Annotated in this window: 48 protein-coding genes and 1 other RNA gene; 40 read left to right on the plus strand and 9 right to left on the minus strand. The window is 40.6% G+C overall.

The window, feature by feature from the left end:
- From HP456_RS01085 to HP456_RS01125, 9 genes are all read left to right on the plus strand, one after another.
- A partial coding sequence (locus tag HP456_RS01085) for a helicase C-terminal domain-containing protein (protein ID WP_281357932.1) occupies positions 1 to 1,222 on the plus strand: 1,222 nt, incomplete at its 5' end.
- Between the two features lie 165 nt (positions 1,223 to 1,387).
- Positions 1,388 to 2,269, plus strand: a complete 882-nt coding sequence (locus HP456_RS01090) for a hypothetical protein (RefSeq protein ID WP_172248167.1) — start codon at positions 1,388 to 1,390, stop codon at positions 2,267 to 2,269.
- 144 nt (positions 2,270 to 2,413) lie between these two features.
- Positions 2,414 to 2,584 carry a YpmA family protein gene (locus tag HP456_RS01095; protein WP_172248168.1) on the plus strand — a complete coding sequence of 57 codons (171 nt, stop codon included), beginning with the start codon at positions 2,414 to 2,416 and terminating at the stop codon, positions 2,582 to 2,584.
- Between the two features lie 12 nt (positions 2,585 to 2,596).
- Positions 2,597 to 3,073, plus strand: a complete 477-nt coding sequence (locus HP456_RS01100; RefSeq protein WP_172248169.1) for a cell wall elongation regulator TseB-like domain-containing protein — start codon at positions 2,597 to 2,599, stop codon at positions 3,071 to 3,073.
- A 20-nt stretch (positions 3,074 to 3,093) separates the two neighbouring features.
- On the plus strand, positions 3,094 to 4,284 hold the full coding sequence (locus HP456_RS01105) for a pyridoxal phosphate-dependent aminotransferase (protein WP_172248170.1): 1,191 nt from the start codon (positions 3,094 to 3,096) through the stop codon (positions 4,282 to 4,284).
- Positions 4,285 to 4,434: 150 nt separating this feature from the next.
- Complete coding sequence (gene asnS / locus HP456_RS01110) at positions 4,435 to 5,727, plus strand: asparagine--tRNA ligase (protein WP_172248171.1); 1,293 nt, start codon at positions 4,435 to 4,437, stop codon at positions 5,725 to 5,727.
- Positions 5,728 to 5,937: 210 nt separating this feature from the next.
- Positions 5,938 to 6,645 (plus strand): DnaD domain-containing protein, encoded by a 708-nt coding sequence (locus tag HP456_RS01115; protein ID WP_172248172.1) that lies wholly within the window; start codon positions 5,938 to 5,940, stop codon positions 6,643 to 6,645.
- A gap of 93 nt (positions 6,646 to 6,738) precedes the next feature.
- Positions 6,739 to 7,395: an endonuclease III gene (gene nth / locus HP456_RS01120; protein WP_172248173.1), complete on the plus strand. Its 657-nt coding sequence runs from the start codon at positions 6,739 to 6,741 to the stop codon at positions 7,393 to 7,395.
- Positions 7,392 to 7,913 carry a YpoC family protein gene (locus tag HP456_RS01125; protein WP_172248174.1) on the plus strand — a complete coding sequence of 174 codons (522 nt, stop codon included), beginning with the start codon at positions 7,392 to 7,394 and terminating at the stop codon, positions 7,911 to 7,913. Before nth ends, HP456_RS01125 begins: the two co-directional genes overlap by 4 nt.
- A 70-nt stretch (positions 7,914 to 7,983) precedes the next feature.
- Here HP456_RS01125 and HP456_RS01130 read toward each other — a convergent pair whose 3' ends face one another.
- Positions 7,984 to 10,716, minus strand: coding sequence for a transglycosylase domain-containing protein (locus HP456_RS01130; RefSeq protein WP_172248175.1), 2,733 nt, complete (start codon positions 10,714 to 10,716; stop codon positions 7,984 to 7,986).
- A 103-nt stretch (positions 10,717 to 10,819) separates the two neighbouring features.
- On the minus strand, positions 10,820 to 11,422 hold the full coding sequence (gene recU / locus HP456_RS01135) for a Holliday junction resolvase RecU (RefSeq protein ID WP_172248176.1): 603 nt from the start codon (positions 11,420 to 11,422) through the stop codon (positions 10,820 to 10,822).
- A gap of 108 nt (positions 11,423 to 11,530) precedes the next feature.
- On the opposite strand from recU, the gene HP456_RS01140 reads away from it, so the two are divergent.
- The 3 genes from HP456_RS01140 (at position 11,531) to HP456_RS01150 (ending at position 13,557) form a co-directional block, all read left to right on the plus strand.
- Positions 11,531 to 12,538: a DUF2515 family protein gene (locus HP456_RS01140; protein ID WP_246288641.1), complete on the plus strand. Its 1,008-nt coding sequence runs from the start codon at positions 11,531 to 11,533 to the stop codon at positions 12,536 to 12,538.
- 350 nt (positions 12,539 to 12,888) lie between these two features.
- A complete protein-coding gene (locus tag HP456_RS01145) occupies positions 12,889 to 13,134 on the plus strand; it encodes a hypothetical protein (protein WP_172248178.1) in 246 nt (81 codons plus the stop codon).
- A 69-nt stretch (positions 13,135 to 13,203) separates the two neighbouring features.
- Complete coding sequence (locus tag HP456_RS01150; RefSeq protein ID WP_172248179.1) at positions 13,204 to 13,557, plus strand: YppE family protein; 354 nt, start codon at positions 13,204 to 13,206, stop codon at positions 13,555 to 13,557.
- Between the two features lie 40 nt (positions 13,558 to 13,597).
- On the opposite strand, the gene yppF is transcribed toward HP456_RS01150, so the two are convergent.
- Entirely contained in the window at positions 13,598 to 13,780 is a 183-nt protein-coding gene (gene yppF / locus HP456_RS01155; RefSeq protein WP_172248180.1) for a YppF family protein, read from the minus strand.
- Between the two features lie 213 nt (positions 13,781 to 13,993).
- Here yppF and HP456_RS01160 point away from each other — a divergent pair, with 213 nt between their 5' ends.
- Positions 13,994 to 14,455 carry a YppG family protein gene (locus tag HP456_RS01160; protein WP_246288643.1) on the plus strand — a complete coding sequence of 154 codons (462 nt, stop codon included), beginning with the start codon at positions 13,994 to 13,996 and terminating at the stop codon, positions 14,453 to 14,455.
- 70 nt (positions 14,456 to 14,525) lie between these two features.
- On the opposite strand, the gene HP456_RS01165 is transcribed toward HP456_RS01160, so the two are convergent.
- Positions 14,526 to 14,990 (minus strand): Hsp20/alpha crystallin family protein, encoded by a 465-nt coding sequence (locus tag HP456_RS01165; RefSeq protein WP_172248181.1) that lies wholly within the window; start codon positions 14,988 to 14,990, stop codon positions 14,526 to 14,528.
- Between the two features lie 132 nt (positions 14,991 to 15,122).
- On the opposite strand from HP456_RS01165, the gene HP456_RS01170 reads away from it, so the two are divergent.
- The 12 genes from HP456_RS01170 to HP456_RS01225 all read left to right on the plus strand — a co-directional run bounded on the left by HP456_RS01170 (position 15,123) and on the right by HP456_RS01225 (position 29,203).
- Positions 15,123 to 15,914, plus strand: coding sequence for an alpha/beta fold hydrolase (locus HP456_RS01170; protein ID WP_246288644.1), 792 nt, complete (start codon positions 15,123 to 15,125; stop codon positions 15,912 to 15,914).
- Positions 15,915 to 16,002: 88 nt separating this feature from the next.
- Entirely contained in the window at positions 16,003 to 18,267 is a 2,265-nt protein-coding gene (locus HP456_RS01175) for a DEAD/DEAH box helicase (RefSeq protein WP_172248182.1), read from the plus strand.
- A 20-nt stretch (positions 18,268 to 18,287) separates the two neighbouring features.
- A complete protein-coding gene (locus HP456_RS01180; protein ID WP_172248183.1) occupies positions 18,288 to 19,556 on the plus strand; it encodes a ribonuclease H-like domain-containing protein in 1,269 nt (422 codons plus the stop codon).
- Between the two features lie 427 nt (positions 19,557 to 19,983).
- Complete coding sequence (locus HP456_RS01185) at positions 19,984 to 20,223, plus strand: CotD family spore coat protein (protein WP_246288647.1); 240 nt, start codon at positions 19,984 to 19,986, stop codon at positions 20,221 to 20,223.
- A gap of 202 nt (positions 20,224 to 20,425) precedes the next feature.
- Entirely contained in the window at positions 20,426 to 20,983 is a 558-nt protein-coding gene (locus tag HP456_RS01190; protein ID WP_172248185.1) for an SLOG family protein, read from the plus strand.
- Positions 20,984 to 21,084: 101 nt separating this feature from the next.
- Positions 21,085 to 21,390, plus strand: a complete 306-nt coding sequence (gene gpsB, locus HP456_RS01195) for a cell division regulator GpsB (protein WP_172248186.1) — start codon at positions 21,085 to 21,087, stop codon at positions 21,388 to 21,390.
- Between the two features lie 80 nt (positions 21,391 to 21,470).
- An RNA gene (rnpB, locus tag HP456_RS01200) (RNase P RNA component class B) lies at positions 21,471 to 21,856 on the plus strand.
- 176 nt (positions 21,857 to 22,032) lie between these two features.
- Positions 22,033 to 23,184 (plus strand): THUMP domain-containing class I SAM-dependent RNA methyltransferase, encoded by a 1,152-nt coding sequence (locus tag HP456_RS01205; RefSeq protein ID WP_172248187.1) that lies wholly within the window; start codon positions 22,033 to 22,035, stop codon positions 23,182 to 23,184.
- A gap of 87 nt (positions 23,185 to 23,271) precedes the next feature.
- On the plus strand, positions 23,272 to 23,451 hold the full coding sequence (locus HP456_RS01210; protein ID WP_172248188.1) for a hypothetical protein: 180 nt from the start codon (positions 23,272 to 23,274) through the stop codon (positions 23,449 to 23,451).
- Between the two features lie 170 nt (positions 23,452 to 23,621).
- On the plus strand, positions 23,622 to 25,547 hold the full coding sequence (locus HP456_RS01215; RefSeq protein ID WP_172248189.1) for an ATP-dependent DNA helicase: 1,926 nt from the start codon (positions 23,622 to 23,624) through the stop codon (positions 25,545 to 25,547).
- A 119-nt stretch (positions 25,548 to 25,666) separates the two neighbouring features.
- Positions 25,667 to 27,181, plus strand: a complete 1,515-nt coding sequence (locus HP456_RS01220) for a carboxypeptidase M32 (protein WP_172248190.1) — start codon at positions 25,667 to 25,669, stop codon at positions 27,179 to 27,181.
- Between the two features lie 1,251 nt (positions 27,182 to 28,432).
- Complete coding sequence (locus HP456_RS01225; RefSeq protein WP_172248191.1) at positions 28,433 to 29,203, plus strand: SDR family NAD(P)-dependent oxidoreductase; 771 nt, start codon at positions 28,433 to 28,435, stop codon at positions 29,201 to 29,203.
- 54 nt (positions 29,204 to 29,257) lie between these two features.
- Here the strand turns inward: HP456_RS01225 and HP456_RS01230 are convergent, their stop codons facing one another.
- Positions 29,258 to 29,710, minus strand: a complete 453-nt coding sequence (locus HP456_RS01230; protein ID WP_172248192.1) for a chemotaxis protein CheX — start codon at positions 29,708 to 29,710, stop codon at positions 29,258 to 29,260.
- Positions 29,711 to 29,906: 196 nt separating this feature from the next.
- Between HP456_RS01230 and HP456_RS01235 the strand changes: the two genes are divergently transcribed.
- The 6 genes from HP456_RS01235 (at position 29,907) to HP456_RS01260 (ending at position 38,000) form a co-directional block, all read left to right on the plus strand.
- Positions 29,907 to 30,977 (plus strand): type III polyketide synthase, encoded by a 1,071-nt coding sequence (locus HP456_RS01235; protein WP_172248193.1) that lies wholly within the window; start codon positions 29,907 to 29,909, stop codon positions 30,975 to 30,977.
- Positions 30,977 to 31,543, plus strand: a complete 567-nt coding sequence (locus HP456_RS01240; RefSeq protein WP_172248194.1) for an isoprenylcysteine carboxyl methyltransferase family protein — start codon at positions 30,977 to 30,979, stop codon at positions 31,541 to 31,543. Before HP456_RS01235 ends, HP456_RS01240 begins: the two co-directional genes overlap by 1 nt.
- A 99-nt stretch (positions 31,544 to 31,642) precedes the next feature.
- On the plus strand, positions 31,643 to 31,813 hold the full coding sequence (locus HP456_RS01245; RefSeq protein WP_172248195.1) for a hypothetical protein: 171 nt from the start codon (positions 31,643 to 31,645) through the stop codon (positions 31,811 to 31,813).
- 183 nt (positions 31,814 to 31,996) lie between these two features.
- Positions 31,997 to 35,632 carry a dynamin family protein gene (locus HP456_RS01250; protein ID WP_172248196.1) on the plus strand — a complete coding sequence of 1,212 codons (3,636 nt, stop codon included), beginning with the start codon at positions 31,997 to 31,999 and terminating at the stop codon, positions 35,630 to 35,632.
- Between the two features lie 215 nt (positions 35,633 to 35,847).
- Positions 35,848 to 36,678 (plus strand): sulfurtransferase, encoded by an 831-nt coding sequence (locus HP456_RS01255; protein WP_172248197.1) that lies wholly within the window; start codon positions 35,848 to 35,850, stop codon positions 36,676 to 36,678.
- 425 nt (positions 36,679 to 37,103) lie between these two features.
- Positions 37,104 to 38,000 carry a 5'-3' exonuclease gene (locus tag HP456_RS01260; RefSeq protein ID WP_172248198.1) on the plus strand — a complete coding sequence of 299 codons (897 nt, stop codon included), beginning with the start codon at positions 37,104 to 37,106 and terminating at the stop codon, positions 37,998 to 38,000.
- A 65-nt stretch (positions 38,001 to 38,065) separates the two neighbouring features.
- On the opposite strand, the gene HP456_RS01265 is transcribed toward HP456_RS01260, so the two are convergent.
- Positions 38,066 to 38,203 (minus strand): small, acid-soluble spore protein L, encoded by a 138-nt coding sequence (locus tag HP456_RS01265; RefSeq protein ID WP_172248199.1) that lies wholly within the window; start codon positions 38,201 to 38,203, stop codon positions 38,066 to 38,068.
- 112 nt (positions 38,204 to 38,315) lie between these two features.
- Between HP456_RS01265 and HP456_RS01270 the strand changes: the two genes are divergently transcribed.
- Positions 38,316 to 38,804, plus strand: a complete 489-nt coding sequence (locus HP456_RS01270; RefSeq protein WP_172248200.1) for a divergent PAP2 family protein — start codon at positions 38,316 to 38,318, stop codon at positions 38,802 to 38,804.
- Positions 38,805 to 38,838: 34 nt separating this feature from the next.
- Entirely contained in the window at positions 38,839 to 39,105 is a 267-nt protein-coding gene (locus tag HP456_RS01275) for a DUF6123 family protein (RefSeq protein WP_172248201.1), read from the plus strand.
- 78 nt (positions 39,106 to 39,183) lie between these two features.
- Here the strand turns inward: HP456_RS01275 and HP456_RS01280 are convergent, their stop codons facing one another.
- Positions 39,184 to 39,573, minus strand: a complete 390-nt coding sequence (locus HP456_RS01280; RefSeq protein ID WP_172248202.1) for a reverse transcriptase-like protein — start codon at positions 39,571 to 39,573, stop codon at positions 39,184 to 39,186.
- Positions 39,574 to 39,600: 27 nt separating this feature from the next.
- Positions 39,601 to 40,281 (minus strand): queuosine precursor transporter, encoded by a 681-nt coding sequence (locus HP456_RS01285; protein ID WP_172248203.1) that lies wholly within the window; start codon positions 40,279 to 40,281, stop codon positions 39,601 to 39,603.
- 96 nt (positions 40,282 to 40,377) lie between these two features.
- Between HP456_RS01285 and HP456_RS01290 the strand changes: the two genes are divergently transcribed.
- A complete protein-coding gene (locus HP456_RS01290; protein WP_172248204.1) occupies positions 40,378 to 41,034 on the plus strand; it encodes a reverse transcriptase-like protein in 657 nt (218 codons plus the stop codon).
- A 69-nt stretch (positions 41,035 to 41,103) separates the two neighbouring features.
- On the plus strand, positions 41,104 to 41,280 hold the full coding sequence (locus HP456_RS01295; RefSeq protein WP_172248205.1) for a zinc-finger domain-containing protein: 177 nt from the start codon (positions 41,104 to 41,106) through the stop codon (positions 41,278 to 41,280).
- Between the two features lie 74 nt (positions 41,281 to 41,354).
- Here the strand turns inward: HP456_RS01295 and cspD are convergent, their stop codons facing one another.
- The gene (gene cspD / locus HP456_RS01300) at positions 41,355 to 41,555 is read right to left on the minus strand and encodes a cold-shock protein CspD (protein WP_172248206.1); all 201 of its coding nucleotides are present in this window, start codon (positions 41,553 to 41,555) and stop codon (positions 41,355 to 41,357) included.
- Between the two features lie 414 nt (positions 41,556 to 41,969).
- Here cspD and HP456_RS01305 point away from each other — a divergent pair, with 414 nt between their 5' ends.
- The 5 genes from HP456_RS01305 (at position 41,970) to mntR (ending at position 46,348) form a co-directional block, all read left to right on the plus strand.
- On the plus strand, positions 41,970 to 42,905 hold the full coding sequence (locus tag HP456_RS01305) for a metal ABC transporter solute-binding protein, Zn/Mn family (protein ID WP_172248207.1): 936 nt from the start codon (positions 41,970 to 41,972) through the stop codon (positions 42,903 to 42,905).
- A gap of 19 nt (positions 42,906 to 42,924) precedes the next feature.
- Positions 42,925 to 43,671 (plus strand): metal ABC transporter ATP-binding protein, encoded by a 747-nt coding sequence (locus HP456_RS01310; protein WP_172248208.1) that lies wholly within the window; start codon positions 42,925 to 42,927, stop codon positions 43,669 to 43,671.
- 16 nt (positions 43,672 to 43,687) lie between these two features.
- Positions 43,688 to 44,986 carry a metal ABC transporter permease gene (locus HP456_RS01315; RefSeq protein ID WP_172248209.1) on the plus strand — a complete coding sequence of 433 codons (1,299 nt, stop codon included), beginning with the start codon at positions 43,688 to 43,690 and terminating at the stop codon, positions 44,984 to 44,986.
- A complete protein-coding gene (locus HP456_RS01320; RefSeq protein WP_172248210.1) occupies positions 44,976 to 45,854 on the plus strand; it encodes a metal ABC transporter permease in 879 nt (292 codons plus the stop codon). Before HP456_RS01315 ends, HP456_RS01320 begins: the two co-directional genes overlap by 11 nt.
- Before the next feature lie 77 nt (positions 45,855 to 45,931).
- Positions 45,932 to 46,348, plus strand: coding sequence for a transcriptional regulator MntR (gene mntR, locus HP456_RS01325; protein WP_172248211.1), 417 nt, complete (start codon positions 45,932 to 45,934; stop codon positions 46,346 to 46,348).
- Positions 46,349 to 46,373: the final 25 nt, after the last annotated feature.

The following is a 46,373-nucleotide window of genomic DNA, read 5'->3' on the forward strand; positions in this document are numbered from 1 at the left end:
ATTTTATATCGATTTGGAAGAAGCGATGACGGTACTTGGCAATGTGTTTTTCAAGAATGCCAAGAAGAGGACAGGTGCCCAGAAGATACAACTCAGGATATCGGAAGCGATGAAAAAGAGCAGGAGCTGGCAGCCTGTTCAGATGGCAATGGAAAGAGTTATTTCAGGGATGAAATTAATTGACAAACAGTTCCATGAGATCCTCGATACGATAAAATCCAGAAAGTTAAAACTAAAAGACAATGAAAAAGCTCTTGTAGAAGAATTTCACAGTTTCTTAGTTGAATGGGGAGAGCTATATCAGCAGTTCCGAACTGTGTTTCTCAAGGAGATGACGGATTATGTTCTGTGGCTTGACGGGGATACACGTTCCCTGCCAAATAGTCTCATTATTCAGGCTCAGCCAGTAGCAGTGGCTCAAAACCTGAAAGAAGAGCTTTTCACAAAGAAGAAGAGTGTTGTACTTACTTCAGCCACGCTGACAGTCAGTGATTCATTCAGTTATTTTCTGAACGAAATCGGTTTAGAGAAACATGAGATCAATCAGCTTCAGCTTTCTTCCCCTTTTGATTACGATCAGTCTGCTACTTTATTCATCCCGAATGATGTACCGGAGATTCAGCACGTGTCGAATGAGGAGTATATTGAAGGAATAAGCTCTCATTTGATCGGTGTCGCTCAAGCGACAAAAGGGAGAATGCTCATTTTATTCACTTCTTATGATATGTTGAGAAAAACATATGAATTGATGAAAGAGAGCGGACTGCTTGAAGATTATGTCCTGATGGCACAAGGTATCACGTCCGGCAGCAGAACGAGGTTGACAAAGAATTTCCAGAGATTTGATAAAGCCATCTTATTCGGTACCAGCAGTTTCTGGGAGGGCGTGGACATACCGGGGGAAGACCTTTCGTGTCTGGCATTGGTCAGATTGCCATTCTCCCCTCCTGACGAACCCGTCACACAGGCAAAATCTGAAATACTTAAAGCACAGGGGAGAAATCCATTCTCCAGCCATTCCTTGCCGGAAGCTATAATAAGGTTTAAACAAGGGGTAGGAAGGTTAATCAGAAGAAGCAGTGACCGTGGCATTGTCATAGTGTATGACCGCCGGATCAAAACGACTCGTTATGGAAATGCATTCATTCAATCGATCCCGGCAATGAGAGTAAAAGAGGGAGACCTCTATGATTTGATTACGTGGATAGAAGATTGGCTGTGAAATACCTCCGAAGGCGAACCTGGTGTCATGCGATTAATTGCAGGGCATCAGCCTCGTCTTTTTTTGATCGATTCGAAGCCTGCCTGACCAGTCAACTTCTATACTGTTTAAATTTAATACTTTAACACAAGCTAAGGAGTAGATGAATTCTGGGGGCATGGAAATATGAGAGTCGTAATCTGCACGTTTCTATTGTTTAGTATGATTGGACAGGTCAGTGTTGGAGTCAAGATCCCTGAGGTTGACCTTAATTTATCACAAAGCGAATATGCCATCAGCTTTTTGCCTTTGAAGAAAGGTGAGGTTGCAGTGCTGCATTTGCCTACCGGCGAGGAATATCTGATTAACACTGGACCGCTTTCACAACTTGAAGAACTGATTTATTATGTGAATCAATTGAAAATCAAAGAAATCGAAGGGATAATCCTGACGGAGGAATCAGAAATACATAAAGATACCATTCTTAAGCTCAAGAAGAAATATTCAATTAAACAAATTATAGCGGGAGCTTCTTTTTCAGGTGAACTTGGAGGGGCATTGAGCGGGACAGAGAGTCTGACAGAAGGAGAAACTTATCCTCTGTCCAAGGAACTTTCACTGGAAGTGGTCCATGAAGGGAATGAAAAGCAGGAGGGGCTGGACTTCTCTCTTACTTTTTTTCAACATCGTTTCTTATGGCTGAGTTCTCAATCCAGGCACGCTGAAGATGTTTTCATGTCAAAGCCATTGAAAAATGTAAATATTGTAAAAATCCCGCTTCATTCAAAGACGGAGTGCATATCAGACCCGTTAATCAAACATATTGATCCGCAGACTGCGCTGCTATACCGTTCGAAAGAGAAGTTATTAAATGGCGACTTGCTGGAAGCGATAAATGAAGCGTGGATTGACCTTTACTTAACAGGGCAGCACGGGTTAATTTCGATAAAATTCAACAGAAGTAATTATGAAGTGATCACCTTTGATCAATACGATGCTGCCTTTCATGCACAAGAAGGTCAGGATGATCCTGCCGTAAGCTTTAAGATTGTAAAAGGAAAAGAATGAAAAAGATTTTTAGTTTCTGTCTACCAAATCCGAGGCTAATGTTGTTATAATGTGTGTAGTGTTTATTGAAATGGGTGAAAGCAGACCGGTTTGATGCTCACCCATTCAACATAGAGATGGTCAGAAGGTGAAGGGGGAAGTGCATTGGAGAGCAAAATCGAAATTCTTTCCACAGTTCGAGTTTCTTATACAGATGATTTATATAAAATAGTGGATGCTTTGAATAGAACATTAAAAAAAGATGATTACATGTTTGGTTTAGCCTTGGATCCTGAGGATCAAAGTCAGGCTATACTGACCATTTATCGTACATAAAGAGGAATATTTATGAAAAAGTGGATAAGTATTATTATGGCGGCTGCCGTCATCGTGATCTGTACGGCTTCAGTCCTTCTGTATCAAACCGCAAGAGCTCCTGTAGAGGAAGAATTTGAACAGGCTTCCAAACGTGTATTGGAAGAGACGCCCATAAAAGAAATAGAGAAAGCAAGCAATTACCATGGAGCCAAAGCTTATACAGTGGTTATCGGCAAGGACAGAAACAAAGAAAAAATGGTTGCTTTCGTCCCTGAAAAAAAAGGGGAAATAATCGTCAAAAAATGGGCGGATGGCATTTCAAAAGAACAGGCAATTAATAAACTAAATGATGAAAAGAACCCGGAAGAAATATTATCAGTGAGAATTGGCCATGAATCAGTTGGCCCGGTATGGGAAATTACGTACTTGGACAGTCAGAAAAATCTCAATTATTTTTATATGCTATTCTCCAATGGGGAATGGTGGAAGAAAATTGAAAACCTATAACTATTAGGAGGAACCCATCGATGAATCTATCTTTAGCCAACAGAGTGAGTGCATTAACACCTTCTACAACCTTGGCGATCACTGCGAAAGCAAAGGAAATGAAAGCACAGGGGATTGACGTAATCGGGCTGGGAGCTGGTGAACCAGATTTCAACACACCGCAGCACATCATCCAGGCAGCATACGAGTCACTAATAGAAGGGCACACTAAATATACTCCTTCTGGAGGTACTGCTCAACTGAAAGAAGCTGTGATCAATAAATTCAAGCAAGACCAAAATCTGACCTACAAACCTTCAGAAATTATCGTAACGAGCGGAGCGAAACATGCCTTATACACCTTATTTCAAGTGTTGCTGAATGAAGGGGATGAAGTGATCATCCCAACACCATATTGGGTAAGTTACCCGGAACAAGTTAAGCTCGCAGGCGGAAATCCTGTTATCGTAGAAGGCAGACAAGAGAATTCGTACAAAATTACACCTGAACAATTAACTGACTCCATTACGGAAAAAACAAAAGCTGTCATCATCAACTCTCCCAGCAATCCAACGGGTATGGTCTATTCCTCTGAGGAATTGAAAGCAATCGGTCAAGTGTGTTTGGAGAAGAATATTCTGATCGTTTCAGATGAAATCTATGAAAAGCTCATATATGATGGGAATAGTCACACTTCCATTGCAGAAATTTCGGAAGATTTAAAGGAACAGACGATCATTATCAATGGTGTTTCGAAGTCGCACTCCATGACGGGATGGAGAATTGGTTATGCTGCAGGGAATGAAACGATCATTAAAGCTATGACAAACCTTGCCAGCCATTCAACCTCCAACCCTACAACTACATCTCAATACGGTGCGGTGGCAGCGTACATGGGCGATCAGCAGCCTGTGGAAGTAATGAGAAAGTCATTTGAAGAACGTCTGAATATTGTATTTGAAAAACTGAACAATATCCCTGGATTTGACTGCTTAAAGCCTCAAGGCGCATTTTATTTGTTCCCCAATGTAAAAGAGGCTGCCCGTTTGACCGGATATGACAATGTAGACATTTTCGTTCAAGCCCTTTTAGAAGATGCGAATGTAGCAGTTATTCCAGGATCGGGATTCGGTTCGGAAGATAACATCCGCTTATCTTACGCTACGAGCCTTGAGCAAATTGAAAAGGCAATCGAAAGAATACATGAGTTTGTCTTAAGCAAAAGTAAATAAGTGAAGGACGGGCAGATCGGCAGACCACGGTCTGCTCTTTTCCTTGAGCATATAGCTGTTTTATGCTATCTATTGCGACAAGGTGGCTCGAAATGTATAATATAATACGATACATACAGCGTCTTAGTTTTTTTTGGAGGGAATAAAAACGTGAAAACAACAATTTCTCAAGTAAATAAGTTTGTTGGTGAAGAGGTTACGATCGGTGCCTGGCTTGCCAATAAGCGTTCAAGTGGTAAAATTGCGTTTCTACAGCTTCGGGATGGAACAGGATTCATTCAGGGAGTAGTAGTCAAGAGTGAGGTAGAAGAAGAAATCTTTCAAAAAGCAAAATCGCTTGCACAGGAAACTTCCTTATATGTGACAGGTATTGTTTCTGAAGATTCACGCTCACCGTTTGGCTATGAATTACAAGTGAAGTCAATGGAAGTCATCCACGAAGCGGTTGATTATCCAATTACCCCCAAGGAACATGGTACAGAATTTCTTATGGATCACCGTCACTTATGGCTGCGTTCCCGTAAACAGCATGCTGTGATGAAGGTCCGAAATGAAATCATCCGTGCCACGTATGCATTCTTTAATCAGGAAGGGTTCGTCAAAGTTGACCCGCCTATTCTAACAGGCAGTGCTCCTGAAGGAACGACGGAATTATTTGCAACAAAATATTTTGAAGAGGATGCTTATCTTTCTCAAAGTGGACAATTATATATGGAAGCTGCAGCGATGGCACTTGGTAAAGTCTTTTCTTTTGGACCGACGTTCAGAGCAGAAAAATCCAAAACACGCCGTCATCTGATTGAGTTTTGGATGATTGAACCTGAAATGGCTTTCTATGACTTCAAGGACAGCCTGGAAGTCCAGGAACAATATGTATCGTTTATCGTTCAATCAGTCCTGGAAAACTGTAAGCTTGAATTAGAACGGTTAGGAAGGGATACTTCCAAATTGGAACAGATTAAAGCTCCATTCCCAAGAATTACGTATGATGATGCTGTCAAGCTTCTTCATGAAAAAGGATTCAACGATATAAATTGGGGAGATGATTTCGGGGCACCTCACGAAACAGCAATCGCTGAAACATATGACAAGCCTGTCTTCATCACCCATTATCCGACCTCTTTAAAGCCTTTCTACATGCAGCCAGATCCGGATCGTGAAGATGTAGTGCTGTGTGCCGACCTTATAGCTCCAGAAGGATACGGAGAAATCATCGGCGGCTCTGAACGTATTCATGATGCAGAACTTATGAAAAAGCGTATCGAAGAGCATGAATTGGCATCGGATGCGTATAAGTGGTATTTGGAACTAAGAGAATATGGTTCAGTCCCACATTCAGGATTCGGACTTGGACTTGAAAGAACAGTAGCATGGATCAGTGGAGTTGAACATGTACGGGAAACAATTCCATTCCCTCGTCTATTAAACCGTCTATATCCATAAGTTTTTTTCAGGCCGGCTTTACTGCAGAAATGCAGCATAAAGTCGGCATTTTTTTATGGAACATTTTATTGGTTCTGAATTGTTGCATGGAAAAATCAACACCTTATTCAATGTTCTATAAGTAATAAAAAGTGTTAAAAAATTCTTCTGGACACATCCATATCGACATAGATGATAAGCATGATATACTTAAAGAGAGGTGTGCCGAATATGGATTATAAACAATTGATGGTGTCCTGGATTGAAGAAGGGACCCTTAACATTCCGCAATTATTATTAACGAATTATCATACGCTGGGACTTAATGAATCTGAATTTGTCCTGCTGCTGCATATTTACGGACAGATAGAAAAAGGGAATTATTTTCCCACACCTGAAGAACTTTCGGAACATATGAGTATTTCTTCGGAATATTGTTCTTCCACCTTAAGGAAGTTGATGCAGCATCAATTCTTGGCGATTGAAGAAGGTTCGTCGCCAGAAGGGATATTATTTGAGAGATATTCACTTGCCCCATTATGGGAAAAGCTTGCCGATTTTGTTATTCAAGCGTCCAAGATGAAGAAAATGCAGAAATCAATGGAAGAAGAAGCCGACATCTATTCGATATTCGAACAGGAATTCGGCCGTCCCTTATCACCTCTCGAGTGTGAGACGCTGGCTATGTGGCTTGATCAGGATGAGCATAATTCCACCATCATCAAAGCTGCTTTGCGTGAAGCGGTTATTTCAGGAAAATTGAATTTCAGGTACATTGACCGCATTCTATTTGAATGGAAGAAAAATGGCGTAAAAACGATTGAGGATGCACGCAATCAAAGTCAAAAGTTCAGACCGCATCAAAAACCAACTGCCCGCCATGATGATGATATGCCAAAGAGAAAATCGGTTCCTTTCTATAATTGGCTGGAGCAATAACAAAAAGGCAAAGGGACTGACCCGAACAGGGGCAGTCCCTTTGATAGTGTATGCAGCAAACGAATTTGAATCAGAGTGAGGAGAAGATAAAGAGTGTTGAATAATAAATCTGTCCAAATCTGCCTGGAAGAAATGAGAAAAATGTTTCCTGATGCGCACTGTGAATTGCGCCATGATAATCCATTTGAGCTGGTGATCGCAGTTTTGCTTTCTGCTCAGTGCACAGATGCCTTAGTGAATAAAGTAACGAAGAACTTATTCGAAAAATATAAATCCCCACAGGATTATTTAAATGTCTCTTTGGAAGAACTCCAGCAGGATATCCGTTCCATCGGCCTATTTCGAAACAAAGCAAAGAACATCCAGAAGTTGTGCAAGATTCTTTTAGATGAACATCAGGGAGAAGTACCTGTAGAACATTCAGAGCTAGTTAAACTTCCGGGGGTAGGAAGGAAGACGGCAAATGTAGTGGTGTCGGTAGCATTCGGTGAACCAGCACTTGCAGTGGATACCCATGTTGAGAGAGTAAGTAAACGCCTGGGAATCTGCAGGTGGAAAGATAGCGTCCTTGAAGTTGAAAACACATTAATGAGAAAGATTCCCAGGGAAGAATGGTCTGAAACTCACCATCGCTTGATTTTCTTTGGTAGATACCACTGTAAAGCCCAGTCCCCGCAATGTGATATTTGTCCGCTGCTGGATTTATGCCGTGAAGGCCAGAAAAGAATGAAGAAGAAGGAAAAGATATGACGGCCGTACTTCTGAAAGTTCCGGAGCAACTGTTTGATCCTTACTTCTTTGGGGACAATGAAGTTTATGTCTGTCCTGAACGATATATGGAGGAAGAGCATTTCTTTGCGTATGAAGTTCTGTATTACAATGGGATAAAGAAGAAGTACTTACCCTGGCTATATCGAGACAAAGTGGTTAAAGATGTTATAGACAGCTGGAATAAAGAACAAGGAACCATCAAGGAAAAATATAAATCCCGAGATAAATCGGTACAGAACCATATGAAAAAAGGAATTGCTTTATTCTATATGCTGTTGTTCTGGAGTAATTCAGTACCGGTCTCACTAAGAGAGTGGCATCTTGATTGCAAGGATCTATCGCTGAAACCGGTGAATGTTGAAGAGAGAGTAACTTTTATCAGGCAAAACACAAAACTTTATCATTCTTATGTACAGCTGACAGAATTATTCCAGGAGCAGTATAAGCAGGTGGCGAAGGATCGGGCAATCATTAACTTAAAAAAGAACATAGAATAAGGCAGCCGGGATTATCCCGAGCTGCCTTATTCTATGTTCTTATTGATTAAATAATCCATACGGAGAGGAATCAGGGAGAAACGCCGCTTTCACCATTGGTACCATCCCCGGTGCCGCCACCGGTGCCGTCTCCCGTATCATCCCCGGTCCCATCTCCATTACCAGTGCCGTCACCGGCACCACCTTCTCCTGGATCGGTTCCGTCACCATCTGAAGGGGGATTATCTCCTTCTTCATCGCCGGTATTGCCTTCACTGTCATCTTGGCCATTGCCGTCATCTTGGCCATTGTCGTCTCCTTGGCCATTACCGTCTCCTTGGCCATTACCATTTCCCTGGCCATTACCGTTTCCTTGGCCGTTTCCATTACCCTGTCCATCACCATTTTCCTGCTCATTTCCATTTTCTTCATCGTCTTCATTATCGCCGCCATCCACATTCACATTTACAGTGGCAGGATCACTTCGCTGGTCACCCTTGATAGCAACAACTTCAAAGGTTAATGTGCCGGTGGATGTAATATTTTCTACGTTAAGGCCGTTTTTATCGGTTGTTGTGAGCGTTTGTTTATCAGCACCATTAATCAATACTGAAACTTCAAATGTAACGCCGTCTTTTTTCTTTTTATCATAGTCCCAGGCAAGGGTAATCGTTTTGTCATTTTTATTGAATTTACCTTTCAGGCTTTTTGGTGCATCGAGTTTATCGAACTCTTGGGAAACCTTTGTAGGTTCTGTTCCTTTTACGAATAGTTCAGTGATGATTTTATCATCAGGAGTGTAATCGCTCGGCAGTTTGGCCGGGATGCTTCCTTCTTCAACCTGAACTTCGACCACGCTGCCTGGTTTCTTGAAGTCTGGTGTATCAACACCATCATGTACATAGCTCATTAAGTCTTTGACGATATATTGGGCGATATGCCGGTCAGAGGGGCTTAATGAGAATTTGTTTGGTTGATCATATCCCGTCCATACAGCTGCTGTGTAATTGGTCGTATAACCGACAAACCATGAATCGGGAGCATGTGATTTAGGAATATTATTTGCTTCACGTGTTTTTTGATCATAGTTGGTCGTTCCTGATTTACCTGCCATCGGTAATCCTGGTACCTTAGCGTATAAGCCGGTGCCTCTTGGATGATCTATGACACTCTTCAGCATATCTGAAATCATGTAGGCAGTATATTCTTTCATTGCAGGTTCAGGTTTATTATCGTTTTTAATTTCTGTTTCTCCATCACGAAGGACCACTTTTTTTACAGCATGAGGCTTATTATAGATTCCTTCATTACCAAACGGGGCATACGCACCTGCCATCTGGACAGAGTTCATACCCGGTGAAACGGCACCGATTGAAGCAGATTCGTAATAATGGTCGAAATCAAGTCCAAGACGGTTTACGAATTCTTCTGCTTTTTCAGGTCCAACTTCCTGGAATGCTTTTAAGGCAGTAACATTACGGGAATCCCATAAAGCCTCCCGTATTGAGATGGCGCCTTTATGCTGCATATCATAGTTGTTGATCTCAGGACCATCCGTGTATTTATATGGTTCATCCTTCAAGATATGATATGTCGACCATTTCAAGTATTCAACAGCAGGACCATAATCAAGCAGCGGCTTGATTGTTGAACCGGGCTGGCGTTTTGTATCAATCGCATAGTTAAAACCGCGTTGTACTTGTTCCTCGGTATCTCTTCCGCCTCCAATTGCGCGGATCTCCCCGGTTTGGGTATCCATCAAGGTAATGCCGGCCTGCATGATGCCGCCTTCTTGATCTGGATAATTGAAACTAGTGGCTTCACCTGCCAGAATTTGTTCAACACGTTTCTGGGCATTCGGATCTAACGTTGTATAAACCTTAAGTCCATCCGAAAATAAATTATATTCTCCCATTTTTTCGACTTCATCAATAACGGCGTCTACATATGCCGGATATTTATTTCCATTTTCTGCTTCCAATTTTTCTTTAGACACCAGACCTTCTTTAATAGGTATCTTTTGGGCTTGTTCTTTTTCTTTTTCAGTAATTTTCCCGTGCTGTGCCATCAGTGACAGGACGATATTTCGTCTTTTTTCTGCACTTTCAGGATGATTAAACGGATTATAATTGTTTGGGCTTTGCGGCAGACCTGCTATCAGGGCTGCTTCATGAAGTTTTATGTCCTTAATTTCCTTGCCATAGTAATAGTCTGCTGCAGTCGCCATACCATGGATGCCTGCTGACATATAGACCTTGTTGAAATACATTTCAAAGATCTCTTCTTTTGTATATTCCTGTTCCAGCTTAATTGCCAGCCATGCTTCCTGTGCTTTTCTCTTCAGTGTTTTATCAGGGCTGAGGAAAGATCCCTTAATGACCTGTTGAGTGATGGTAGATGCACCCTCAGAACCGAAACCGCTTGTAATATTAGCGATCACTGCCCCGCCCAGACGGATGAGGTCAATCCCGTTATGCTTATAGAAACGGTTATCTTCAGTTGCAAGGACAGCATCCTGCATGACTTTGGGAATCTCATCGAAATTGGCATATTCCCTGTTTTCCTTACCGACAGTTGTAATCAATTCGCCATTCATATCATAAATCTCTGATGCTATCGGATCTTTCAATAATTTTTCATCCAGCTTCGGTGCACTCGATGCATAATAGGCAAATAATCCCGCACCTGCGAGCATCCCTATGATTCCTATAATGAATAAAGAAATGATGACACGTTTTACCATGGATCTCTTTTTATTCTTAGGCTTTTTTGTTTTTTGCTGGGCTAGACGCTTTTCTTCCCGTGACTTATATTGACCAGCCATATTGTTTCCTCGCTTTCAATCTTCTGTCTTTTTAGTATTGTCTAAGTTTTAAATTCTACTACTGCTAATGAGATAAACTATAGACTATCTCATTTTTTTATATCTAAAAATACAACCGATGGACTATTTTTAAATAATCCACCCGGGGATGAAGCCCCAAAGGGATTTTATAGCCTGATTCTACAATTTCATTTTTCCGAATTGATTTTCTTCCTCCGTTCATCATCCGGTCCCAATAGGTTTTCAAGGCTTCAAAAGGAAGTAAATATACTTCTTCTGATAAGGAGAACCGAAGTAATACGAAGGTGATGCCATCCTGGATAAAGACACTCTCCATATGGCTGATTTGATGTTCATGGAAATTTTGAAGGGGAAAGGAGGTTTTGTTCTTTGTTTCCTTTGCTTCAAAATCTATATATCTGCTTTTATAAACCCCATTGTAATCTGTTGTGGAAGGCTGCTTGAAGTATGCTTCCTTAATCACTGCTGCACTTCGGGTTGGATAATGGACATCAACAATTTGGACTGGAGTCGGCTTTTTATGGATAACGGCAGTTTTATGGGCAAGATAATACTCATTGGTTTCATTTATATCCTCCTCCAAAGTCATCCCGCGATTACTGTAAGAGACTTGTTTAAAACTCTTATTTTCAGAAGGAGATTTCGTTCCCATATACTTTTTCCCATTAGGGTAATGGAATTTCATGGCAATGCACCTCGCAGACTAAACTATATCATAACAGAAACCACTCCAATTTGTGTGAATAATTCATTACAAATTCCTTAAGATATGACTAAAGGAGAAGAGGAATACATGGATGAATTCAATGATGCTTATCGCTTATTACCCTATATTTCTGATTTCAAACGCAAGAGTGATCTGGTTGATGTGCTCAAATGCCTCATTCTTCGGCACAATCAAGATAATATAACAAGGACAATCGCTTATCAAAAATTTTATCTTCTCCATCCTGAAATCAAATGGGCGTTTCTCGCATCGATGGTATCACGCAACGCGGGCTGGAACATGACGGATTTGGAGAGTGAAACCTTTAAAGTCCTGCTGCCGTCTGAATCTAGGAAGAATCTTTTTATGACGTATGAAAGGGCAAATTGGTCCATTTTCCAGGATGCCTTTCCGCAACTCCTCATCTATCATTATTCGACGTTATTCAAAGAGAAGATGTTTCACCTGCTGAAGGAATTTCATGTTTCTTCTTTTATGGAGGATGAATGGAAGCGATTCTGGGAAACCGGAAATGAAGAGAGGCTGGTGCAATCTCAGATTATAAATGAGCAAAACCTAATACAGCGTCCGGTCATTGAACACCCTGTTTATAGAAAAAAGGTTTTCCGATCGGGTTTGTTCTTTATTGAAGATCATCTTCATTTTTGTTCAGTAGTTTTTCCCACAGTCAATGGTGAGCTAATCGGAGCAAGCGTTCACGACTTCAGGAATGTGAATGAGCGTATCAGATTGGGGAATATATTATTTCGATTGTTATTTCATAAAGATCATCATTCATCTCTTAAAGAGTTTGCCATGAAGGTGACACCTACAGGTTCCAGAAATGATTATGAATATTATTGCGACCCTGCTATGGTCAGGACGAATACCCCGACACTAACGAGTGTCTACCATAAAGTGAATCATCATTGGGAGATGAAAAGTGATTGGTCCTCCAATACAACTGTAAAAAATGACTGGTATGAGAAACCAATCATGCCGAAAAATTCATGCATGGCTAAATGGTTTTCCCATAAACAGAAGCAGTTGAAGAAAGCAGCGTGGCTGAAGGCAATAGTTACAGGAAAAAGATAAGAACTGCCCGTATAAAACGAGGCAGTTCTTTAGGTTATAAAAAATTAATTTACGTGGACGGTCTGTTTTCGCCTTCAAGCTTTGGGTTGCCTTTTGATGCTTTTGTCTGATGCTGGTTTGATTCAGCAGGTTGTTTAGAGTTCTTATTCTTATGTGTTTTCATGTGAACACCTCCGTTACTATTATTTGAGCTTTGACATGATTTATTCAGCAGCTGTCGAATAATAACATCGCGGTTGTCCTAATGGCACTTTCTTTGACGAAACCCTTCTAGTTTTGTCAGGGAGGAAGGTAAAGGATCTTTGGGGGAGAATAACTTATTAAATCCAAAAAATCCGGGGGGAAGAAGCATGCTTCCAAAACAAGATATTATGTTAAAACTGGCCGAAATTGAAGAAAGCTTAAATCAGCTTGAACAAAGTGTATATGATAGAATTTCAATGGAGGAAAAGGTAGAAGGATCGAAACTGGCCGGGAGAATTGAAGAGATTGAAGGAAAACTTTCTGCAATTGAAAGCAGGACAGACGCCATCTTAAATAAAAGAGACCATTCATTTGTACGGCAGAAGCTTGAATTATCTTACAAGACATCATAAACTTACTTATATAAGTAGCATATCATGCTACTTTTTATTTTTGACTTACGGCCCCCTGGAGGTTTTTTCTTGGAACAACTAAAACATGTAACCGCAGACCTGCTTGTCTCAGTGGAACAAATGATGAATGAATATAAAGAAAGACGCAGGACGAAAGAAAAAGGAGATTTCTATAAGGAAGTCAAACCTTTCGCGGATCAAGTGAAAAACTTAAATGATCAATGGAAGGAGCTCTCTCTTGAATGGATCAGGGCAGATCGTCCAAAGCATCTTCACTTTCCACAGATCATGAATACGTACGATAATATTGAAATGCTTTCTGTACATTGTTTCTTCCCGGAATCGAGTTATAACCGTTTTATCAGCCATCATCAATCCGTTCATTATGTATTACAGACTGTCCTTGACGAACTGAATGAATAGAAGAAGGGCTTCCCCGCGGGAAGCCCTTTCGTAGACCCATTTAGAGTGTAGGAACTGCACCGCTGCCGATGCCGCTTATTTGCTTTATAAGTTCTTTATAGTTTTGCAGAGAAATTTCATTTGAAATATAGAGTTTTTTTGTCAACGTAAGAAGCTCGTGCACATCGGTTGTCTCATGCTGTTTCTGATGCTCATACTTTTTTAACAATTCACTAAAGTTCATTCTCATTCCTCCCAATACTTTGATTTCATAACATGCTAAAAGAGGGACCCTCTATTAATTATCCTACCATAGATAGCCTTTTCTTGAAGTTGTTAGAATAGTGTAACTTCCGACATTTTTTGTGAATTTGTCGAAAATATTTTATAGGTTTCTTCACCATATGTCTCATTGTTTCATACTGTGTAGTAACTGTTATTAGTAAGGGGGCTTAGTATGAATTCACATCGTTTTCCTCACCGCTATCCGAATTATTATCCTTATCCGTTTCCCCATCCTGCCAGTCACAATTTGGGGCAAATGGGTAACTACCAAACGCAGGGGGAAGGGCAGCATTTTCCTCCTTTCCATTATTCTCCGGATCCTGTCCGTCCAACCAGCCAACTCAACCAAGCAGGCTACACGAATCCATATTTTGAAAATCCTCTTCAGCACGAAGAATATAACCCGTATCAAATGAAGGCGATGCAGCAGCAGTCATACGCAAATCCTTATCCAAAAGCATCATTCATGGCAAAGAAATCTAATTCCGGGATGGGTACGATCATGAATTCGTTCAAATCGCAGGATGGTTCATTTGACTTCAACAAAGTAATGAATACAGCAGGACAGATGATGGGAACGGTGAATCAAGTGTCTTCACTCGTAAAAGGTCTGGGAGGAATGTTTAAGTTATAAGAGAAAGAGCAGCTGAACCCAGCTGCTCTTATTACTTTAAGTCCGTATATCGTTTCGAGCGCATAATGCATCATTCAATACTGATTTTTCTTCCGGTTTGTTTCTCCACTTTTATTTGTAACAAACCATCCTTGTAGGATGCTTTCACATCTTTATCATTTACCAAAGAAGGGAATGGGATGGTCCTGCTGCTCCTGTTCATGGATTGTTTTTTCCTGATTACTTGATTGTTTTTATTTTCTTCGGAATAGTGCTCCATATTCGTGATTGTAATCGTGACAAAGTTTGGGAATACTTCCAGGTTGATTTGCTCTTTCTTCACTCCGGGAAGCTCAGCAGTTACCAAGTAAAAATCTTCCAGTTCTTTAAATTCAACAGGGAAAGAATTAAATGGATTGGAGGCGGATGTGAAAAATTCATCAATACTCTGCAGCATCCCTTTCATCGGTTTTTCATGAAAGAATTCATTCATTGAGTGCATAAGATCCCCAAATCCTTTTTTCCTTGAAGAATCATCTGAAAAATGTTTTGCCATGGATGGTATCTCCTTTCGGGACAGATCTTTTCATAATTAATGTATGAACTCATTAAGTAAGTGTGCCTATCTCATTGTTTAAAAAAATGTCAGAGAGGAAATATATAAGCATTATCCATAAAGGGGGAAAAGATGATGGAAAAGCAACACGTAGGTGAATTTGATTTAGCTTTTCAAGATCGCGGCGAAGGTGAAGATACAGTCATACTTCTTCATGGTTTTTGCGGAAGTTCCGCTTATTGGCAAGATATCATTCCTTTGCTGGATTCGTCCCGCGTCATCACAATTGACCTGAGAGGTCATGGTAAATCAGGTATAAGCGATTCCCCATTCAGTATTGAAGATATGGCTAAAGATATTCATTATTTCATGGACCAGAAACAGTTGGAAAATGTATATATATTCGGCCATTCCTTAGGCGGGTACGTGACCCTGGCAATTGCGGAACTGTATCGGGAAAAGTTAAAAGGGTTCGGTCTTATCCATTCCACAGTGCTGCCTGACAATGTTGAAGCAAAGGAAAATCGATTAAAATCGATTGCAGTGATCAAAGAAAATGGACTTAACACATTTGTGGATGACCTCGCACCAAAACTATTCAACCCGAATAAATTAAATGTCCTGAAAGATGAAATCCGGTTAACGAAAGAGATCGGGTACGAGACAAGCCCGGTTGGAGCCGTTGAAACCCTGAAGGCAATGAGAAACAGAAAAGACCGTTCCGCTGCAATTAACAATAATAATACACCAGTTCTTCTAATAGCAGGTGAACATGACCAAATCATCCCGAAAGAAAACGTCTTCCAAGAGGAAGCACCTCATATTCATACCGAAGTGCTGTCTGAATCCGGCCACATGAGTCTGTTTGAACAACCTGAAAAGCTTGCTTATATAATAAAAGAATTTATTAATCAGAAACAATGAATAAAAAAATCCGGCGCAGCCATTGCCGGATTTTTTTATTTTTACTTTCGAACATAGATTCGATAAAATGGTTTTAGAGGTGAAGAAGATGTTTAGAAAAAACAACCTTCAAGAAATAATAGAGCATTTCAAAAAAGACGACCAATTCAATAAACAAATCATACATTGGCATACAATAGATGAAAAGCCTGCAAAACTTGTGGATATCCCGGAAGTGGTTGATGATCGAATAAAGAAAGCTTTGTACGGCAGAGGGATCGAAAAACTGTATACGCACCAGCACGATGCATTTAAGCTGGCACTGAAGGGAATGAGTTTTACGGCAGTGACACCGACGGCTTCCGGAAAAACCTTGTGCTATAATCTTCCTGTTTTGCAAAAGATCATGGAAGATCAAAATGCAAGGGCTTTATATATCTTTCCTACAAAAGCCCTTGCCCAGGATCAGAAGAGCGAACTGAATGAAATCATTTCAGAAGCGGGTGCCTCCATAAACAGCTATACATACGACGGCGACACATCGGCCAATATCAGGCAGAAGGTCAGAAAAGCGGGACATATCGTCATAACCAACCCGGATATGCTCCATTCAGCCATACTCCCTCACCACACAAAGTGGGTTTCATTATTTGAAAACCTTAAATATGTGATCATTGATGAACTTCATATTTACAGAGGTGTATTTGGTTCGCATGTAAGCAATGTGATCAGAAGATTGAAACGAATATGCCAGTTTTACGGTGCATCGCCTGTATTCATTTGTACATCGGCAACGATTGCCAATCCTAAAGAACTGGCTGAACATCTTACAGGTTCCGAAATGGAGCTTATCGACAACAACGGTGCGCCAAGTGCAAAGAAACATTTTGTTTTCTATAATCCCCCGATCGTCAATAAACCTTTGAATATACGGAGAAGTGCAACCCTGGAAGTGAGAAGGATTGCCGGGGAGCTTCTGAAGAATAAAATACAAACGATCGTATTCGCACGCAGCCGGGTCAGGGTTGAAATCATCCTCACTTATTTACAGGAACTAGTCAAGAGTCAATTAGGTATAAAATCGATTCGTGGATATAGAGGGGGTTACCTTCCTACTCAAAGGAGAGAAATTGAGAAAGGACTGCGTTCAGGAGAGATATATGGAGTCGTCAGCACAAATGCGCTTGAATTGGGTGTGGACATCGGGCAGCTCCAGGTATGTATCATGACCGGATACCCAGGGACCATTGCCAGTGCCTGGCAGCAGGCAGGGAGAGCGGGAAGGAGACATGGAGAATCACTTGTGATTATGGTGGCAAGCTCCAGTCCTCTCGATCAGTTCATTATTGACCACCCTGACTACTTCTTTAAGCAAACACCGGAAACTGCAAGAATTAATCCTGATAATTTAATTATCCTGATTGACCACCTAAAATGTGCCGCATATGAACTTCCTTTCAAAGATGGGGAACAATTCGGTTCTCATGAGGTGGATGATATTCTTGAATTTCTGGCAGAAGAAAAGCTCCTTCATAAAAACGGAGATAAGTGGTATTGGATGAATGACGTATTTCCTGCCCACAACATAAGCCTTCGTTCAGCTTCCCAGGAAAATGTGATCATCATTGATCAGACTGATATTGCAGCTGTAAAAGTAATCGGGGAAATGGATCGATTCTCTGCGATGACACTTCTCCATGAGGAAGCCATTTATTTGCATCAGGGGATTCAATATCAAGTGGAAAAGCTGGATTGGGAAGAAAAGAAGGCCTTTGTCAGGGAGGTGGATGTCGATTACTTTACCGATGCCAACCTGGCAGTACAGCTTCGGGTATTGGAAACGGATAAACAAAGAGATACCGGCACCTGTGAAATCGCATATGGTGATGTCACCGTACAGGCTATGGCAACGATTTTCAAAAAAATAAAGTTCGATACTCACGAAAATATAGGATCGGGACCAATCCATCTTCCGGAGGAGGAACTTCATACCAATTCAAGCTGGATTTCTCTAAGCGACAGTTCACCTTTCACACAGGAACGTTTAGAGGAGGGTTTGATCGGGGCTGCACAAAGCTTAAAATCCATTATTCCGCTCTATGTGATGTGCGACCCGAGTGATATCTTCGTCGTTCCTCAGGTGAAAGCCGCACATAATGATAAACCGACGGTATTTATATATGACAGATATCCGGGCGGAATTGGCTTAAGTGAAAAAGTATATGAGCAAATTGAACAGATACTCTCTGAAGCAAGAAGCTTGATTGAAAGCTGTCTATGTCAATCTGGCTGTCCATCATGCATCGGTACAGAACATTCCATGAAAACGGCAAAAAATGATACGCTGAAACTGCTTGATTTATTCATTCAATAAAGGAAGAGAGGAGGGAGACAGTGTCCCTGAAAAACAAACTGAACAGAATGAAAAAACACATTGTAAGAACTAATGAAGAGAATGAAAAGAACTCAGGGAGATCGGCTGATCTTTCGAATGCTGATCTTCCTCATAAAGATAAATGGAAAGAACACGGGACCGTAACCTATTTTGTGGATGAAGATTATTGCCTTGTAAGGGAAAAAAGGTACCCTCTTAAGCACAGGCACGGCAAATATAGATTTGAAGATCTAGTGAAGGCAGTTGCCGCCTGGCAAAATTTTCACGGTACTCATCCTCTATCCTCCAATGGATTGGCACCTGAAGATTTGTTTTTCTTCGATACAGAAACCACAGGACTCGGAGGAGGGGTCGGCAATACGATTTTTTTACTTGGTCATGGAAAAATTGCCGGAAATGAGGTAGTTATAACTCAGCACTTTCTTCCCCAGCCAGGCAGTGAGATCCCTCTCTATCACAGTTTCTTGAAAACTGTGGATTATAACACCCTTGTAACATATAACGGGAAAGCCTTTGATTGGCCACAGGTCAAAACAAGGCACACATTAATCAAGGAACACGTTCCGAAGCTTCCTGCATTTGGACATTTTGATTTATATCATGGATCGCGCAGGTTGTTTAAACATAAAATGGAATCGGTGAAGCTGACAAATGTAGAGAGGCTGGTTCTGGATTTTGAAAGAGTGGATGATGTGCCCGGGTATCTTGCTCCTATGATTTATTTTGATTTCATAGAGAGAAGGGATCCAGAAGGCATTTTGAAGGTGATGGAACACAACGAGTTGGATATCTTATCATTAATTACATTATATACACATTTAACGTTTCAGCTGCTTGACGTTTCGGACTCCTCTACAGACCAGGAAACTTTTGAGGCTGGCAGGTGGCTGGAGTATACTGGGAATGCTGAGATGGCTAAAGACCGCTTTGTGTATATTGTAAATGAAAAAAAGCAGCATCATGAAGCAGTTCACCATCTTGCTCTGAGATGTAAGAAAGAAAAACAATTCGACAAAGCGGCCGGACTATGGGAGGGGATCAGCAATGACTGTCCAGCCAACATTAAAGTCGCCGTCCTTGAAGAATTGGCAAAGATCTATGAACATAAAATGAAAGACTTTGAGAAGGCATTGACAAAATGCCTGGAATTGGAAGAGATTTTGAACCAAATCGATTTTAAAAATGGGAAAAAGGAAAGCCGCCTTGAGCAACTATATACCCGTATAAATCGAGTGAGTTCGAAAATGGACAGGAAAAAATTAACTTGATTTGAATCTCTTTCTTGAATCTAGTAAAAAAACGTAAATTCATGGTACATTCTTCTTATTTATATATTGAGAATTTTCACAAGTCGTTGTAAAATGAATAATTGTGTGGAAATTATTTATGTTTAGATAGGATGATGAATATGAACCGTGCGATTTTAATTTTATTCTTTGTCGTCATTGGTTTAACGGCGTTTTTCTTTTCGAATTACTCTGAAACTTTATATAGCTTCATGTAATGTTTGATTGATATTGACGGACATTCTGGACTAAGTTGATTCAACTACTAACGGAGTGTACAAAAATAGGTATTTTCATTAGTACATGTTCTCTGCCCTTTTCATAGGCTATTAATGTATCAATTATATGATGAAAGGAGAACATGATAATGTTTTGTAGACCAAGACCCAATAAGGTGCTTCCGGCAGTTATGCACCCTGAAAAAAATTGCGTGAACCACACTTTCACTACCTATGAGGTACCGCATATCCATCCACAGCATACAACTACAGTCAACAATATCCAATACCAGCATAAACACTACTTCCCTCAAACTCAATCGGCAGTAGACAATGTGACAAACCAGCAATTTAACTGTGGAGGAGGCCAAGCTGGCCCAGGGGGACCCGGATTTGGTCCGCGCCCTCGACCGCCATTTGGATTATACTAATTAAAATACAATAGGCTAAAAAAGAAACTTAAGGTGGCTTCAAAGACTATTTCTCCATAGAAGGAGGGTCTTTGAGGTCACCATCCTTATTTCAGCCACGATAAGAAGGAACACTTTCGGAAAATATGATACAATAGAGTGTAAACAATCGGGCAGATTTTAACGTATCCTATACACTGCCTGCTAAAAGGAGTTTTGCTTCTTGAGCAAGGTTGCATGCTTAACAGGTTATAAATCTTTTGAGCTGGGAATTTTCAAGCAAGACGATAAAGCTATTCACTACATAAAACAAGCATTAAGAAAAGAATTACTTTCCTTGCTTGATGAGGGACTTGAATGGGTCACGGTCAGCGGGCAGCTTGGTGTGGAGTTATGGGGTGCTGAAGTTGTACTCGAACTGCAGGAAGAATATCCTGATTTAAAACTAGCAGTACTGACACCATTCCTGAATCAGGATGAAAACTGGAATGAAAATAATAAGGAATACTATGAAATGATACTTGCTCAGGCTGATTTTGTAGATTCTGTATCGAAAGACCCTTATAAAAGTCCTCAGCAATTTAGAAACCGTAATCTTTTGTTCCTGCATAAAAGTCAATTCCTTGTTATTTTATTCGATGAGGAGAAAGAAGGCTCGCCAAAGTATTTTTATCAAGAAGCCATAAAGTACAAGGAGAGTAATCCTCACTTTGAAATCAGGACAATTTCATTTCATGATCTTCAGTGGGTTGTGGAAGAAGAACAATGGAAAAATGAATGAATTTAATAAGAACACACTAGCACGAACAGGCCATTCTAAATAATTTGACAAAATGAAGGTTATTTGAAAAAATAAAAAAGATAAATACAGAGGTGAATGCGATGATCTCAGATAAAGTGAAATTAACGGCAAAAGATATACTGGAAAAAGAATTTAAAAGCGGAATGAGAGGCTATAAGCCCGAAGATGTAGATAAATTCCTTGATTTGATTATTAAAGATTATGAAACCTTTCATCAGGAAATTGAAGAACTTCAACAGGAGAATATGCGTTTGAAGAAGCAGGCAGAAGGGGCAAGCAAACGTCCAGTTGCCCAGCCTCAAGCATCCGGCACAACAAACTTTGATATTCTCAAACGTTTATCAAATCTTGAAAAGCATGTGTTTGGAAATAAACTTTACGATTGAACTTCCGTTATATTTACAAATATTACTAGTTGAAATGAGTAAACCTTTACTATATAATTAGTTATTGCTGATCCTTAATAGCGTTTGGGTAATCGCTGCAGTATTAGCTGTAGAGGAAAGTCCATGCTCGCACGGTGCTGAGATGCCCGTAGTGTTCGTGCCTAGCCAATTCATAAGCTAGGGCAGCTCAATTGAGTTGACGGCAGGGAAAGTACCTAAGTCCTCCGGGATATGGTATGACTACCTTGAAAGTGCCACAGTGACGAAGTCCTGTTAGAAATGGCAGGAGTGGAACGAGGTAAACCCCACGAGCGAGAAACCCAAATTTGGTAGGGGAACCCTTTCGGAGGAAGCGAACGAAGGAAGGGACAAAGGTGTTTATCACCTTTGTAGATAGATGATTACCACCTGAGTACGAGATGACAAGTCGCTTGCAGTACAAAGGAACAAAACATGGCTTACAGAGCGCTATTTCAGGAGAAGACAAATTTCTTTGACTACAAACTCTAGTGACTGATACATTCAGGTAAAACATTACCTTTGGTATCAGTCCTTTTTATTTTTGGAGCTTTTCTGAAGGCCTATTTTACCTTTAAATTGACTATAATAAGACAGAGAATTGAAACGGACGAGGTGTAATGCATGGGTACATATACTATAATCGCCACAGCAGCGATGGGTCTTGAAGCAATTGTGGCTAGGGAAGTGAAGGATCTGGGTTATGATTGCCAGGTGGAGAATGGGAAGGTCATCTTCAAAGGAGATGAAACCGCTATTGCGAGAGCAAATATGTGGCTTCGCACTGCTGACAGGGTCAAGATCCTGGTAGGGGAGTTCAAAGCTTATTCCTTTGATGAGCTGTTTGAAAACACAAAAAGACTTCCTTGGGAAAACTATCTCACGGAGGATGCTGAATTCCCTGTCCAGGGGAAATCTGTTAAATCCAAACTGTACAGCGTTCCTGATTGTCAGGCAATCGTAAAGAAAGCAATAGTTGAAAGAGTCAGAAAAGCGTATAAGCGGACTTCATGGCTGGATGAAACGGGACCGCTGTATAAAATTGAAGTTGCACTTCTTAAGGATACAGCCAGTATCACGTTGGATACAAGCGGGCAGGGCCTTCATAAAAGAGGCTACAGGATCGGGCAAGGTGAGGCTCCCCTCAAAGAAACCCTGGCTGCTGCCCTTATTAAATTGACTACGTGGAATCCTGATCGGCCATTCCTCGATCCATTCTGTGGATCTGGTACGATTCCGATCGAGGCAGCTATGATCGGACAAAACATCGCCCCAGGGTTCAATCGGGAATTTTTATCAGAAAACTGGTCTTTCATTGCAGGTGACATTTGGGATAAAGTACGTATGGAGGCAGAGGACATGGCGAACTACGACCAGCCTCTGGAGATAATTGGAACAGATATCGACCACCGTATGATATCTGTTGCTAAAGAAAATTCTTTAGAGGCTGGACTTGGTGATCTAGTGAAATTTAAACAAATGCAGGTGAAGGATTTCGTCACTGATTTGGAATACGGAGTGGTAATCGGCAATCCTCCATATGGGGAAAGGCTGGGGGAAAGGCCTGAAGTTGAAATGATGTATAAAGAGATGGGACAGGCATTTGAAAAACTAGATACCTGGTCTGTGTATATGCTGACTTCACACGAGTATTTTGAACAGTTTTATGGTAAACCTGCTACGAAGAAACGCAAGCTTTTCAACGGGTTCATCAGGACTGATTATTACCAATATTGGGGACCTAGACCTCCGAGGAAAGATAATCAGAAATCATAAATGCTGTGAAATTAACTCATTAATAGAATATCCCCTTCATTCTCTGCGTATAATAGTGCTATCATTTTTCTGGGGAGTGAAGAGGGAATGGAACATTCTCTATCGGATTACCACAAGATTTATCAGGCGCTGGAAGGCTCTATGTCTTCGATTTCAATTGAGCATGAGGGGACAGAACCCATACACGAAAGCTTGATGAATGCGAAGAACAACTTAAATAAAGCATTTCAGTTTGAACTGCTGAGACAAAATAGAATATACGATTGATATCAGGGACGCTCCAAACAAATGGCATTATCCCCTTTGTATAGAGTGTTTCTTTTTTTTGGAATAGGGGCTGTGTAAAAGCAAAGCCCTGCGCGGAAAAGCGGGCAGCGGTGGTTAACAGCCAACAAAACATACTAGATTATCAGTATAAAGGGATACAGGAGGTCAGCATGAAAAGTAAATTACCTTTCAATTTATCGAAAGATCAATCCTTTTATGAAGCACTTTCAGATTGGGTGGGAGATGTCTTTTATGATATCTTACCCGAAAAGGGATTCGACCTTCGGGATGAGCAAGTGTTCATGGCATTTCAATTAAACCAGGCGTACAAACAGAAACAAGTCATGTTTGCTGAAGCCGGCGTCGGGACGGGAAAGACATTGGTTTATCTGTTATATGCATTGTCCTATGCGCGGTATACAGGCAAGCCTGCCGTTATTGCTTGCGCGGATGAAACGCTTATTGAACAGCTTGTAAAAAAAGACGGAGACATTCAAAAACTCGAACAAGCACTTGAGTTGAATATAGATGTCCGATTAGCAAAATCAAGAGAACAATACCTGTGTAACAAAAAACTTGAAGAAAAACTGAATATGGATGAACGTTTCCATGACATATGGGAAGGGCTGCCCGCATTCGTCCATGAAACCAATTCAATGAACAGGTTCACCCACTATGGTGACCGTAAGGACTATGCTCATTTACCAGATGAGGAATGGAATGAAATTGGCTGGGATTCCTTACAGGATTGTATGTCTTGTGTATACCGCCATCGGTGCGGGCAAACGCTTCACAGGGAGCACTATAGAAACTCTTCAGACCTGATCGTGTGTTCTCATGACTTTTATATGGAACATGTTTGGACTAAAGATTCAAGAAAACGGGAAGGACAAATGCCTCTATTACCGGAAGCAAGTTCGGTCGTTTTTGACGAAGGCCATTTATTGGAATATGCCTCTCAGAAGGCAATGACTTACCGCATGAGAATGGAAACGCTGGAGAGCCTGCTTGAACGGTTATCCGCATCTGACATGAGGGAAACGACACTTTATCAAATTGAAGATATCATGATTTCGAATGAAAAATGGTTTACATTATTAGAGCAGGGAGCGAAGAATGGAACCGGTACGGACAGGCAGTATATAACCCGTTCATCCGCGCTTCTTGATCAGGGAAAGCTCTTGACGGAAGGCATTGAAAACCTATTGAATGAACTTGTTTTCGAAGCGGAAATGTATGTAATGGATGACTACTTATTGAAAGTTGTCGAGGAATATCTCGAACAAATCCAGTATTCATTAAAGCTGTTCCTCGAAGATGAGAAAGGCATTTACTGGCTTGAGGTAACCGAAGATGAACATACATTTGTTGTGATGCCGAGACTGGTGGAAGAAATACTCAGAACGAAGGTATTTTCCCAAAAAATTCCATTCGTTTTTTCGTCCGCTACTTTATCGTATAACCGCGATTTCTCATATGTAGCCCAGTCTCTGGGAATCGGGGAATTCGAAAAATTCTCAGTGGATTCACCGTACGAATACGATGAGATGATGAACGTATTTATTCCTGAGAACCTGAATGCCCCTGATTCGAAGTTCCGATATGCTATGGAACAGCTGAAACAAAATAATGGAAAGTCCCTTGTGCTTTTCACTTCTAAAGAAGAGATGAATGCATTCAGGGAATTTTATAGACACGATTCTGATCAGGAGTGGAAAATCATTTTTGAAGGTGATAAGGAAATCAGTCATACAGTGGAAGAATTCCAACATGACCAATCTGCAGTTTTATGTTCCTATCATTTATGGGAAGGTCTTGATATACCAGGCGAATCTCTCACTCAAGTAGTGATTGTTTCTCTGCCGTTCCCTCCTAAAGACCCTGTATTTGATGCGAAGCGTAAGCATACAATGAATGCAGCGGAGGAAGTGGATATCCCATACATGCTGCTCCGATTGCGACAAGGAATTGGTCGGTTGATACGGACAAGCGAAGATCACGGAAAGGTGCACATTTTATTAAATGAAGAAGAAGCATTCTACATGGATGTGGTTGAATCGATTCTTCCTGTTAAAGTCGATAAAATGAATGTTTAACTAAAAGAGCCGTCTAATGGAGGCGGCTCTTTGCCTATATATAGACCTAAGTCATTTTAGAAGGATTTGTCAGAAAAATATGATAAAATAGGGATGATGTTTAATAAGGGGGCTATAAGATGAGAGAAGAATTAGTAGAAATGAGAGACAATTTTCTAGAGTATGTAAAAAAAATGACTGCTTATAATGAAGCGCTCGGATTACTGTTTTGGGATTTACGGACCGGAGCTCCCAAAAACGGTGTAGAGCAGCGTTCAGAGGTCATCGGAATGCTTTCTTCCGAATTATTCGCGATGTCCACTTCAAATGAAATGGCAGCATATCTGGCTAAACTGTCTCCAGAGAGAGAGCAGTTGGATGAACGGACACAAAAACTGCTTGAAGAATGTCAGAAAGAATATGACCGGAATAAAAAAATTCCTGCTTCGGAATACAGGGAATACGTGGTATTGCAATCCAAAGCTGAAAGTGTATGGGAAGAAGCCAAGTCCAAAGCTGATTTCGAGATGTTTCAGCCTTATTTAGAAAAATTGGTATCTTTCACTAAGCGTTTCATTGATTATTGGGGTTACGAAAATAATAAATATGATACACTTCTTGATATGTATGAACCTGGTGTGACCGTTGATGTTCTGGATAAAGTATTCGGTGAACTGAGAGAAAAAATCGTACCGTTAGTTCATAAAATTTCAGAATCAGAAAATAAACCTCACACTGACTTTCTGTTTGAACACTTCTCAAAAGAAAAACAAAAGGAATTCAGTTTAAACATTCTGGATCAAATGGGATATGATTTCAATTCCGGAAGACTGGATGAAACCGTTCATCCTTTCGCTATAGGATTAAATCCCGGAGATGTAAGGGTGACAACCAAGTATGATGAAAGTGATTGGAGAACTGCAGTATTCGGTACAATCCATGAAGGCGGCCATGCGCTTTATGAACAAAACATATCAAAAGATTTAGTGGGCACCCCATTATGCACGGGAACATCAATGGGAATTCACGAATCACAGTCTTTGTTTTACGAGAACTTTGTAGGGAGAAATTATTCTTTCTGGAAACAAAATTACGATTTGCTAAAAGGATATACTGATGGTCAATTTGATTCCGTGGATATTGACCATTTTTACAAAGCAATCAATGAAGCAAAGCCGTCACTAATCAGAATTGAAGCAGATGAATTAACCTATGCATTACATATCATCATCCGCTATGAAATTGAAAAAGGCTTATTCAATGATGAAATCGAGGTAAGCGACCTTCCTGAAATCTGGAATCAGAAATACGAAGAATACCTTGGAATCAAACCTTCCCATAATGGAGAAGGCGTCCTGCAGGATGTTCACTGGGCAGGCGGCAGCTTCGGGTACTTTCCTTCATACGCACTAGGATATATGTATGCTGCACAATTCAAAAAAGCAATGGAAAAAGACATTCCCGACTTCGATGACCTTCTGGAAAATGGAGATCTTAGCCTTATAAGAGAGTGGTTAACAGACCATGTCCATAAATGGGGCAAAATGAAAAAACCGCTGGAAATCCTCAACGATGTAACAGGGGAAGGGTTGAATGCTTCCCATTTGGCAGATTATCTGATTGAAAAGTATACCAGGGTATACTCACTTAATTAACCAGGAAGAGGCTGGAATAAAAGTGTTATAGTCTAAATAAAACCCGAACTAATTTGATTTCCTGGATTCAAGTTAGTTCGGGTTTTTTATTCGTTTTGTTCTAATGGCTACTTTTAGCTCGTTCCATCAGTCGATTGGAGTACAAGACGAAAACCCCCGCGGAGAGTCAGCTTATTAGAAAAGAGAAAGGGCTTTGTTAGCGGGAGGTGTTATAAAACGAATCGTCCTGGAAAGCGCTCATTGCCTTCTTCTTCTTGGTCAAGTTTGGTTACATGCGTCTCTAAGCCCTGCAGCTAGACAAGTGAGAACGCGCGGAAAGCGAAGCCTTGCATGGGAATCATTAGCGATATTTAGAGTCATCATGTTCGACTTTTGGTAGTTGTTTTTTGTTTTGTCCCAACTTCTTTTGGTGATTAACGTAATCTACCAAACCCTGAAATCTTTTGAAGGCGGAGGTCCATTCTGGAACATTTCCATGAGCGGTACAGTATAGGCTAGGCATCAAGAATGAGAGATGAGGGTATAGTAAGCCAAACCTTCCAGTTTTCGAGTACCATCGGTGTTTTATCAGCTTCCCCAAAATAATCAAAAAGATAATAAGACTGCCGGTTCAAGGGGTCAACCAACATTTTTCATAACGATGCATAGGCATGTTCACTCACTCTTTCTTCCATTAAAAACGTTTGATGAATAGTAAAAAAACTCCAACCCATGACAGGATCAGAAACCCTCCCAGCAGCAACACGGAAGTAAAGGTTCCTTTCAGGGAACCCTGATCTTCAACCTTGGTGCGAGTTTTCCGATTCAAGTCATAATTTTCCATAATGCTCCCTTCTTTCACCTTTTTAATAAAGTACAGGATTACCTTCATCATACTTTTTGGAGCAATTGTCCATCTGTGATAAATGTCACACATTGAGAGGTAATTGTGAAACATATGTGAAATTCATCACATAAAACAACTAGGCAGTAAATGGAGAAAATATCCTGTTCCATTGAATAAAGTGTTACATACAATGTATTAATGATGTTTTTTAAGGGCGGGAGGATGAACAAGTGGAAAAGTATTATTGTAAAAGGTGCTGTCAATTATTCGATGAGAGCAGAAGGTGTTCTTTTTGCGGAGAAATGGTTGTATTAAAGATCCATATAATCGTCCATACACAACCAGCTAAGAAAGAATAGGTTACTTTGGTCAGTCTTCCAGTTATGTTAAAATATAAAAGATTCAAAAAAGAAAGGAGCGTCACAATGTATTTACCATCTTTTTCACTGAAAAATAAAACAGCGGTCATTACTGGCGCCGGGCGTGGAATAGGACGGGCACTGAGCATCGGACTGGCAGAAGCGGGGGCGGATGTAGTACTGCTGTCACGCACCAAGGAAAATCTGGAAGAAACGGCAGCTCAAATCCATGAATTTGGACAAAAGGCGTATATCCTTCCCACGGATGTAACATCCAGAGAGGATATCAGGGCGGTTGTTCAATACATAGAAAATCATGATTTGACCAGCGATATATTAATTAATAATGCCGGGATGAATATAAGATCAAATGCATTTGAAGTGACAGATGATGAATGGAAAACGATTATGGATACCAACTTGAAATCTGCCTTTATGATGAGTCAGGAAATAGGAACGCTTATGAAAGCGAATGGAAGCGGAAAGATCATAAATATTGCTTCTGTTGCAGGACATGTGGCACTTCGTACAGGAGTGGTGTATGCCGCGACGAAAGCGGCTATGATTCAAATGACAAAAGTATTGGCATTTGAATGGGGACAGCATAATATAAACGTCAACAGTATCGGCCCTTGGTATTTTAAAACTCCTTTAACAAAGGAACTCTTGAACAAAAAAGAATATGTAGAAGACATATTATCTGTTACGCCTTTAAATAGGATAGGGGAATTGGAGGAATTGGTCGGTCCTGCGGTATTCCTTTCTTCCGAGGCGGGGAACTATGTAACAGGGCAGACATTATTTGTAGATGGAGGGATGACGATTCACGGCTTTTAACCTTCTCGGGTTACAAGAAAAGCGGACATCGATCTGTCCGCTTTTGTGTGCCAGTCATTCTTCAATCATTAAAAGGATAAGAAAATCACCAACGTTTTCAATGGTTAAAGGAAGCTGGACAGCTTGATGAAAACCATATATTTTTGAATCCCCTGCTATGACAGCCGGAATGGTGATATCTACATTACGCCCGCTTAGAGCGATAGAAGTGGCAAGGTTTCCTACCACCATATTTCCCAGCTCTCCTGCAAATGACTCAAGCATTTCCCCGGCTAAGGGCATCCCGAACATTGAAGCTGCCAGAGACTTGAAACTTCCATCTTCCCCGTCAATGATGAACCTTCCCCGGGTATCTCCTGTCATCCCGATTAAAACACCGATATGATGTTGATTAAATGGCTCATCCATGGAAGTTGGTTCATGAAAGGTTACTTCCAGAGGGATCACAGCTTTTAAGGCTGTAATGAAATTGTTCAATAAATCAGAGACACCGCTAATTAAGGTCATGTCGAATCCTCCGAATATTTGTCAGAATTATTATATCATATGTACCGGGATAAAAGGCTCATAATTGCTGATTGAAGTTATAAATTCCTTTAAGAGCTATATAAGTGATTTATTTATCAGCAAAATCTTCGTACATGTTATTTCACATAATGGTAAACCTATCCTTATATGGAATGAGATAAGGAGGATGGTTGTTATGCCTAAAATCGCAGCTGTCGAGACAGAAATACCCCCATACAAAATCACTCAGACAGAAGCAGCAAAATTTGCCCGCAATCTGTTCTCAGAGAGCTTTAAGGATATTGACCGTCTGCTTCCTATATTTGCAAATGGCGAAATTGAAAGCCGGTATTTCGTTAATGACCTTGAATGGTTTGCAAGTCCGCATTCATTTCAGGAGAAAAACGATCTTTTCATCCGTTATGCTGTTGAATTGGGAAGCAGGGCCATAAAGAAGTGCTTGGATAATAATCACGTCAAATATGATGATATTGAAGCAATCTTCACTATATGCACATCTGGACTGGCTACTCCAAGCATCGAAGCCCGCATCATGAATGTCCTGCCATTCTCTCCACATGTAAAACGAATACCTATCTGGGGCCTTGGATGTGCAGGCGGGGCTGCAGGAATATCAAGAGCGTATGAGTACTGCAAAGCATTTCCAGAATCGAATGTACTAATCCTTTCCATTGAGCTATGTTCATTGACATTTCAGCATGGTGATCGTTCCAAGAGTAATCTGGTAGGGACGTCGTTATTTGCGGATGGGGTCGCCTGCACTCTCGTATGTGGAGACAAAAGCAAGGTGTTAGAAGGCATCACAAGTCCGCTTCCTTCCATTCTCAGCACTCAATCCACAACTTTAAAGGACTCTGTCGATGTCATGGGATGGAATATCAAAAATGACGGTCTTTATGTAGTGTTTTCTAAAGATATTCCCACCCTTGTTAAGAATTGGCTGAGGCCGAACGTTGAGGAATTTATCCATTCGAAAGGGGTTGGAATGGAACAAATCAAACATTTTGTTGCTCATCCCGGTGGAAAGAAAGTGATTGAAGCTTACCAAGAAGCATTGGGATTCGGTGAAAGTATGACCGAACATGCGATGAAAATCCTGAAACAATACGGCAATATGTCATCAGTCACTATTTTCTATGTGTTGAAGGAATTTCTTCAGGACAAATGCGCAATCGGTGATATCGGCCTTGGCGCTGCATTGGGACCAGGATTCAGCTCGGAATTAGTATTAATGAGGTGGGAATAATGGTCTTCTTCTATCTATTCCTAGTTGTTCTGGCAATCCAGAGGTTCATCGAATTAATAATAGCAAGGAAAAATGAAAAGTGGATGAAAAAACAAGGGGCGAAAGAATACGGCCAAAAGCATTATCAAGCAATGGTGCTGATTCATTTTGCTTTTTTTGTCTCCCTTCTTATCGAAGGAGGCATCTTTCACTCCGGCATACATCCCCATTGGGAATACTTGCTTGCTATATTCCTGCTCACTCAAGCGGGAAGGATTTGGGTCATTTCTTCCCTGGGCAAGTACTGGAATACAAAAATAATCGTCCTTCCGGATGGAGACATAGTGGCTACTGGACCTTATAAGCTGTTCAGACACCCGAATTATCTTATTGTAACCATTGAATTGATCATTGTTCCTTTACTATTCAATGCTTATTGGACGATGGTTATATTTGCTGCACTCAACCAACTGATACTCTTCACGAGGATCTCGATTGAAGAACATGCCCTCAGAAGTGAAACAGATTACGAGTTTGTGCATTTTCATACACCCGGATGGATCGGAGCAGCAAAAAAAGAAAAATGAATTTCTCATTGAAAATGATTATCGTTTTTGATAAGATGTAATTGAACATGAAAATTATTCTCAATTGCACGTCCAAATATAGTAAAGGTGGGGAATGAAATGGTTTGGATTCTTATTTTGTTAACAGTGGTTACATACGGCTTTATCATGAAACACGTCTTATCGAATATCATGAAGGATCGGCAGCCGGTCCGGGAAACAGTCCCTTATCAAAAAAGATCCCAAGCGTTTACCACCTCCAACCTCATCACAACAGAATCGACAAGATAGTCTCCTTCATTATAAGGAGGCTTTTTTTTATTCAGTCTTAAATCATTCTTCAGGGTAATTGAGTATACTATTTCCAAGATTGACTTATAGGTTTCATGTGAGATTAATAAACAATAGAGAATTCGATATAAATACGATAAAATAAAAGCGTTATCATCTTTTGAAATAGAAAGGATCTTCGATATGAGCAATATTGACCAACAGAGTACTTATTTACATACAATCCTCCAGGAACTGGCAGGCTATGACGACATATTCAGGAATAAAGGAGATGAAGAACGTTCCAGAAAGGTTGAAAGATTGGCAGAAAAGATTCATAAGCAGGAGTTCATCCTGGCATTTTGCGGACATTTCTCTGCAGGTAAATCCACGATGATCAATTACCTGATGGGGGAAGAGATTCTTCCCTCAAGCCCCATTCCCACCAGTGCAAACCTGGTGAAAGTGCATCATTCAGAAGAAAGTTTTGCCAAAATCCACTATCATTACGGAAATCCGGTTTATTTCAGAGAACCTTTTGAGTATTCTACTATAAAAGAATTCTGCAGAAACGGGGAAGATGTTTATTCGGTTGAAATCGGAAAAAATGAAACCTCTTTGCCTGAAGGAGTGTCCATACTCGATACACCAGGTGTCGATAGTACCGACGATGCACACAGGGTTTCCACGGAATCAGCCATCCACTTGGCGGATGCGGTATTTTATGTAATGGATTATAACCACGTTCAATCACAGGTAAACTTTCAATTTACCCAAGAAATGAAGAAGCATGGGGTGAAGCTTTATCTGGTGGTGAATCAGATCGATAAACATCGTGAAGAGGAGCTACCCCTTCTTGATTTTAAAGATGGGGTGAGGGATTCATTCGCTTCATGGGGAGTGGTGCCGGATGGGATTTTCTACACCAGTTTAAAACAGTTGGATCACCCGGCTAATGAAGCGGAAAGCCTGCGTGAACTAATCAAAATACAGGTGGCGGATAAGGAAGAATTAATCAAATCCTCCGCAAAATCCGCAATGTCCCAGCTGGTACATGAACATACCGTCTGGTATGAAGAACAGAAGCAGCATATAAAGGAAGAAAGCATGGAGCACGTGACAGACGAAGAGTGGGGAAATAAAGACACTCTGCTCCTTGAAGAAGAAAGTGTATTGGACGAATTATCTGAGATCGACAGCAGCGAAGTCAAGCAGGTTTTTGAAAGTGAAAGAAGTAAAATTCTAAAAAATGCCTATTTAATGCCATTTGAGACGAGGGATTTTGCAAAAGAATTTTTAGAAAGCCAGCAGGCTGATTTTAAGATCGGCTTACTGTTTACCAAGCAAAAAACGGAGGAGGAAAAGTTCAGAAGGGCTCAAGTTTTTAAAGAAGAAGTGAATAGCAGAATTGAAACGCAGCTGGATTGGCATTTGAAAACCCTTGGCAAATCGTTTTTAAAGAACCATAATATCTCATCCCCGGGTCTATTGGAAGAATGGGAGAAGTTGTCGTTGAAGATAGATGAGCATTATTTAACCGGATTGATAAAACCAGGAGCCAAAGTCACTGGTGACTACGTACTGCAATACTGCGATAATCTATCAGAGGATCTAAAGAAGAAAGCAAGAAAGGAAACAAATGAGTTAGTTGAAGCCGGCTTGGAACATATTAAAATTAATTCAGAATCCAAACAAGATCTTCTGGAGAATAAGCTCCAGGGAATCCGCCGAAAAACAGTATATGTGCATAAATGGGATTTGCTGGAAGAGGAAAAACTGCAGCAAATAGAGAAGTTGAATAATGTTGCAGAATCAGATGTGAATGAAGAAAAGATTCGAAAATGGATAAGAAGCTGGGAAGTAAAAGATAATCAGTTTACTGAAGGAACCGACATTCATGAAAGCGGGACTCCCTCTGTTTCAGAAACAAATGAAACGGAGGAAGAAATGAAACCTAATATGCCCGTGCATACCAGCTCTCAGGTGTCGGCTGAAACTGCTATAAACAGGTTGGAGAGAATGGCACAGGTGTTCAGAGGTATGCGTGGCTTTAGTAAGGTAGCGGATATATTGGAGGGCAAAGTGGAAAGGCTTGCTCATCAGAACTTCACAATTGCATTATTCGGGGCGTTCAGTGCAGGGAAATCTTCTTTTGCCAACGCACTTCTTGGTAAAAACGTGTTACCGGTCAGCCCGAACCCGACAACGGCTTCAATAAACCGAATCAGACCTGTAACCGGTTTTCATCACCATGAAACAGCGGATGTGCAACTTAAAACCGAAGGGCAGCTTCTGCAGGATCTTTCCCACTCCCTTTCTTTTTTTGAGAGAACGATATCAAATGTAGAAGAAGCAATTCAAATTATTCCGGACTTGCTGGATGAAGCGGAAGGCGATGCAAAAGTGAAAATCCACCTTTCATTTCTAAGGGCTTTCTACAAAGGGTTTGATGAATTCAAAAAGGTTCTGGGTGAAAAAATCACAGTGGACCTGGATGAATACAAGAGATATGTAGCAGATGAAACCAAATCATGCTTTGTTGAATCCATCGACTTATTTTACGATTGTGGTATAACGAGAAGAGGGATCACGCTGGTGGATACTCCTGGAGCAGATTCGATTAACGCTCGTCATACTGGAGTAGCCTTCGAATATATTAAAAATGCAGATGCCATTCTATTCGTTACTTATTATAATCATGCCTTTGCAAAAGCAGACCGTGAATTTCTCATCCAATTGGGCCGGGTAAAAGATACGTTTGAACTCGATAAAATGTTTTTTATCGTAAATGCCATCGACCTTGCTGAACATGAAGCAGAGAAAGATGAAGTAATGGAATATGTACAAAATCAGCTGATTCAATATGGAATTCGCTTTCCGAGGATTTTTGGGGTTTCATCCTTACATGCTTTGCAGAAAAAAGAAAACCAAATGAATGGCATGGAACACTTTAAACATGCATTTGATTCCTTTATTCAAAACGAGCTCGTCAGCATGAGTGTGGATTCTGCAATCCTCGAATGGGAAAAGGGCATCAAACGATTTAAGAATTACATTGACACTGCAACAAGCGACAAATCAAGTAAACAGAAGCAGATTGCTGAATTGCAGCTATCTAAAGCCAAAGTGAACGAATTTCTGGAGTCAAGAAGCACGGATTCCTTAAAACAGGAAGTCGAACAGGAAGTAAATGAGTTGATTTATTACTTGAAACAACGGGTCTTCTTCCGGGTTTCCGACTTTTATAAAGAGGCCTTCCATTCAGGGCTTTTCATGAATGAACTGAACCATTCAAAGGCTTTGCAAAAAGGACTGAAGGAGTTTATAGCCAGTTCGGGGTTTGACTTGTCACAGGAACTGAGGGCTACATCCTTAAGAATCCGTCAGTTCATCGGAAGACAGCTTGATGCAGAATGGACAGAATTCGAATCGGTCATCCATGGATGGGACAGCCGGATTATGCTTTCTTCAGCTGAATATACAAATGAAGATACCATCGAGTTTGACCAAGCCTTCAAGGAGATTGATTTGGAGAGATTCAAAGGAGCTTTTTCCACTTTCAAGAATCCCAAACATTTCCTCGAAAAAGGCGGGAAGAAACAAGTTATGGAAGAACTTGTAAAAGAACTTCATGAACCGGCGGATGAGTATTTGAGAAGTGAGAAACGAAAGTTGAAAGCTTGGAGTGAACAGATGATAAAAGCCCGCTTCACTGTTCTGAACGAAGAAGCCAAAGCACAAGCCTTTGAACAAATAGATTCAATTATCCAAGCATTGAGTACCGTTCACGATATTGAAAAGCTCCGCAGCGAACTCAAGTGGCTTGAGGAGTCATCCTGAACAAATTCATAATAGAAGGTGATTGAAATGACCGATAATCCTTTTCATTGCTGTGCCACCTGCATTCACATACATTCCATTAAATCATCTAAGGATTCAAAGACCAGTTATTTTTGTTCCAGGCTGGGATATGCAACAAAGACTTCATATCAATTTTCCTGCTGGGAGCCAAAGGAAGCCGTAAAGGAATTGATGAAAAAGAGGGGGATATCATAATGCGATTTATAAAGAGTGTGGACTGGCTAAAAAAAAATCTCCATGATAGAAATGTAAGGGTGATCGACTGCAGCTTTTCATTGGGAAACCCTGCGGCAGGCAAAACAACATATCTGCAGGAGCATATTCCTGGAGCGGTGTTTTTTGACCTTGAGAAAGATTTATCCGGTCACGTAAAAGAGCATGGCGGGCGACATCCCCTTCCGAATATGAAAAATTTCCTCCGGAAGATTGAAAACGCGGGTATCGACAATGATTCAATCATAATAGCTTATGACCAGCAGGATGGTGCTTTTGCAAGCAGGTGCTGGTGGTTGTTTCGTTATCTTGGACATGAGCAGGTATATGTGCTAAACGGAGGATTTCATGCATGGAAGGACAGAGGGTTCGACTCCCGATCAACTATTCCTGACTACGGTACAAGCAGCTATACTCCCTCTTTCAATGAAGAAATGCTTGCTTCGTTAGTGGAGGTGGAACGTATTTCCGAAGGGAAGAGTCAGTCCATCTTACTAGACTCACGGAGCAAAGAACGATATCAGGGGATCGAGGAGCCGATTGATCGTATCCCGGGTCATATTCCACATGCGATCAATGCCCCTTGGACCGAAGGAGTTGATAAAGGATTCTTTGGAGATGCCGAGCTTCAGAGTCAACGGTTTCATCGATTTGATAAGAATCAACCAATCGTTGTATATTGCGGTTCCGGCATAACAGCCACCCCAAATATTCTTACTTTGTTAGAAGCTGGGTTCCGTGAAGTGAAACTATATGCCGGAAGTTACAGCGATTGGGTTTCGTACGGGCATCATAAAGTGGATAAACAGTGATGAGGACAAGGCTGGGACAAAACTAATGACCTCGACATAAAGACGAACAATTTCAGCGTATATTCTTAATACCGCTAATGATTTCCGTGCAAGACTTCGCTTTCCGCGGGTAGCCCGTGAGCCTTCTCGGCAAGCCTGCGGGGTCTCACATTGGCTACTTCTCCCGCCGGAGTCTTCGTCTTGCACTCCAATCAACCGCTGGAAAGTGCTAAAACTTAAGTTTACATTGAACAAAATAATCACCCGAACTAATTTGCCTGTTAGAAGGCAATTTAGTTCGGGTTTTACTTAGACTATAACACTTTTGTCCCTGCCTCTTTCTTTACCAATGGGGAGAAAATAAAAATATGTTATACTTTTAGAGGGTTGATTTTAAAAAGTAGTGATAGTCGAAACCAATATGTAAACAGTCAGGAGTGGATGAAATGAAGAAAGACGAACATATTTTATTAATAGATGGGATGGCGCTCTTGTTCCGTTCTTTTTTTGCTACTGCCGTAACAGGGCAATTCATGATGAACTCGAAAGGACTGCCGACCAATGGTGTACAAGGTTTTATGAAGCACCTTCTAATGGCTGTCGATTATGTCAAGCCGACTCATATCCTGGTATGCTGGGACATGGGAAGCCAGACGTTCCGAAACGACGTATATTCGGAGTATAAATCAAATCGCAATGCTCCTCCGGCCGAACTGATCCCTCAATTTGATCTGGCTAAAGAAGTGGCAGAAGGTTTCAATCTGGCCAATGTTGGCGTTCCCGGTTTTGAAGCAGACGACTGTATCGGTACGCTGGCAAAGGTACATCATAAGGAACGTAAAGTTACGGTACTGAGCGGCGACCAGGATTTGCTTCAATTACTTGATGAAAACATTGAAATCATGTTATTGAAGAAAGGGTTTGGAAATTATCAAACATACACGACAGATCTGTTCATAGAAGAACGAGGTATTACTCCCATGCAGTTTATCGATGTAAAGGCATTAATGGGTGATACAAGTGACGGATATCCTGGAGTGAAAGGAATCGGAGAAAAGACGGCTGTTAAATTGATACAGGAATACGAGGATATTGAAGGTATTTTAAATAATTTGGATAAATTGACACTTTCGCAGAGAAAGAAAATTGAAGCTGATTTGGATATGCTGCATGTTTCAAGGAAACTGGCAGAGATCCATTGTGAAGTCCCTTTGCCACTTTCGATTGAAAATGCCGTTTGGAGCAATGTTTCCGATGCTTCCATATCTTATATAGAAGAGCTGGAATTAAAAGTACTCAGAAGGTTTTTATTGAGCGCAGATTCTCTAATTGCATCTGGTTGATACAAGTAAAGAGTCAGGGTGCGGTAAATCCTGACTCTTTAATTAGATAGCAGATGAAGCAGCGATTACTTTCGGGTCGCTTTTTTTGCGGCATTTTCTAATTTGCTCTTTGGTTCCTGAGCAAATTCCGTATCCGCTGCTATGCCTTGTGGGTTGACACTGCCTGCTGCTCTTCCTTTATTCTTATTATTATTCTTGCTCATAATAACGCCTCCTAAAGTAGATACATACATCACTATTTTGCGTTATGTTCTTTAAATTATCCCATGCATTCAGGGAATTTAGGACAGACTATTGATAAGGGAGGTGTATAGGGTGAATAAAGGTATACTGACAGCCTTATTGAGTATTGTTTTAGCTCAAGGTTTCAAAATCCCCCTTCATTATATGAAGAAGAAGGAATGGAAACCTGAACTTTTTTTCCAGACAGGAGGCATGCCAAGCTCTCACAGTGCAGGGGTTGCTTCTTTAACTACATTTATTGCATTAAAAAAAGGGGTCAAAACGGTCGATTTTGCCCTTTCCTTTGTATTCGGTTTAATCGTCATGTATGATGCCCAGGGGATTAGAAGACAGACCGGTGAATTGACGCTTAAAGTGAATAGCCTGGATGAGCTTGTCAGAAAAGCGCACCAGGAAGAATCGGTTGAATTTGAGGAGAAAAAACCTAAACTCCTTAAAGAAATGCTTGGACATCAGCCTCAAGAGGTAGTCGGCGGAGCTGTTTTAGGTCTGTTGATGGGGGCTCTGGGATTTTTGATTTCAAAAAAAGATAGGCAGAGAAATAGATTTTTTGTAAGGTGAACAAGACTATGCTGTAATTAAGGTGAGGAGAAACGTGAAAAAAACAACCGAAGATTTTCTCATTGATTTGGAAAACAGGGGATTTAAGTTTCAAGAAGATGCAATCGGATTTATTTATTTCGGTAAAAAATATACCGATGCGTCTGATGAATTGGTGAACAGTGCCATCGAAATCACACTAAAAGCACAAAAACAGTTTGACTCAAGCTTTTATATGTCTATATTGGAACGGCTTCATTCCCAAAAAATCACTTCAAGGAAAGAAGCGTTAAAATGGATGGATCATCAGGGACTTGCATAGAATAAATGCTGTTTTCACATCAGGTTTGCAAAAATGGCCAAAACAAAAAGGAGAGCCGGCCAGGCCTCCTTTTTGTTTTCATTCATTCAGATGAATGGCTTTCCTTGCGAGATCATCAGCCATTCTATTTTCTTTACTCGGGATCCATTTAATAAAAAACAAAGGTATTTGTCGGGAAAGGATTAATATTTCCTGTAACACAGATTTATAGGCAGCGCCTTTAACAAATTCTTTTTCCACTGCTTGTACCAGAGCCTGGGAGTCACTGCGGATCCAAACAGTCTGAGCCTCCTGCTCAATACATAATTCCAACGCTTTCTTACAAGCAGTGAATTCAGCCAGGTGATTATCCATTCTTCCGAGCGGCAAGGAAAGATGTTCCAGCTGACCATTTTGTTTAATGACGATTCCTGCTCCGCTTGGACCCGGATTGCCTGCACTTGCTCCATCTACATTTACTTCAAACATTGAATTCACCTCTCATTTCTGGATCTCTCAGTCTATATTTTTAGGAAATCGCTTGGCTATATAGCCAAATGGAGTATCCAAAACCGAAATGATCCATTTCAACAAGTAAGTAGTGATGAAAATTTCTAACCAGATATCAAGTGGAAATGTACCCAGAAAAGCAATACTTGTAAATACAAGCGTATCCAAAAGCTGGCTGATCATGGTACTTCCATTGTTTCGTATCCAAAACTGTGAGTCGGTTGGAAACTTTTTCTTTAAATAAGAAAAAATATATACATCTGCAAATTGACTCACCAAGTATGCAGCCAGGCTTCCCAGTGCTATTCTCGGAATCAGGCCGAATATGGTGGATAAAGATTCCTGAGCAATATCATCAGGGTGTGGTTGAAATATCAGTGACAACTGCATAATAATAGTCATAATGAGTAAAGTGAAGAAACCCAGCAAAACCGCTTTTTGTGCATCCTTTTTGCCAAACCGTTCATTTAGAATATCAGTCACCAGGAATGCAGATCCGTACACCGCATTTCCTAAAGTGGCTGTCAAACCAAATATTTCAATGGTCTTGACCACCTGCAGGTTGGCAAGGATGGTTGCAATGCCGACCCATACAAATAATCCCGTTCGTCCAAATACTCTATACATTATGAGCATAAGCGAGAATGTACAAAGAACAAACAATAGACCAAACCATATATTAAACATGGAAATCCTCCTCTTACATGAACAATAATCTCCATTATACAAATAAAAGGAAGCTTGAACAATATGAAGACAATAGTTGGAAGAGAGTGATCAAATATGAAGATGAAACTCAAGTTCAAATATACAAGTAAAACAAGCAGCGATATCTGGTTCGAATCCTCTTGGTTTCCCAGAAAGGAAACGATGATTCACGCAGATGATCTAATGAAGACGGGAAGAGTCATCGATATTGAAATCATTGATGAGATGGATAATTCCTGGACGCTTAAAGAATTTATCAAGTTGAATAAACAACTGGACAAAGAACCTGAAAATATCGTCGTCTATTTTGATGGCGGTTTTGATAAAGAGAGTACACGGTCAGGTATAGGAATTGTCGTTTATTATGACAAAGGTGATGAGAAATTCAGAATACGAAAAAATGAAAAACTTGAAACGCTTGAAAATAATAATGAAGCGGAGTATGCTGCATTGCACAATGCTCTTTTACTGCTCGAAGAAATTGGAGTGAAAAATGCTCCATGTACGGTAAAAGGGGATTCACAAGTTGTACTTAAGCAGCTTGAAGGGGAGTGGGCGTGCTTTGATGAAGGCTTGAACAGATGGCTTGATCGCATTGAGTCCATCATCGCTAAATTGAGATTGAAGATGACATTCGACGTATTGAGCAGAAATGATAACAAGGAAGCTGATAAGCTCGCTAATCAGGCCCTGATCGGGACTGAAGTTCACAGTCATAAGCGCATAGAATAATTTCAGGCCAAATTATATATTCTATATATACAAACCAATAGATAGCAGGAGGAGACTAGGAGTGATGAAATGGACCGCAAACAAGTAGTTAATAAAGTGGATGAGTTGATCGACACCTATTGCAGAGACTGCTTGCTTAAAGCATATTTTCGTAAGGAATCCGGTAAAGCGAAGGCACATCGTTTCTGTATCGAAGAGTGTACAGTTGGAGAACAAATAAAGATATACGGAGATCAGTTAAAGTAGTCAAAATTTAATATTGAAGAAATGAAAAAAGCGGACGAATTAATCGTCCGCTTTTTATACTTATATGGGGTTTATTATAATTTTACTACGTTGGCTGCTTGTGGTCCGCGGTTTCCTTCAACAATATCGAAAGAAACTTCTTGACCTTCTTCTAAAGACTTGAAACCTTCGCCTTGTATCGCTGAGAAGTGTACGAATACATCGTCTCCGCCTTCCACTTCAATAAAGCCGAATCCTTTTTCGTTGTTGAACCATTTTACTTTACCATTTTGCATATTCTTCTTATCCTCCTAAATCGACTAAGCACCAAAATGCTTATGGAAAATATTTATCATGAAATGTTGATTTCCAATGCTTAAACACTAAAAATCGCTCCACTTCAATGATGTCTTTACTATACAATATGGAGATTTTAGAGTCAACATCATCAAAATTAATTTTGAGGAAATGTTTAAAATATTCCCTCACCAACTGGTGATTTTTATTCTTTACAGCTATATCACCAAAATAAAGGGTTGACAATGATTGCATTACTGAATAAAATTTGCACTGAGGAAACTTTTATTTACTAAGGTAAAATATATGCCCTTATTAAAAATAGATTACTTGTGTAAAAAAATGTGAACATATATAAAACTTCTGAATAGGATTGAATTAACGATTATCAAATGTAAGAGAGGAGAGTTAACATGAACAAAAGATTGGTAACACTTATCGGATTGATTATTATTTTAATGGGAGGACTTATTCTTTCTGGGTGCGGAGAGGCCGTGAGTGAATCTCCGAATGAGAAAGTAGTCGTCACATCAACAATCGGTCAAATAGGGGATGCAGTAAAAAATATCGGAGGAGAGCATGTAGAGGTTCAAAGTCTAATGGGACCAGGTGTTGACCCTCACTTATACAAAGCCAAGCAATCAGATATCGGTAAACTACAAGAAGCGGATATCATTTTTTACAGCGGCTTGCATTTAGAAGGTAAGATGCTTGAAATTTTCAAAAAGATGAATGAAGAAAAACCAACTTATGCAATTGCTGACAGTATCCCCAAGGATAAACTAAGAAAGGACTCCGCTAATAACACTGCAATGGACCCACATGTCTGGTTTGACATTGATTTATGGAAGATTGCTTTAGAACAGGTACGGGACGGTTTAATCAAGAACGATCCGCAAAACAAGGAAGACTACATTCGAAATACCGAAAAATACTTTGCCCAATTAGATGAATTGAAAACATATGCTGATAAAGAAATGGCAATGATCCCGGAAGAACAGAGGGTTCTGGTCACAGCCCACGATGCGTTCAATTACTTTGGTGCAAAGTATGGTCTTCAAGTCATGGGACTGCAAGGTTTAAGTACAGATGCAGAGTATGGTCTGGGAGATGTTCAATCACTTGTAAATACATTGGTTGACAGAAATATAAAAGCTGTATTTGTGGAATCAAGCATCTCGGAGAAATCGATCAATGCCGTTATTGCAGGGGCAAAGGATAAAGACCATAAAGTGAGTATCGGCGGAGAATTATTTTCCGATGCCATGGGGAAAGAAGGTACAGATGAAGGTACTTATATAGGGATGTACCGGCATAATGTCGATACAATTGTTGATGCATTAAAGTAAGATTTAAGGAGGGAATTAAATGAATTCAGTGGAGATAAAAGGCTTGACAGTTGCTTATCACAGAAAGCCGGTACTCATAGATGTGGAATTTTCTGTGCCGAAAGGGAAACTTATTGGGATCGTCGGTCCTAATGGAGCGGGGAAATCCACCTTGATCAAAGCCATTTTAGGATTGATTCCCCGTTCATCGGGAGATATAAAAATATTTGATAAACCTTATTCACCAAAGTGTAAAACCGTAGGATATGTTCCTCAGCGTGGATCCGTAGATTGGGATTTCCCCACAAATGCGCTTGATGTTGTTTTGATGGGAAGATATGGACATTTAGGATGGTTTAAAAAACCATCAAAAAAAGACGCTGCCTATGCAATGGAATGCCTGGATAAAGTAGGAATGAACCAATTTGCATCGAGACAGATCAGCCAGCTTTCCGGCGGACAGCAGCAACGGGTATTTCTTGCACGGGCACTTGCACAGGAAGCTGAGGTCTATTTCATGGATGAACCTTTTGTGGGAGTGGATGCGGCAACAGAAAAAGCGATCATTTCTTTGTTGACTGAATTAAAGGAACAGGGAAAGACTGTCTTGGTTGTTCACCATGACCTGCAAACTGTCAAAGAATATTTTGACTGGACGCTGCTGCTTAACAGAAAAACAATCGCATTTGGACCGACAGATGAAGTGTTCAACGTGGCTAATTTACAACTGACTTACGGCGGAAGGTTATCATTCCTGGAAAAGGATAAAATGTTGATTCAACCATAAGAAAGAGGTGAGTAAAGTGAATCATATATGGCAGTCGATTGTGACTGACGGGAATACTCAGTGGGTATTACTCAGCACATTGTTATTGGGGATAGCGAGCGGGGTATTAGGGAGTTTTGCTCTATTAAGAAAGCAAAGTTTAATAGGCGATGCCGTAGCCCATGCTGCGCTGCCGGGAATTTGTTTTGCTTTCATGTTCATTGGTGAAAAGAATTTCTTTGTTTTATTAACGGGTGCTGCTGCAACGGGATTGCTGGCAGCATATACGATTCAATTGATTACCAATACAACGAGAATTAAGGAAGATACGGCAATCTGTTTGGTATTGTCTGTATTTTTCGGATTAGGTATTGTACTCCTGACGAAGGTTGCACAGATGCCTACAGGGAATCAAAGCGGATTGGATGATTTCATATTCGGGCAGGCGGCTTCCCTGGTCGGAAGGGATGTGCAGTTGATGGGTCTGACAGCTGCTGCATTGGTCATCATCACAACACTGTTATTTAAAGAATTTAAAGTCAGTACATTTGACCCGCAATTCTCGAGGGGAATCGGGCTTCCAGTTGGATTCCTGAATTTTTTGTTCGTTTCACTTTTAGTGATTACTGTCGTCATCGGTATTCAGGCTGTAGGTGTGATTTTAATGGCAGCGCTGCTGATTACTCCTGCGATATCAGCCAGATATTGGACGGATTCATTGCATACGATGGTTCTTATTTCGGGAGTGATCGGAGGTTTATCAGGAGCAGCCGGTACATTGATCAGTACCTTGGCAAAAGGTTTATCAACTGGCCCTTTCATTGTTTTGACCGCGACTTCCATTTTCATCGTCTCCCTGCTGTTCTCCCCTAAGAGAGGGTTGATATCGATTATCATGAGAAGGGCAAGGAATGATGATCGCCTGGCCATTCGATCCATATTGAAAAAAGTCTATGAAATGAGTGAGGAATCGCTGAACGAAAGAAAATTGTTTCAGAAGTCTGCCATTTCACAGCTGCGATTTACCCGTGTCATGAAGCATCTTATTAAGAACGGTTATATCATACACTTTAATGGGAACATATCCATTACGGATTCAGGTTCAATGAAAGCTGAGACATTCAGATTTGTGGATGAAATGATTGAATTGAAAGAAATGTATCCGAGTGAACTGGTCTGCCTTGACATCGATTGGATTGAAAACCAAGAAGAAGAGGCCATATCGGCCGATCAACTTAAAAAGCTAAAATTGAAAATGACCGAGATTTACAGTCAAAACCCTTATTTAAACATTAAGGTACGTGCGGGGAGAGGGGGACAGGGGTATGAGCTATGAACTATGGATCCTACTCACTGGAAGTCTTGTAGGATTATCTTGCGGTGTTGTCGGCTGTTTTCTGATCCTTAGAAAAATGTCGATGTTGGCCGATGCTATCAGCCATACTGTCCTTCTTGGTCTTGTAATGGCTTTTATTGTCAGTCAAAGCATGAATGGGTTCAATATGCTTATTGGGGCAGCCGCCGCTGGATTATTAACGACTTTTATCGTCCAGCTATTGAATTCGGGCGGCATCCAGGAAGATGCTGCTATCGGAGTTGTATTTACTTCTTTGTTTGCCTTAGGTGTCATTCTTATTTCTCTTTTCGCTAAGAACGTTCATTTGGATGTCGAACATGCATTAATGGGCGAAATTGCATTTGTGCCATGGAACACGATCTCCTTACCTGTTCTGGGGTCCGTACCTAAGTCTGTCGTCATGCTGGGGGCGATCCTCATCATTGATGCTGCAGTCATTTTGCTTTTATTCAAGGAGTTTAAATTAACCTCCTTTGATCCAAGTATGGCAGCAGCCATCGGCATTCCTGTTTTAGCCATTCATTATATCCTGATGGGGTTGGTTTCGGTGACTACCGTATCTGCATTTGACAGTGTGGGGGCCATTCTCGTTGTTGCCTTGTTGATCGCTCCCGGCGCTACAGCCTATTTACTGACTGACAGATATAATTTAATGCTTCTATTGAGCGGTTCTATTGGTGTCTTTGACAGTGTTGCCGGATATTATGGGGCAAAGATATTCGATGTATCCATTTCAGGTGCGATGGCAGTGGCAGCCGGCATTGTATTTTTGATTGTCTGGATGGTATCTCCTAAGTATGGGTTGGTATCTAAATTTCTGAATCAAGGAAAGCTTACAGAAGAGTGATATAGTTTCCGGGTTGTATATATGCTGTTCTTATAGTAAACTTTTATTGATATTCACGGGAATTTGGAGGGTGCAGAATGCCTACACCAAGTATGGAAGATTATATAGAACAGATTTATTTGTTAATTGAGAATAAAGGGTATGCGAGAGTATCAGATATTGCCGAAGCTTTATCCGTACACCCCTCTTCAGTGACAAAGATGGTACAGAAATTAGATAAAGATGATTATCTGGTATACGAGAAATATCGTGGGCTCGTACTGACTCCAAAAGGAAATAAAGTCGGAAAACGCTTAGTTTACAGACATGAACTTCTGGAACAATTCCTCAGGGTAATCGGTGTAAAAGAAGAGCATATATATGAAGATGTTGAAGGCATCGAACATCATTTAAGTTGGGATTCCATCGACCGGATAGGAGACCTCGTACAGTTTTTTGAAGAAGAAGAGAAAAGGCTTGAAGATCTTAGAGATGTTCAAAATCGAAATGAATGATAATCAGGGCTGACCGTCTCGGTAC

Source organism: Bacillus haikouensis (assembly GCF_013179555.1).
In the GTDB taxonomy this organism is placed as follows: Bacteria; Bacillota; Bacilli; order Bacillales; family Bacillaceae_B; genus Rossellomorea; species Rossellomorea haikouensis_A.

Excerpts from the sequence above, each read along its gene's own strand:
- HP456_RS01280 (WP_172248202.1), bottom strand. The coding sequence starts at position 39,573 with ATGTTTGAAGTAAATGTAGATGGAGCAAGTGCAGGCAATCCGGGTCCA.
- HP456_RS01320 (WP_172248210.1), top strand. The coding sequence starts at position 44,976 with ATGAGCTATGAACTATGGATCCTACTCACTGGAAGTCTTGTAGGATTA.
- HP456_RS01205 (WP_172248187.1), top strand. The coding sequence starts at position 22,033 with ATGGGTACATATACTATAATCGCCACAGCAGCGATGGGTCTTGAAGCA.
- mntR (WP_172248211.1), top strand. The coding sequence starts at position 45,932 with ATGCCTACACCAAGTATGGAAGATTATATAGAACAGATTTATTTGTTA.
- HP456_RS01310 (WP_172248208.1), top strand. The coding sequence starts at position 42,925 with ATGAATTCAGTGGAGATAAAAGGCTTGACAGTTGCTTATCACAGAAAG.
- HP456_RS01160 (WP_246288643.1), top strand. The coding sequence starts at position 13,994 with ATGAATTCACATCGTTTTCCTCACCGCTATCCGAATTATTATCCTTAT.
- HP456_RS01185 (WP_246288647.1), top strand. The coding sequence starts at position 19,984 with ATGCACCCTGAAAAAAATTGCGTGAACCACACTTTCACTACCTATGAG.
- HP456_RS01090 (WP_172248167.1), top strand. The coding sequence starts at position 1,388 with ATGAGAGTCGTAATCTGCACGTTTCTATTGTTTAGTATGATTGGACAG.
- HP456_RS01295 (WP_172248205.1), top strand. The coding sequence starts at position 41,104 with ATGGACCGCAAACAAGTAGTTAATAAAGTGGATGAGTTGATCGACACC.
- HP456_RS01105 (WP_172248170.1), top strand. The coding sequence starts at position 3,094 with ATGAATCTATCTTTAGCCAACAGAGTGAGTGCATTAACACCTTCTACA.
- HP456_RS01230 (WP_172248192.1), bottom strand. The coding sequence starts at position 29,710 with ATGACCTTAATTAGCGGTGTCTCTGATTTATTGAACAATTTCATTACA.
- HP456_RS01100 (WP_172248169.1), top strand. The coding sequence starts at position 2,597 with ATGAAAAAGTGGATAAGTATTATTATGGCGGCTGCCGTCATCGTGATC.
- HP456_RS01130 (WP_172248175.1), bottom strand. The coding sequence starts at position 10,716 with ATGGCTGGTCAATATAAGTCACGGGAAGAAAAGCGTCTAGCCCAGCAA.
- recU (WP_172248176.1), bottom strand. The coding sequence starts at position 11,422 with ATGAAATTCCATTACCCTAATGGGAAAAAGTATATGGGAACGAAATCT.
- HP456_RS01125 (WP_172248174.1), top strand. The coding sequence starts at position 7,392 with ATGACGGCCGTACTTCTGAAAGTTCCGGAGCAACTGTTTGATCCTTAC.
- HP456_RS01170 (WP_246288644.1), top strand. The coding sequence starts at position 15,123 with ATGATGGAAAAGCAACACGTAGGTGAATTTGATTTAGCTTTTCAAGAT.
- HP456_RS01285 (WP_172248203.1), bottom strand. The coding sequence starts at position 40,281 with ATGTTTAATATATGGTTTGGTCTATTGTTTGTTCTTTGTACATTCTCG.
- HP456_RS01215 (WP_172248189.1), top strand. The coding sequence starts at position 23,622 with ATGAAAAGTAAATTACCTTTCAATTTATCGAAAGATCAATCCTTTTAT.
- HP456_RS01250 (WP_172248196.1), top strand. The coding sequence starts at position 31,997 with ATGAGCAATATTGACCAACAGAGTACTTATTTACATACAATCCTCCAG.
- HP456_RS01210 (WP_172248188.1), top strand. The coding sequence starts at position 23,272 with ATGGAACATTCTCTATCGGATTACCACAAGATTTATCAGGCGCTGGAA.
- HP456_RS01225 (WP_172248191.1), top strand. The coding sequence starts at position 28,433 with ATGTATTTACCATCTTTTTCACTGAAAAATAAAACAGCGGTCATTACT.
- HP456_RS01145 (WP_172248178.1), top strand. The coding sequence starts at position 12,889 with ATGCTTCCAAAACAAGATATTATGTTAAAACTGGCCGAAATTGAAGAA.
- HP456_RS01260 (WP_172248198.1), top strand. The coding sequence starts at position 37,104 with ATGAAGAAAGACGAACATATTTTATTAATAGATGGGATGGCGCTCTTG.
- HP456_RS01265 (WP_172248199.1), bottom strand. The coding sequence starts at position 38,203 with ATGAGCAAGAATAATAATAAGAATAAAGGAAGAGCAGCAGGCAGTGTC.
- HP456_RS01240 (WP_172248194.1), top strand. The coding sequence starts at position 30,977 with ATGGTCTTCTTCTATCTATTCCTAGTTGTTCTGGCAATCCAGAGGTTC.
- HP456_RS01140 (WP_246288641.1), top strand. The coding sequence starts at position 11,531 with ATGGATGAATTCAATGATGCTTATCGCTTATTACCCTATATTTCTGAT.
- HP456_RS01235 (WP_172248193.1), top strand. The coding sequence starts at position 29,907 with ATGCCTAAAATCGCAGCTGTCGAGACAGAAATACCCCCATACAAAATC.
- HP456_RS01290 (WP_172248204.1), top strand. The coding sequence starts at position 40,378 with ATGAAGATGAAACTCAAGTTCAAATATACAAGTAAAACAAGCAGCGAT.
- HP456_RS01305 (WP_172248207.1), top strand. The coding sequence starts at position 41,970 with ATGAACAAAAGATTGGTAACACTTATCGGATTGATTATTATTTTAATG.
- HP456_RS01220 (WP_172248190.1), top strand. The coding sequence starts at position 25,667 with ATGAGAGAAGAATTAGTAGAAATGAGAGACAATTTTCTAGAGTATGTA.
- HP456_RS01115 (WP_172248172.1), top strand. The coding sequence starts at position 5,938 with ATGGATTATAAACAATTGATGGTGTCCTGGATTGAAGAAGGGACCCTT.
- HP456_RS01245 (WP_172248195.1), top strand. The coding sequence starts at position 31,643 with ATGGTTTGGATTCTTATTTTGTTAACAGTGGTTACATACGGCTTTATC.
- gpsB (WP_172248186.1), top strand. The coding sequence starts at position 21,085 with ATGATCTCAGATAAAGTGAAATTAACGGCAAAAGATATACTGGAAAAA.
- HP456_RS01255 (WP_172248197.1), top strand. The coding sequence starts at position 35,848 with ATGCGATTTATAAAGAGTGTGGACTGGCTAAAAAAAAATCTCCATGAT.
- yppF (WP_172248180.1), bottom strand. The coding sequence starts at position 13,780 with ATGAACTTTAGTGAATTGTTAAAAAAGTATGAGCATCAGAAACAGCAT.
- cspD (WP_172248206.1), bottom strand. The coding sequence starts at position 41,555 with ATGCAAAATGGTAAAGTAAAATGGTTCAACAACGAAAAAGGATTCGGC.
- HP456_RS01165 (WP_172248181.1), bottom strand. The coding sequence starts at position 14,990 with ATGGCAAAACATTTTTCAGATGATTCTTCAAGGAAAAAAGGATTTGGG.
- HP456_RS01175 (WP_172248182.1), top strand. The coding sequence starts at position 16,003 with ATGTTTAGAAAAAACAACCTTCAAGAAATAATAGAGCATTTCAAAAAA.